The following is a 57671-nucleotide window of genomic DNA, read 5'->3' as shown; positions in this document are numbered from 1 at the left end:
GTATCGGAGAACACAAATTGTTTTTCTATACAAATTATGGCGAAAAACTAACTTTATTGCATAATAACCTTCCTGCTTCCGTTGACCCGGATGAGCCATTTAAACCTATTCCAGACATCCTGATGTCAGAATATCTTGCCATGATTGATGATCAGCACCCGACTTTTACAATGACTGCATGATGCAATGGCTAAGGTGATAAGATGAGAAAATTAATTGTAGTTGCTTCCGTTGCTGCCGGTTTACTGACCGGGTGCGATCAGGGAAATACCGCCGGGAGTGAAAAAGCGGCTAAAGCACTTGTGGATAAATCGGTCTCTAATATGGTCCCCGTTCAGGGCGGTGAGTTTTTAATGGGCGATTTTGGACCGTTAGTCGGTGAAAAACTGCCTTTCAGCATAAACCAAGATGACAAGGTATTACATAAGGTTGTATTAAGCGATTTTTCGATATCAAAATACAAAGTCACCAATGATGATTATAATAAATATCTGCAGATAACAGGAGTAAAAAAACCACCCATTAATGTTCTGGTAAAAGATTACCCATTATTGCAAAAAGGTGATTATTCTGTTGGTATCACTTGGCAACAGGCAAAAAATTATTGTCAGTGGTTAGGTAAAAAATCCGGTAAAAAAATTGATTTACCGACAGAGGCGCAATGGGAATATGCGGCAAGATCCAGAGGGCAATACATTCCATTTGCAACTAATAATGGTGATTTCCTGCCCGGAAAAAACGTTCCCAGTCTGGATGAGTTGGATAGATATACTGACGGGATGGGACTTCCCATTTATCCTGTGGGGAAATATCCCCCAAACCCCCAGGGCTTGTATGATATGGGTCTCAGTGGCTCAGAATGGACCAATGACTGGTATGCGTCAGATTATTACTCTCATTCTCCGGTAAACGATCCCCAGGGACCTGCGCAGGGTATTAAAAAAGTCCTTCGTGGATATATTGGTGGCGACAGACAGTACGCTTTAACCGTGTTCAGGCAATCAAAATTGCCGGTGCCAAAGATTAGTAAAGATGATGACTATGAAAAATATGGTGTTGGGCCGCAGTATGTTTTTCGTTGCGTCATCAATAAATAATGTTTTTTGAGGGTGATGCATCTTATTTTAACCGAAGCAAGAACGTTCAATGTCTAAGGTTTAATTATTCTGGATGATAAAACCAATGCACAGCAGTAAAGCTATTTCTGTGTCATCAATGATGATTGTCAATGGTAAAAAAGTGGTGCTCATTGGTGATAAAACCCATTGTCATTCAGCGTGTCGGATCTTACATGGAGTAATTAAATATGAGCCTGACGGATACGTTACAGAATACCCTTTCCGGTTTGATGAATACCACCCTGAATCGCTATCAGCTTGACATTCCCTCCTGTACCTCGCCGCTGGATGTTGAAGATTTTTGCGGGACAGAAACGCTGAGCCAGCTCTACCGCTATGACATCAGTTTCACCAGTACGGACAGGAACGTGGATGCCAGCCAGCTACTGAGCAAACCCGTCACGCTGACGATGGGCAGCGGCATATTACAGACCCTGACTGAACATAAGCGGGTACATGGCATGGTCACGCATTTTGAGCGAATCAGCAGTTCTGCTGACCAGACAGAATACATGATAACCCTCGAACCCTTCCTGTCCCTGCTGGATAAACAGTTCCGCAGCCACCGCTTTTTCGTTAATAAATCGGTGCCGGAGGTGGTGGAGCAGGTATTGCAGGAGCATAACCTGCATGGCTGGGAGTATGAGTTTAACCTCAGACAGAGCTACCCGAAGCGCGAGCAGATAAACCAGTATCAGGAAAGCGACCTGGCGTTTATCCGGCGCCTGCTGGCGGAGGTGGGAATATTTTATTTTTTCACCCTGCAGGAAGATGCGCAGAGCGAAGTGGTGCATTTTGCCGATGCGCAGCGTGCGCTGGTATTTGGTAAAGCCCTGCCAGTCAACAGCCCGTCCGGGATGAGCGACAGCGGAGCTGAATCAGTGTGGGGGCTGAATATTACCTATAACGTTGTGGAGGCGAGCGTTACCACAAAAGACTACAACCACCGCGACGCACAGAGCGTCCTGCAGTCTGCGCCTGCAGATATGACCCGGGGGGAGGGAGAAGGGGTAAACTATGGTGATGTTTATCACTACTGGCTGCGCCATCTGGAGCGCGGCGATAAAATCGACCCGCAGGCAGAAACCGCCAACTTTTACGCCCGCCTCGACCATGAGCGCTTTCTGGCGAACCGGACGCTGATAACCGGCAATAGCACCGCTGCATGGCTTGCGCCGGCACAGGTACTGACGATTACCGACGGCCTGCCGCCAACCCTGCCAGTGGTGTTGCAGTCACCGATACTGGTCGTCAGCAACCATTTCAGTGCCAGCCGTAAAAATGCTCTTCAGGTGGACATTATTGCCGTGCCCTACAGCGAAACGGTGTGCTGGCGTCCGCCGCTACTGCCGCGCCCGAAGGTGACAGGTACCATGACGGCGCGGGTGACCAGCGCAAAGGCCAACGACATCTACGCCTGGCAGGATGCGTCCGGCCTGTACCGGGTGAAATTTGACGCCGATCGTGACGGCAAATCGCCAGGCCAGGAGAGCATGCCGGTACGTCTCGCCAAACCTTATGGCGGCGACGTGTACGGCTTTCACTTCCCGCTGATCCAGGGAACGGAAGTGGCAATAGCGTTCCATGAAGGCGATCCTGACAGGCCGTATATCGCCCATGCGCTGCATGATTCGCGGCATGTTGACCATGTGACGGAGAAGAACAGCACCCGCAATGTGATCCGCACGCCGACGAATAACAAGCTGAGGATGGAGGACAAGCGGGGCGAGGAGCATATCAAACTCAGCACCGAGTACGGGGGGAAGACGCAGCTCAATTTAGGACATAACGTTGATGCGTCGAGGGCGTTGCGGGGGGAAGGCGCGGAGCTGCGGACGGATAAGTGGGTGAGTATTCGGGGTGGTGCCGGAGTGTTTATCAGCGCGGACAAACAGCCTTCGGCGGGCGACAGGATGCTGGCGATGGAGGATGCGATAGTCCAGCTTGAAAATGCGCTGGGTATAGCGAAAAGCCTGGCGTCGGCGGCGGAATCGGCACAGGCCCTGCCACCGGATACCGGGAGCCAGCAGACGCTGAACGATGCGCTGAAAGAACTGGTGCAGCCGGGGATGGTGCTGAATGCGCCGCAGGGGGTGAGCATCAGCAGCCCGCAGGCGGTGCGGTTGTCTTCGGGCAGCGCCAGCGTGGGGATTATGTCGCAGCAGAATACGGATATCAGCGCCCTGAAACGCTTTACGGTGGCGGCGGGAGAGGCGGTGAGTCTGCTGGCGCGAAAGGCGGGGATGAAGCTGTTTGCGGCGAAGGGAAAACTGGAACTGCAGGCACAGGATGATGCGCTGGAGGCTGTTGCGAAGAAGAATGTCACCGTAACCAGCGTGGAAGGGCGTGTGGAAATCACGGCGGCGAAGGAACTGGTGGTGAACTGTGCGGGTGCGTATATAAAACTCAGTGGTGGCAATATTGAACTGGGCTGCCCGGGAAATATCCTGCTGAAGTCGGTCAATGTGCAGAAAATGGGCAAGGCAGATTTTCGTGTACCACCGATGAAACTGCCTGAAGGGTTCGAAGAGCGTTTTACTATCAAAGATCAAAAGACCGGTGACATTGTGCCTTTTGCCCGTTACCGCATCACCACTGAAAAAGGCCAGGTATTTGAAGGCCGGGCAGATGCTGAGGGGAAAACGGCCAGCGTTTATACCGCGTTGCCTGAATCAATAAAAATAGAGCTACTGTGAGCCATGGACAGAAGAGGGCAGAGATGACGCAGATACTGGGAACCGGAGAGGGAAAAACATCATCAGTCGCAAAAGAACCGGTTGTTGAGCGCAAACCCGCACAGGTATTTTTTGAATCAATGGCGCTGGCCGCCTCAATGAGTGGTTATTATGCAGGGCCAACAGCCACAACGCTGGGAAATTCACTGGGTGTGGGGACTGCGGCAGGTGTTGGAGAAGGAGCCGCAGGCGCACGGGGGCTGGCTGCGCCCAATCCCCTCACCGTTGCTCTGCTGGCTATCTTGTATTCTCCGTCACTGAATGAAGGTGAGACGGAAATGCTACAAAATATACGTGGCGACCAGCTCTATCAGAATCTGATCCATGGCCAGATGATGGTGGGCGCTTTTACCCGTGTAAACTCAACGGTCATTCAGGGGGATTATGTCCCGGAATATGAACTCCGGGAAATAGCCCGACAAAATGGCACAGTGCGCACGAGGGTGCGCTTTCGTATTGAAGAAGATCCTGAGTCAGGGGAACTGGTTTCCCGCAGCTATGAGGTGGGGGAAAAAAGCGGGCTGGATCGGGTCCGGGTGCGGTTTGCAAAACAGCTGGATAAAGATACATGGGGTTTTGAAGCTCCTTCAATTAAAGGAACATTTGTCTGGTCCCGGTCTGCCGGGCAGGGAAAATTTGAGTGGGGATCCAGTCAGACTACTGTTCATGACGGGAGCGCTGGCGGCTATACCACACCGCCTACACCCATTCCGGAACCGCGGAGCGTCTGGGGATTGCCTAACCCGGCCCCGGAATCGTTACCGCCCGTGCCGGGAACGCCGATCCCGGAGGAACAGGGACCAACTATTGAAACATTGCCCATCGAAGACTGGGATTTTAATGATTTTATTATTGTTGACCCGATGGGGGTTGTCCCGGCAATCTATGTCTATTTTCAGAAAGCTTCAGTTGGAGATTTAGAGGTTGACTATTACGGAAATTTTGAAGGCCGTTCAAGGCAGGGCCTATATGAAGTAGATCATATTCCTTCAAAGGAAGCTGTTAGGATATATTTGAAAGGGACATATCCAAATCTGAAAGATGATATTATAGAACAAATGACTGACAAGGTGGCTGCTGTTGCTATACCGATAGAAGTGCATCGGCAATGTAGTGAAACCTATGGTGGAAAAAACAATAGTAAATTTAGAACACAAGACGGAGGATTGGTCACTCAAAAAGTCCTGGATGCCAGTAATTTAGAAGTTGCAGTGGATGCTAACTGGGATGCAAATGCTGAGTGCCTTAGGAATGAATATGGTGTAAGTGATGAAAAGATCGAAGAGATCAGAGCCAGATTACATGAGTTAAACCGGAAAGCGGGGTTATATAAATGAGTTTGAATGTTGAAAAGTTGATAAAGAACCTTGGGAAATCATATCTGGATATTTATGAGCAAGGATTGATCCCCTACAAAACAAAACCGAGTGGTACTGTTGGTGATGATATTTATAGATTAGATATGAAACGAGAAGGAATATTTTTATCATTTGTTAATAATCAAGATAAAACTCTTAAGGAAGTGACCTTACGGTTAGAGGATGAGAACAAAACTGACTGGTTATTTCCTAACTTGCTGCCATTTGGTCTTGAACCAGTAATGACGCAGCGATGGGTGCGAGGCCGATTTGGTCATCCGATTACTTACGTTGATGCCAACGTGATTATGACTATTTATGTTGGGGTGGAGGAAACATATATTTTACCAACTCCGAATCAAAATATTGCAGCGGCGTTTTCTTACAATAAAGATTTTTTTGTCAACAGGATCACATTTATTCCGGTGGAACGAGCGAAAGAAATTCAGTCTGCACTGGAGAAAAAACAGCTTGGTGGCAAATGAATATAGACGCGGAAAAATTGATAAAGCAGTTAGGGAAGTCGTATTTTGACATTTTTGAACAAGGCTTGATTCCTTATAAAACTGAACCCTACGGTGCAGTCGATGATGATGAATCTATATTAAATATGAAGCGTGAAGGGATGTTTTTAGTCTTTACGAATGATCCTGATAAAAAATTTAAAGAAATATCTTTAAAGTTAGAAGATGAAGGAAAAACCGATTGGTTGTTTCCTAATCCGATGCCATTTGGTCTGGAGTCGGTGATGACCCAGAAGTGGGTGCGGGCACGCTTCGGGCTGCCGATGATTTATGTTGATGCGAAGGTGGTTATGACTCTCTATAGAGGAGTAAAGGAGTTTTATCCGCTATTAGCTCCCGATCAAAATATAGTTGCGTCGTTTAGCTATAATAAAGATTTCTTTGTGGAAAGTGTGACTTTTTATCCGCTGGAGCGAGCCAAAGAAATTCAGGTTGCGCTGGAGAAAAAACGACTTGGTGGCAAATGAACATTGACGTCGAAAAACTGGTAAAACAACTGGGGAAACCCTATCATGAAATTTACAGTTACGGGTTGATTCCTTATAAAACAAAACCAGTTGGACCAGTGGATGCTGATACAGCATCACTGTATATGAAGCGTGAAGGACTATATTTATCTTTTGAGAATGATAAAGATAAAGTTTTTAACGAAATTACGCTGACTCTTGAAGATGATGAGAAGACGGATTGGGTCTTCCCTAATGCAATGCCTTTTGGTCTTGAACTTGTAATGACACAGAAATGGGTGCGCGAACGTTTTGGGCTCCCAATGATTTATGGCGAGCCTAAAACTATGGGGAGCTATAGTCGTGGTATTAGTGAGGTATACCCACTGTTGCCATCTAATCAGAATATAGCTGTTTTATTTGTTTATAATTCTGATCTTTTTGTTGTTAGTGTAACTTTCTATTCTATAGAACATGCAAAAGAAATTCAGGCGGCTCTCGAGAGAATAAGGTTGTCTGGAAATTGACGTTCAAAGTGAAAAATCCTTAATGTAGGGAATATCACCTCAGAGAAGAGGTATGCATTCAGTAAAGAGAGGCATCCAGAGATGCTGGATCTTACTTTATGTCTGTCACTCTTTCTTTGATGGGAGTGACAGGTTTCCGTTTATTATTAAATGTCATTGCCTCTATTCCCCTTATTAAAATAGATGCGATGGAGTATGCAAATAAATAATTACTGTGTCGCTGATATATAAAAGGAAATTCAATGTCCAAAGGTTTTGTATTACTCGGTGATAAAACAACACACGGCGGTGCTGTTATTTTCGCATCCTCCACCATGATTGTGAATGGAAAACCCGTAGCGCTGGTGGGTGATAAAGTCAGTTGCCCAATTCCGGGACATGGCGTCAATGCCATTATCGAAGGATCGCCGGAATGGTCTTCCGATGGTAAAGCCATCGTGATCGATGGTTGCAAATGTCAGTGCGGTTGCCAGGTGATTTCCGGCGCGCCGGAATGCGCGATAGGATAAAAAATGGGCTGGGTACGAACAAAAGCATTGACCACGGAGCAGCCTCTGGCACCTTCACTACCCCGATGGTTGCTTGCCGGTGTACTGATGGTAATTATTGGTGTCCTGCTCTTTATCCTCCATGCGTCCGGCACTATAAAAACTCTCTCAGTGATGAATATCTGGTGGATATCCCTGATGCCTGCAGGATGCTGGTTGCTCATTTTTTGCCTGCGTTGCTACCTGTGGGGCAGGGATCTTAAAGCGCATCAGTTCTTACTGAAAGAGGCGGAATACGGACAACAGCAGTGGGAAGCCTGGGCCGGGCGCTGGCTGGCCGTACTGGGCAGTGCAGTGCTTTTGCCGGATCATTTTTCTGCGGTGTATTGGGGGAATGAGCGGCCTCAGCAATACGAACTTACCCGCAGGATTAATTACCTTCCGGCAGAAGAGCCTGTTCAGTTGAGCGCGATGCATGCACTGTTTGTTAGTACTAAAGAGTGCGTGCAGTGCCTGCCGGCAGAACTGCCGCTGCATGTCACGCTGCTCACGGATAATCCCTCGCCTGAGCTGTCCAGCAGTTTCAGTAATCTCTGGAAAGAACACATTCCTGGCCGTGCCGTGCCTGATGACATTACCGTTACTGGCTCATTCTCATTGTCGGAAGTGGAAGAGCGCCTGAAGCAGCCTGTGCTGACGGTTAATTTACTTCTGGTCATCCAGCTTAACGGCGGTGCGGCATACTCCGATGGACTGGCCGCGCTGCTGCTGACCAGCGATGATGTGGCGCAAAAATACCATCTGCCGCACTTATCACGGCTGTTGCGTCCGATGCCCTTAGATATGACGAACTTTGAAGACGATATCGCTTTGTTTCTGGAAACCCAGACTATTGCCTGCCGAACGCCCTCCGTTATAGGGGACGCAAAAAAATGGACGGAAAGAAGCGCCGCGCTTATCACGCAGGGCGGCAAAATGAATGCCCCGTGGAAGGCTGAGGATATTGCGCTGTTGGAAAAATGGTGCGGCATTCCGGGGCCTGCTGCGCCCTGGCTTCTGACCGCGCTGGCAGCCGATCTGGTCAGCCTCCATAAACAGCCCCTGCTGGCGCTCTTCAGCACGAAAACAGAACATTTTATCAGTACCATCACCCCAGGGAGTGAAGATGAATATACCGGGTAATGGCCTCGGCCGGTTTGGCCTGGCCGGACTTACGCTGGCCGGAATGGCCGTTATAGGGTGGGGGATCATCCGCTATGGCGGCATGCTGGATATTGATACTCGGGGTGAGCAGATCCTGGCGTTTGTCCTGCTTTGCCTGGCGCTGTTTTTGATTCGTTATCTGCCGGCCCTGTCCCGCTATGTTAAAGAAAGTTATCACCGTCGCCAGGCTCAGAAGATTAATGTCTTACCTGACGAAGAAGGCCGCATGGCGCTGACGCCTCCACGTCATATCACGGTGGGCGAGATTCGCCAGACGATGCGCCATCTGTACGGTCGTGCCTGGCCCCGCAAAACCCGCATCCTGCTAATAACCGGCTCTCCCGGCGATGTCGAAAAACTCACCCCAAAACTCACCCATGAACTCTGGCAGGAAGACCAGGGTACCCTGCTGCTGTGGGGGGGCGATCCCGCGACTCCGGCTGATACCGACTGGCTGACTGCGCTGCGTAAACTGCGCCGCCGCCCGGCGGACGGGCTGGTATGGGTGACGTCAGCACTGGACGCCCTGCCGGAGGTGGAAAGCAGCGGCACACTATCCGCACTCTCATCAGACACGATGGATGCGCTGTCCCACGCGCTGAATAGCCGCTATGGCGCCCTGGGCTGGAAACTTCCCCTGTATGTCTGGTCACTGCATCCGCACGCTGGCGAGCAGACCGGGCGCATCACCCAGGCGGTAGGTTGTCTGCTACCCGCAGGAAGCAAACCCGGCATGCTGTCCGATCAACTAAAAGGGCTGATACCGCAGCTCATCGCTCAGGGTGTCCAGCAGATCTGCGCTAAACCGCAGTACCACTTCTTGCTCACCCTGGCTGATCAGCTGGCCCGCCATTGCGAAAGCCTGAGCGGGCCTTTATCCGTGCTGCTTAACCCATATCGCCCGTTACCGCTGGCCGGCGTATTGTTCAGTCCGCCATCTGCCGGGGCAGAGCGCAGCATTGCCCACCACTGGGGCAAGGATAACCGTTGGGATATGATTCCGGCATCGGCACACGCATTACCTGCGAGCCTGCGTCCGCGCAAACTCGGCTTCAGCTGGCAGCAGGTCGCTGCCTTCACCGTCGCCGCTCTGTTTCTCCTTTGGGGCGCAGCTATGACAGTTTCTTTTATTGCCAATCGCAACCTGGTGGCGACCGCACAGGAACAGGTGCAGCAGGCTGCGGCGGAGAAACAACCGCTGGTTACGCGCCTGCACGCGCTCGCTGAAATGCAGAAAACCCTCTCCAGGCTGGACTATCGCACACAGCACGGCGTGCCATGGTACGCCGGTGGCGGCCTCAGCCAGAACGATGAGCTGCTGGCGGCGTTATTCCCCCGTTACGGGGAGCTGGCACTGCCGCTGCTCCGCGATGCTGCAGCGAAACATCTTCAGCAGCAACTGTACGCGTTCGTGCAGTTGCCGCCGGAAAGTCCGCTGCGCGAGCGAATGGCAAAAACCGCTTACGACCAGTTAAAACTTTACCTGATGCTCGCCCGTCCGGAAAAAATGGACGCGGCGTGGTTCTCCGCCACGCTGATGCGAGACTGGCCACAGCGTTCCGGCGTGGCGGATGGCATCTGGCAGGGAAGTGGCCCATCGCTGCTGGCGTTTTACGGTGCCAGCCTGGCGTCGCATCCGCAGTGGCGTCTGCATGCGAACGATCTGCTGGTCAGCCATGCCCGGACCCTGCTAATACGCCAGATGGGGAGACGCAACAGCGAATCCACGCTCTACCAGAAGATGCTGGCTCAGGTGGCGAACCAGTATGCCGATATGCGGCTGGCTGATATGACCGGCGACACGGAGGCATCGCGCCTGTTCACCACTGATGAGGTGGTGCCGGGAATATTCACCCGTCAGGCCTGGGACGAGGCGGTGCAACCAGCTATTGAAAAAGTGATCAAAGAGCGCCGCGATGAAATGGACTGGGTGCTGAGCGACAGCCAGCAGCGCCCAACGCAGCAGGTCTCGCCTGATGCGCTGAAACAGCGCCTGACGGCGCGTTACTTTGCCGACTACAGCGGTGCCTGGCTCGATTTCCTCAACAGTCTGCGGCTTCAGAAGGCGGCTACCCTCTCTGATGCTATTGACCAGCTAACCCTGATGGCCGATGTGCGTCAGTCACCGCTGGTGGCGCTGATGAACACCCTGAGCGTGCAGGGGCGTACCGGGCAGACCGGGGAGGCGATAGCAGATTCGCTGGTGAAATCAGCCCGGAATCTGCTCGGCAGTGATAAACAGCCTGCCATTGACCAGCACGGAGGAGCACACGGCCCGCTGGACGCCACCTTTGGTCCGGTGCTGGCGCTGATGGACAATCGCGAGGGGGGAGCGCAGTCCAGCAGTCTGAACCTGCAGACCTTTCTCACACGCGTCACTCAGGTGCGCCTGCGTCTGCAGCAGGTGACTAATGCCACCGACCCACAGGCCATGACCCGGCTGCTGGCGCAGACGGTATTCCAGGGTAAGGCGGTGGATTTAACCGAAACCCGGGATTACGGCAGCCTGGTGGCGGCCGGCCTGGGTCAGGAGTGGAGCGGTTTTGGGCAGACGGTTTTTGTCCGCCCGATGGAGCAGGCCTGGCAGCAGGTGCTGACCCCGGCGGCGGAGAGCCTCAATGCCCAATGGCGCAGCGCCGTGGTGAACGACTGGAACAGCGCTTTCGGCGGGCGGTACCCGTTTAAGGATGTCAGCAGCGAAGTCTCCCTGCCGCTGCTGGCGAAGTATCTCAATGCTGATTCGGGGCGTATCACGCAGTTTTTGCAGACCCGGCTTAATGGAGTACTGCACCGGGAGGGCAGCCACTGGGTGCCGGACAGTATTAACGCTCAGGGGTTAACCTTTAATACGGCGTTTTTACAGGCGGTGGATACCCTGAGCCACATTTCCGATGTGGTGTTTACCAACGGAGAGGCAGGGCTTGCCTTTGAGCTTCGCCCCGGCACGGCTGACGGCATTATGCAGACCTCGTTGGTGATTGACAGCCAGAAACTCACCTATATGAACCAGATGCCCGCCTGGAAGCGGATGACCTGGCCTGCAGATACGGAAGCCCCGGGCGCGTCGCTGAGCTGGATAAGTACCAAGGCTGGCACGCGGCAGTATGCCGATATGTCCGGCGCCTGGGGCTGGATACGTCTGCTCGATAAGGCGGCGGTAAGCCGCTATCCGGGAACGGGCAGCAGCTGGAGTCTGAGCTGGCAGGCGCAGGATGGCAGGCCGCTGAACTACACCCTGCGTACCGAAGCGGGTGAAGGTCCACTGGCGCTGCTGAAGCTGCGCAATTTTATCCTGCCGGACGCGATATTCCGCATCAGCACGTCTGTTGCCGACGCGCCGGAAGAAACTGATGACATAGAGGAGGAGATTTACTGATGGCGTCCCTACATACGCTGATTAATACCTGTCAGGCTGCTCCTGACGCGCTGGAAAACCAGGCCCGTCAGCGTCTGCCGCTGTGGGATAAATGGCTCCAGCCCGTCTCCTCCGACAGCGTGACCGGCGATGACCCGGGCTACGATGATGACTTTCAGCAAATGCGGGAGGAGGTGAGCAAGCTCTCCGGTGCGGATACGGATCGGGTATGTCAGCTTGCCGAAAAGCTACTGACCACCACAACGAAAGATATCCGCGTTGCCTCGTATTACACCTGGGCACGCCTGCACCGCGACGGTGAGGCGGGTCTGGCAGACGGTCTTGAACTGATGGCCGGATTAATGCTGCGTTTCGGTGCGCAACTGCATCCGCATCGGGAGCGTAGCCGGCTGGGGGCGCTGGAATGGCTTGCCAGTACCAGAATGCTCGACAGCCTGTTGTGCTATCCGGAAGTAAACAATGCTGATAACGCGCGTATTGCCGGCGCGCTGTTACTGCTGGAGCAGGGAGCGGAAATTGCTTTACCGGCGGCGTTGTACTCCGCACTGGAAACCCGTCTGCAGAAATCCGGCGGGCCGCAGGCGGTAGTGCCGCAGAACGTCAGCGACAGTGGTCATGCAACGATTCCCGCCGCCAGCGTGCCTTTGCTGACGGGGATCGCCTCTGGCCAGGAGCTTCTGGCGCAGGCGCGGGTGCTGGCGGAATACCTGCGAAACCAGCCGGACGGCTGGCTGTCGGCTCACCGGCTGATAAAAAATCTCCGTCACGACACCCTGCACCAGTTGCCCCCGCTTCTGGCGGACGGCAGGACCCGCATCGAACCCCCGAAACCTGACCAGCGGGCGTTGCTTAAGCGGCTCTACCTGCAGCAGAGCTGGCGGGAACTCATGGAAGAAGCAGATAGCCTGCTGTCGCGCGGCGCAAACCATCTGTGGCTGGATGTCCAGTGGTACCTGTATCAGGCGCTGATGAAATCCGGTTCTGAAAATGAAGCGGCCATTATTCAGGCCGATCTGAAGGGATTACTATCCCGCCTGCCGGGGCTGGAAACACTGGCATTTAACGACGGTACGCCGTTTGCTGATGAGGTCACGCTGAACTGGATACAGCAGCAGGTACTGGAGAACACCGCTGGCTGGCGGGACGACGACACCGTCATTACGGCCAGCGCCGCTGGCAATGACGACATTCTGCAACTGGAGCCCGAGGCGCTCACACTTGCCGATAGCGAAGGAACGGAAGCAGCGCTTGCCTGGCTGCAGAACCGTCCGGGCATCCACTCCGTTCGAAACCGCTGGTTGCTGCGACTGCTGATGGCGCGAATCGCCGAACAGACGGGAAAAAATGAGCTGGCGCTGCATCTGTTGGGCGAACTGGACGCTAACGCCACGGCTATTAACCTCACACAGTGGGAGCCGGGGTTGTTATTTGAAGTTAAGGCCCGTCGCCTGAAACTGCTCCGAACGAAGGCCGGGCGCAGTGAGGCGGAAAGAATACGACTCAATCCCGATATGGACTCTCTCCTGGCCGGACTGATAACCATCGATCCGGCCAAAGCTGCCGTGCTTTGCGGCTAATCTTTTCCCCCTCGCCGAGAACAAAATGGATGATTTAACCCTGCGTTATTTTGACGCCGAAATGCGCTACCTGCGCGAGGCGGCAAAAGAGTTCGCACAGACCCACCCCGATCGGGCGGCGATGCTCGACCTGGACAAAGCCGGTACGCCGGACCCGTACGTCGAGCGCCTGTTTGAAGGCTTTGCCTTTTCGGTCGGCCGTCTGCGCGAGAAAATCGATGATGATCTGCCGGAATTGACGGAAGGGCTGGTGAGCATGTTGTGGCCGCACTATATGCGCACCATTCCGTCGCTGTCGGTGGTGGCATTCAGCCCTGACATTCCGTCAATGAAAATGAGCGAAGTGGTGCCCGCCGGACTGGAGGTCTATTCCCGCCCGGTGGGACCGAAAAACACGCTCTGCCGATACCGCACCACCCGTGACATGGCGCTGAATCCGCTGGCGGTGGCAGAGGTAACGATGACGGCAGAGCCGGACGGGCGTTCAGCGCTGCGCATACGTTTTGCCTGCAGCCCGCAGGCGGACTGGTCACAGGTAAACATGTGTCATCTTCCCCTGTACCTGGGGAATGATGCCGTCACGGGCAGCGCCCTGCATCTGTGGCTGACAAAACGGCAGGCTGCCCTGTACCTGCGCCTGCCGGGACAAACTGACCGGATACGCCTTGAGGGCTATTTCTCGCCGGGCGGTTTTAGCGAAGAGGACTGTCTCTGGCCGAAGGGGGAGAGCGCCTTTAGCGGTTACCAGCTTTTGCTGGAGTATTTCACATTCCGTGAAAAATTTATGTTCGTGCATCTTAACGGCCTGGACTGCATCACGCTGCCGCCGGGTATAGCGCATTTTGATATAGAGGTCGTGTTCAGCCAGGTGTGGCAGAGCGATTTACCGGTCACCGGCGATGCGCTGCGTCTGCACTGTGTGCCGGTGATTAACCTGTTTACGCTCGAGGCTGACCCGCTATCCATCAGTGGGCTGGAGAGCGAATACCTGCTGCGTCCGAAACGCCTTCAGGACGGGCATACCGAGATCTACTCGGTCGACAGCGTAACGGGCTCCGGACGGACCGGCGATGCGCGTTACTTGCCGTTCACCAGCTTTCGCCATCAGGGCGGGATGATGCGCCGCCATGCGCCGGAACGTTATTACCACACCCGCGTAAAGCGGGGTGTTTCCGGCATGCACGACACCTGGCTGATCCTGGGCGGTGGAGAGGGGGAGGCTGACCGGGTGCCTGAGCGGGAAACGGTGTCGCTGCGTATCACCGGCACCAACGGGCAACTGCCGCGCCGGGCGCTGCAGAGCACGCTGCTGGACCGCTGCGAGCAGGTAACAGGAACGGAGCTGACCGTCCGCAATCTCTGCAAGCCGACGCTACCGGTCTATCCGCCTGCGGAGGACCGTTTTCACTGGCGGGTGATGAGCCATCTTGGCACGCGTTTTCTCAGTATGATGAGCAGCGCCGACGTGCTGCGCGGCACGCTGTCACTCTATAACTGGCGGGAGGACGAGCTAAACAACCGCCGTCTCGACGCTATCCGGGAGGTCAGGCACCACCGTATTCAGCGTTTTGAAGCGGGTTTTCTGCTGCGCGGGCTGGATATTGAGGTGACGCTCGACGGCAGTGGTTTTACCGGCGAAGGCGATGTCCATCTGTTTGGCGAACTGCTGAACCGCTTTTTCGCCCTCTATGCCGATATGAACCAGTTTAACCAGCTCACGCTGATTGTTCAGCCAGAAGGGAAGTGTATCCGTTGGAAAGAGAATCACAGTCCGCGCCTGCCCGGCTGATGAAGCAGGTACGGCATCAGCTGCCCTACATGAACTTTTACCGTTTCTGCCGTCTGCTGGAGCAGATCCAGCCGGATGCGCCGGTGCCTGGCAGTGACTGGCGGGTCGGCCTTGAACCGGTGCGTTTTCGACCTCATCAGGGAATGGGCTTTCCGGCCAGCGAAATCCGTGGGATGTGTGACCCGGAGCCGGAACACACGCATCTGCCTCCGTCGGTGCACGTCACCTTTATGGGATTGTACGGCGTGGAGTCGCCGCTGCCGACGCACTATATCGATGATATTGCCCAGCGTCGGGAGGGCTATGAGGCCGCCCGGGATTTCCTTGATATCTTCAACCATCGGCTGATTACCCAGTATTACCGTATCTGGCGTAAGTATTCATATCCTGCAACCTATGAAGCGGGCGGTCGCGACAATACCTCGCAATATCTGCTCGGGCTGGCGGGGCTGGGGATTGGCGGTTGTTCAGAAAACACCGCGACGCCGTTGTGCCGTTTTCTTGCGCTTCTGCCGGTTATGATGCTGCCGGGGCGTACGGCAGAGGGAATGGCGGCGCTGGTGCGTCTGCTGGCGCCCGATACGCATGCGCAGGTTTACCACCATGACCGCTGCCGCGTTCCGCTGAAAAATGCGCTGGCGATGAGCGTGCAGCATCCGGTCAGCCTGCGATAGCGCCCGGTGATGGGGGCTCACGGTACGGATGTTAACGGCCGGGTGCTGCTGCGACTGACTACCGGTAATCCTGAGGAAGTCCGTGGCTGGCTGCCAGGTGGCGAACTGTATGGCGACCTGATGGCGCTGTTGCATGTCTACCTGGGGCCACACCTGGATGTGCGGCTGCAACTGTGTGTGGCGAGACATCTGCTGCCGGACGCGCAGCTGGCGTGTGGCGAAAATCAGGCCGTCCGCCTCGGGCGCACCGCGGTGCTGCGACCGCTTAATCCGCAGGCAATCAGAAACGACACAATCACTATTCATCTGGGCCGTTATCAGCGCGTTCAGGAAAATATTCACCGAAGGGAGAGCGATGAAAATGGCGACTACCGCTGGTAAAACCACCGGCATACTTCTGGCAATGAGCCTGGGCGTGGCCTTAACCGGCTGCGGACTGACGCAGAGCGTGAAGGAGGGGACCGTCTCTGTGGCGAAGTCCATTTTTTATAAACAGGTGAAAACCGTGCATCTGGATATTCGCGCCCGGGAGGGAGTGAATAACAACGCGAAAGGGGCGTCGCTGGCGACGGTAGTGCGTATATACCAGCTAAAGGATCGTAAGGCCTTCGACAGTACCGATTATCCGTCTCTGTTTGCGGACGATAGCCAGGCCATAAAAGCTGACCTGGTGGCGGAAAAGGATATCCGCCTGCGCCCGGGCGAATCGATAGCGCTGGATATGCCGCTGGAGGAGAAGGCGCAGTATGTGGCGGTGGCGGGGATGTTTATGACGCCGGACCAGACGAACGATACCTGGCGTCTGGTACTCACCCGTGACGACCTTGATCCGGACCGGCCGCGCATCATCGAAGCCAGCCATAACCGGCTGACGCTGCAGCCGCTTAAGGAGGGGTGATCATGCCGCGACCATCCCTGTATGAAACCCTGTTCGGCAATTTCGCCGGCGGTCTCGACCTGCACCATGTCAGTGAAGAAAATCAGGTCATTCTTTCCGTACTGGATAATATGCAGCGCATTCTCAACTGCCGCGCCGGTACGCTCGCCCACCTGCCGGATTACGGTCTGCCGGATATGACGAAAATCCTCCAGGGAATGCCTGGCTCCGCGCATCAGTTGATCTCCACGCTTTCGGCGGTGCTGCTGAAGTATGAGCCGCGGCTGAGTAAAATCACGGTAGTGATGCTGGAGCAGTCGCAGCCCGGTGAACTGCGCTACGCCATTGATGCTGAGCTGAAAGGCGTCGGGCTGGTGCGTTACGGCACTGAATTTATGCCCGAGGGCAGGGTGCTTATTCGTCATCTCAAACAGCAGCAGTATCTCGACGCCCGTTCCGCGATATAGCGCTCATCCTGGCTGAAACCATCATGAATATCTATTCTGAACGCCACCTCAATACCGGCGGCGACCCGCGTAAGCTGGCGGATTACGCCGCCCTGCGCGATGAAATGAACAAGCTGACTCATCCGGCGCGCCCGGACGTCAACTGGCAATATGTGGAAACGCTCTGCCTGTCGCTCTTTGAGCACAACGGCGTGGAACTACAGACCGCCGCCTGGTACACGCTCGCCCGTACCCATCTGGCTGGCCTGTATGGCATGAACGAAGGGCTGGCGATAGTGGGGGCACTTGTCACCCGACAATGGGGCAATATCTGGCCGCAGCCGGTTCATGCGCGCATGGAGATACTCTGCGCGCTCAGCAAACGGCTGCAGCAGCTGATACGCACCCTGACCCTGACATATAGCGACCTGAGTCAGCTCTATCAGGCGGACGAGCATCTCAGGGCGCTGGGGGAGGCGCTGCAGCGTCTGGAGCTGAAGCATGCCAGCCAGCTCGACGCCCTGCGTACCCAGATACATAACGCCGCGGTACGCCTGGAAAACAGCGACAGGGCTCACGCCGTACCTGACGAAGTCATTATTCCCGCCAGCGCGATTGAACCGGCAGAGCACCATAAGCGGGTTTATGTAGTACAGCCTGAATCATCGTCGGATCCAGAGGTGAGGACATCGCCTGCATCCACGAAACCCTGGAAGCCATTTGTCGCCGGAATGCTGACCATGCTGGCGCTGTCCGGGGCGACTGTCGGGGGATGGCAGGCGACGCATCACCCGGACCCGCAGCAGGCGCAGCTTACCGCCTCGCTCGCTCCGCTTCCCGCCGCGCTTTCTGCTGAGCAACTGACCCTGCTGCGAGAAAAATCTCCCTCGCCTGAACGCGGCATAGAGCAAACGCAACGGCAATTAGCGCAGCTTGCGCAGCTAAAACCGGGGTGGGTAATAAGCTATGGCGACAGCCTGGTGCGGCAGGCATCCGTGCTATGGCCGGATCAGGCGCAACCGCTGGCACAGCGGTGGCAGCAGCAGATAACGGCTGCATCGCTGCCGGTCGGGAGTATGTCCGACTGGCATCAGGGGATGCTGCAGTTGCAGAAGCTGACGGAAAGACTGAATGCGCTGGATGAGCAGAAAGGGAAATATATGACCGTAAGCGAACTGAAATCGGCGATTTTCACTATGACCCAGGCGTTTAATCGGGCAATGCCTGCAGAGGAGCAGCTACGTCTGCTGACAACGATCCCGCAAGGCCAGCCCTGGCCGGCCGCGTTGCAGAGCCAGACAGAACAACATCTGACGCAGCTGATTACCCGTTATGCCATGCTGAAACAAAACAGAGAAAAGGAGTAGGCTCAGCGATTCTGTCCGGAGCGTTCGCGACGATTGATCTAAAAACAAAAATCCACGCCTGAGCGTGGATTTTAAAAAGTTTTTTGAGAACCGACTGGTTCTCAAAAAACCGTCAGACGTTGAACAGGAAGTTCATCACATCGCCATCTTTAACGATGTAATCTTTACCTTCAGCGCGCATTTTGCCCGCTTCTTTAGCGCCCTGTTCACCTTTGTAGGCGATGAAATCTTCAAAGGCGATGGTCTGCGCGCGGATAAAGCCTTTTTCAAAATCGGTATGGATTTTACCCGCTGCCTGCGGCGCCGTCGCGCCAACCGGGATGGTCCATGCGCGGACTTCTTTCACGCCAGCGGTGAAGTAGGTCTGCAGATTCAGCAGCGCATAGCCGGCGCGGATCACGCGGTTCAGACCCGGCTCTTCCAGACCCAGCTCGGCCATAAACTCATCGCGCTCTTCGTCGTCGAGCTCAGCGATATCCGCTTCTACCGCCGCACATACCGGAACCACAACGGACCCTTCTTTCTCGGCGATAGCACGTACCTGATCAAGGTATGGGTTATTTTCAAAACCATCCTCGTTCACGTTAGCGATATACATGGTCGGCTTCAGGGTCAGGAAGCTCAGGTAGCGGATCAGCTCTTTCTCATCTTTGGTCAGATCGAGAGAGCGCAGCATACCGGCGTTTTCCAGCTGTGGCAGACATTTTTCCAGTACGGCCAGCTCGGCTTTGGCGTCTTTATCGCCGCCTTTCGCCTTCTTGGAGATACGGTGGATGGCGCGTTCACAGGTATCCAGATCCGACAGCGCCAGTTCGGTGTTAATCACGTCAATATCTTCCGCCGGATTCACTTTACCGGCAACGTGGATAATATTGTCGTTCTCAAAGCAGCGCACCACGTGACCGATCGCTTCGGTTTCACGGATGTTGGTCAGGAACTGGTTGCCCAGCCCTTCGCCTTTGGAGGCGCCTTTCACGAGACCTGCGATATCCACGAACTCCATGGTGGTCGGAAGGATGCGCTGCGGCTTCACAATTTCCGCGAGCTGGTCCAGACGCGGATCGGGCATCGGCACGACACCGGTGTTCGGCTCAATGGTACAGAACGGGAAGTTCGCCGCTTCAATACCCGCTTTAGTGAGCGCATTGAACAGGGTGGATTTGCCAACGTTTGGCAGACCAACGATACCGCATTTGAATCCCATTTCTAAATCACCTTAATATCATGATATTCAACCCGTTATCGGTAACTGGCTGAAGAAAAGTAAATAACTACGCCTATTATACACGTATGGCGTGCCGTGCGGGGTAAAAATGGTGCCAGACGCCGATTATTGCGCCCGGAAAGCATGCAAACGATTTGTCGCTTTGGTGAGCCCATCCTTTAGCCAAATCTCGGTGCAGCGTGCCGCTTCGTCTACCGCTTCATCAATCAATTTCTGTTCAGAAACCGGGGGCTTACCCAGCACAAAACCGACAACTTTGTTTTTATCGCCGGGATGGCCAATTCCCACGCGCAAACGGTGAAAATTAGGGTTATTACCCAGTTTGCTGATGATGTCCTTCAGACCGTTATGACCGCCATGCCCACCGCCAAGCTTAAATTTTGCGACCCCCGGCGGCAGGTCAAGTTCGTCATGAGCAACCAGAATCTCATCCGGATTGATACGATAAAACGTGGCCATCGCCGCCACCGCTTTTCCGCTCAGGTTCATAAAGGTAGTCGGTACCAGCAGGCGTACATCCGCGCCCGCCAGGTTGATGCGTGAGGTATAACCAAAGAATTTTGGCTCTTCGCGCAGCGGAGCGCGTAATCGTTCGGCCAGCAGATCCACATACCAGGCGCCCGCGTTATGGCGAGTGGCGGCGTACTCTGCGCCGGGGTTGGCAAGGCCGACAATCAGCTTAATCGTCACGTTTTCATTCCTGTAAGGTTCAACATCCGGCGCGTAGTGTACTGTCTGCCGGGGCGGTTGACAAAATTCTGCGGCCATGAATGAGTAAACCTGAATAATTACTCATTTGAATCATTCGTTTTTCAATCAGTTCAGCAGCTTATTTGTAAATTTTTGTGGTGAAGTTGATCGTTATTGTGATCGCTGACGCAACTCATGGAAAGGGTGGTGTCTATACTTTACATACAAGGACTAGGGACATTATTCCCTGCAACCCAGAATTCCGGAGGTGACATATGAAACGCAAAAACGCTTCGTTACTCGGTAATATATTAATGGGGTTGGGGCTGTTCGTCATGGTTGGCGGAGTGGGTTACTCAATTTTAAACCAGCTTCCTCAACTTAACCTGCCGCAATATTTTGCCCACGGTGCGGTGCTGAGCATATTCCTTGGTGCGATTTTATGGCTGGCCGGCGCGCGCGTGAGCGGACACGAGCAGGTCTGTGATAAATACTGGTGGCTGCGTCATTACGATAAACGCTGCCGCCGGGACCAGCACAAGCCCGGCTAAACCGGGCAGGGAAGTTTACGCAAGAACGACTCGCCAGCGAGTCGTTTTTTTTATCTCTGACGGCCCGCCTGTTACAGTTCAGCCAGCGCCGCGTCGCGGTTCGGATAAAAGGCGAGGCGGCCCGCAATCGGCTTGACGCCCGCCCGCGCCATCGTGCGCAGCGGCTGGAACTCCAGGTTGCTGACGCGCAGCTCACACCCTTCCGGCAGACGATTTACGAAGCGCTGGAATGCCTCCAGCCCGCCGGCATCCAGTACCGGTACCGCATCAAGCTTTAGAACCACGATACGTTTGCCCGCGATCCGTGCTTCCAGATCGTTAAACAGCCCTTCCGCAGCGGCGAAGAAGAGCGGGCCGATCACGCGTAACACCAGCACATCCTCCGGCACCTCCACGTTTACCGCCGCAAGACGGGTCATACGGGCGATACGACGCATAAAGAGCAGCGACGCCAGCACGATACCGACGCTGATGGCAATCACCATATCAAACAGTACCGTCAGCGACATGCAGAGCAGCATGACAATAATGTCATCCTTCGGCGCGCGACGCAGCAGGTTAACTACCTTGTGCGCTTCGCTCATGTTCCATGCCACCATCAGCAGCAACGCCGCCATGGCAGAGAGCGGCAGCCAGGAGAGCAGCGGTGCCAGCACCAGCAGCGCCAGGATCACCAGCAGGGCGTGGATAACCGCTGAAACGGGAGAGGTCGCCCCGGCGCGCACGTTAGCTGCGGAACGGGCGATAGCCGCCGTGGCGGTAATGCCGCCAAAGAAGGGGGCGATGATGTTACCCAGCCCCTGGCCGACCAGCTCGCTGTTGGCTTTGTGCCGGGTGCCGGTCATGCCGTCCAGTACCACCGCGCAGAGCAGCGATTCAATAGCGCCAAGCATCGCCATCGAGAAGGCGGCGGGAAGCAGGGCGCGCAGGGAGTCCCAGCTCAGGGTAAAGTGGGAGCCCGGCAGATTCCACGGCAGCACCAGCTGCGGTAAAAGCTGCGGAATACCGTTGCCGCGGGAGCCGTCCGCCAGAACGTAATGGAACTGCGAACCAATGGTGGCGACGTTACCGCCCAGCAGATTGACAATACCCATCACCGCGCAGCCGAGCAGCAGCGCAGGGAGATGGCCCGGCAGACGAATGCCGAGCCGCGGCCAGACAATCAGCGTGCCGAGGGTAACAATACCAATCGCTGCATCGCCCAGGTTAATGGTAGGCAGCGCCATCACCAGCGCGCCGACTTTTTGCAGATAATGTTCCGGGACGTGCGACATTTGCAGCCCGAGGAAATCCTTGATCTGCATGGTGCCGATGGTAATGCCGATACCGGAAGTAAAGCCCAGCGTCACGGAGACGGGAATATACTCAATTAGTCTGCCGAAGCGGGCCAGGCCAAACAGAATAAGAAAAATACCGGACATCAGGGTCGCCACCAGCAGCCCTGCCAGCCCAAACTGCTGGGAGACCGGGTAGAGGATAACCACAAAGGCGGCGGTCGGCCCCGAGACGCTAAAACGCGAGCCGCCGGTCAGGGCGATCACAATTCCCGCTACCGCAGAGGTATAAAGCCCGTACTGTGGCGCCACACCGCTGCCAATCGCCAGCGCCATCGCCAGCGGAATGGCGATAATCCCTACCGTAATCCCGGCAATCAGGTCGCGTATAAAACGTGACGAGGTATATTTTTCTTTCCAGCAAGCGTCGATGAGGGCGCGAAAGGGGAGAACATGTGAGGAAGCTATATTTTTCACAATTGTCTTTCATCCGTGAGCGCATCATCTGTCATATGAATGGCAGGTGAAGGAGGCATTAATCATACAAATACAAACTTTAAACAAAAAAACCCGCCGCAGCGGGTTTTTATACCGGGTTCGATTAGTGTTCGAACATCGCAGAGATCGATTCTTCGTTGCTGATACGACGAATCGCTTCGGCCAGCATGCCTGACAGGGTCAGCGTACGCACGTTCGGCAGCGCTTTGATCTCTTCGCTTAACGGGATGGTATCGCAAACCACCACTTCGTCGATCACGGAGTTGCGCAGGTTATTCACCGCGTTACCGGAGAAGATCGGGTGGGTGGCGTAGGCGAATACGCGCTTGGCGCCGCGCTCTTTCAGCGCTTCCGCCGCTTTGCACAGGGTGCCGCCGGTATCGATCATGTCGTCAACCAGCACGCAGTCACGGCCAGCAACGTCACCGATGATGTGCATCACCTGAGAAACGTTAGCGCGCGGACGACGTTTGTCGATGATCGCCATGTCGGTATCGTTCAGCAGTTTTGCGATAGCACGGGCACGCACAACGCCGCCGATATCCGGGGAAACCACAATCGGGTTGTCCAGATTCAGCTGCAGCATATCTTCCAGCAGAATCGGGCTGCCGAATACGTTATCCACCGGGACATCGAAGAAGCCCTGGATCTGCTCTGCGTGCAGGTCTACGGTCAGAACGCGGTCAACGCCGACGCTGGAGAGGAAGTCTGCCACCACTTTCGCAGTGATAGGAACACGGGCTGAACGGACGCGACGGTCCTGACGTGCATAGCCGAAGTAGGGGATAACGGCGGTGATTCGGCCTGCGGAAGCACGACGCAGGGCATCGACCATCACAACCAGTTCCATCAGGTTATCGTTGGTGGGAGCGCAGGTGGACTGGATGATGAAAATATCACCACCGCGTACATTTTCGTTGATTTGTACGCTGACTTCGCCGTCGCTAAAGCGGCCTACGGCGGCGTCGCCAAGGGAAGTGTACAGGCGGTTGGCAATACGTTGTGCTAGTTCCGGGGTGGCGTTACCAGCAAAAAGCTTCATATCAGGCACGAGAAGAACCTCAGGCATGCGTCCAGTGGTGGATAGCATTCGCCGCAAACTGCGGGGCCTAAGCGAAATGCTATCCAGGCGGTGTATTAAAGAGCGCGATGCAACGTCTGGAACAGGTGACGTTGTCACCGAAACTCAGTCTGCGCCAGAATGGCCTGCTGTAGCGGGGAGATATTCATACCACGCGCCACAAAACCGTGCAGCCAAACTGGTGCTTGCTCTAGCACCTGACGAGCGGCGGATTCGGTGTCAAATTCAGCAAAGACACAGGCTCCTGTCCCTGTCAGGCGCGACGGCGCGTATTCTAACAGCCAGGAAAGCGCCGCATCAACCTCGCGGAATCGTTTTCTTGCGATAAGCTCGCAATCGTTGTGAAATTCACATTTTAGTAACGTGTCTATTGACCTGACGGGGCTGTTTCTTGGCAATTCGGGATCGCGAAAGATAACCGGGGTCGGGATGCTCACACCCGGGTGGGCTACCAGATACCATTTTTCCGGCGGATTAGCGGGCGAGAGGATCTCTCCCACCCCTTCAGCGAAGGCGGCGTGGCCGCGCACAAAGACCGGGACATCAGCGCCAAGCGTCAGGCCGAGGGCGGCAAGTTCATCCTGAGAAAGCCCGCAGCCCCAGAGATGATTGAGCGCCACCAGCACGGTCGCGGCGTTAGAGGAGCCGCCGCCAAGGCCGCCGCCCATCGGCAGCCGCTTCTCAACGGCGATATCCGCGCCGCTGCCCGCAGGCAGTCGTCCGCTTTCCGCCGCCGCTTTCATCAGCAGGCGTGCGGCGCGCACGATCAGGTTATCCTCGTTCGCCACGCCCTCTACGGGCGTCAGCAGGTTGAGCTGGCCGTCATTGCGTAACGTAATGTCGAGGGTGTCGCCATAATCAATAAACTGAAACAGCGTCTGCAGCGTATGGTAGCCGTCGGCGCGTTGCCCGGTAATGTAGAGAAACAGGTTCAGCTTTGCAGGAGAGGGCCACTGGCTCATTTGACGATCCAGTTATCCATTTTGAGCTTAATACGCTGGCTGCCCTCGGTCAGCTCCATATTGGACGGCATAGCCGGTTTGCTGTTGTCATACCCGCCGTAAACCACTTTCCAGGTTTTGCCGTTCTGCGTGTAGTTAAGCTGGCTCAGGCGATATTGATCGTCGAGTCTGTAGTCGGTGGCATCGCCCGGCAGGCCGAGGATCCACTGGCGCAGGCTGTTGAGCGGGATAGGCATGCCGGTCAGTTTGCCGATCATCTCCTCGGCGTCTGTCGCGGTATAGTGCTGGCCCTTATTGTCGACGATCTGCGCTTCGCCCGGTTTAGCATTCAGCTCCAGCTCGGTGCTCCCCAGCGGGTTCAGCAGCAGGAGGCGATAACGATCCTGCCCGGTTTGCTGCCAGAAGAAGCGGGCGTAAACTTTTTGCTCATCAGAGAGGTAGGCAAACGCGCCGCGCGTCTGGTACTGGCTCAGATTACGCACCTCCTGCTGATGCTGGCGCCACTGGGGCGAGTCGGGGCTTTTGCCCGGGCCTTGCGGCTGAGTGGTGGAACAGGCGGTAAGTACCAGGGCGGCCAGCGGCAGCAGGCGAATCATTCGGGTCATGATGATGACTAATCCTTGAGATACGTTGCAGTTATATCGCTTAATGCTAGCGCCCGGTTGGGAGAGCGTCTACGTTCAAGTTGTCTTAAATCATTTAATTAGCAAGGAAACGCCTGTTACTCCGAAAGGGGTGTCTCTCTTTTATTGATCTTGCGCATAATGTATGATGCGTGCTGCTAACCTTATTAACGCTGGTACTACTCCCGCTCACATGACCCTTTTAGCACTCGGAATTAACCACAAAACGGCCCCGGTTTCGCTGCGAGAACGCGTAACGTTTTCGCCGGATACGCTTGACCAGGCGCTGGAAAGCCTGCTTGCCCAGCCGATGGTGCAGGGGGGCGTGGTGCTCTCTACGTGTAACCGTACCGAGCTCTATCTGAGCGTTGAGGAGCAGGATAACCTTCACGAGGCGCTCATCCGCTGGCTTTGCGACTACCACAACCTCAACGAAGAAGAGTTGCGCAATAGTCTTTACTGGCATCAGGATAACGACGCGGTGAGTCATCTGATGCGCGTCGCCAGTGGGCTCGATTCGCTGGTGCTGGGCGAGCCGCAGATTTTAGGCCAGGTTAAAAAAGCGTTTGCTGACTCTCAAAAAGGGCATATCAACGCCAGCGCGCTGGAGCGGATGTTCCAGAAGTCCTTCTCCGTTGCCAAGCGTGTGCGCACCGAAACCGATATCGGCGCCAGCGCGGTCTCTGTTGCGTTTGCCGCCTGTACCCTGGCGCGTCAGATCTTTGAATCCCTCTCGACGGTGACCGTACTGCTGGTGGGCGCGGGGGAAACCATCGAACTTGTGGCCCGCCATCTGCGCGAGCACAAGGTGAAAAAGATGATTATCGCCAACCGCACCCGCGAACGCGCCCAGGCGCTGGCGGACGAGGTAGGGGCAGAGGTCATTGCCCTGAGCGATATCGACGAGCGCCTGAAGGATGCGGATATTATTATCAGCTCCACCGCCAGCCCGCTGCCGATTATCGGCAAAGGCATGGTGGAACGCGCCCTTAAATCCCGTCGTAATCAGCCGATGCTGCTGGTGGATATCGCCGTGCCGCGCGATGTCGAACCGGAAGTAGGCAAGCTGGCGAACGCCTATCTCTACAGCGTGGACGACCTGCAAAGCATCATCTCTCATAATCTCGCCCAGCGCAAAGCCGCGGCGGTGCAGGCGGAGACGATCGTTGAGCAGGAGTCGAGCGAATTTATGGCCTGGCTGCGTGCGCAAAGCGCCAGCGAGACCATCCGCGAGTATCGTGGGCAGGCGGAGCAGATCCGTGATGACCTGACGACGAAAGCGCTCGCCGCGCTTGAGCAGGGCGGCGATCCGCAGGCCATCATGCAGGATCTGGCATGGAAACTGACCAACCGGCTGATCCACTCGCCGACCAAATCTCTTCAGCAGGCCGCCCGTGACGGGGATGACGAACGCCTGACCATTCTGCGCAACAGCCTCGGGCTGGAATAGCGCCCTCTACCCATTTTTATAACTAAGGTGCACTTACGCCTATGAAGCCTTCTATCGTCGCTAAACTGGAAGCTCTGCACGAGCGCCATGAAGAAGTTCAGGCCCTGCTTGGCGATGCCGCCACTATTGCCGACCAGGATCGTTTCCGCGCCCTGTCGCGCGAATATGCCCAGCTCAGCGACGTGGCGCGCTGTTTTACCGCCTGGCAGCAGGTGCAGGAAGATATCGAAACCGCGCAGATAATGCTCGACGATCCCGAAATGCGCGAGATGGCGCAGGAGGAGTTGCAGGAGGCGAAAGCGCGAGCGGAGCAGATGGAGCAAGAGCTTCAGGTGCTTCTGCTGCCCAAAGATCCTGACGACGAACGCAACGCCTTTATCGAAGTGCGCGCCGGTACCGGCGGCGATGAGGCGGCGATCTTTGCCGGGGATCTCTTCCGTATGTACAGCCGTTACGCCGAATCACGCCGCTGGCGCGTGGAGATCATGAGCGCCAACGAGGGCGAACATGGCGGCTACAAAGAGGTGATTGCCAAAATCAGCGGTGACGGCGCTTACGGTCGTCTCAAGTTTGAGTCCGGCGGTCATCGCGTGCAGCGCGTTCCCGCCACCGAATCTCAGGGGCGCATCCATACGTCCGCCTGCACCGTGGCGGTGATGCCGGAGCTGCCGGAAGCGGAACTGCCGGATATTAACCCGGCGGATCTGCGTATCGACACCTTCCGCTCTTCCGGAGCGGGCGGCCAGCACGTTAACACCACCGACTCCGCTATCCGTATTACCCACCTGCCGACCGGCATCGTCGTGGAGTGCCAGGACGAACGCTCCCAGCATAAAAACAAAGCCAAGGCGCTGTCGGTACTTGGCGCGCGTATCCATGCCGCCGAAGTGGCGAAACGCCAGCAGGCGGAAGCTTCTACCCGCCGTAACCTGCTGGGTAGCGGCGATCGCAGCGATCGTAACCGCACCTATAACTTCCCGCAGGGGCGCGTCACCGACCACCGCATTAACCTGACTATCTACCGTCTGGATGAGGTGATGGAGGGTAAACTCGACGCGCTGATAGAACCTGTCGTGCAGGAGCACCAGGCCGATCAGCTGGCGGCGCTGGCCGAGCAGGAATAATGGATTTTCAGCACTGGCTGCGGTTTGCTGCAGGGGAACTGACCGGGAGCGAGAGTCCGCGGCGGGACGCCGAGATTTTACTCGGTCATGTCACCGGCAAAGCGCGCACCTTTATCCTCGCCTTTGGCGAGACGGTGCTGACGGCTGAGCAGGAGAGTACGCTTGACGGGCTGCTGGCACGGCGTAAAGCGGGGGAACCGGTCGCTCACCTGACCGGCGAGCGGGAGTTCTGGTCTTTGCCGTTGTATGTCTCTGCGGCCACGCTGATCCCGCGCCCGGACACCGAGTGTCTGGTGGAGCAGGCGCTGGCGCGCTTGCCTGCCGAACCCTGCGCGGTGCTCGATTTAGGCACCGGTACCGGTGCGATTGCGCTGGCGCTGGCGAGCGAACGTCCTGACTGCCAGATTACGGCGGTAGACCTGATGCCTGATGCGATAAAGCTTGCGCAACGTAACGTGGCGCGCCTGGGGTTGGCCAACGTCGGGGTGCGCCAGAGCAGCTGGTTCTCTGCGCTACAGAGCGAACAGTTCGCGATGATCGTCAGTAATCCCCCCTATATCGACGCAGAGGATCCTCATCTCTCTCAGGGGGACGTTCGCTTCGAGCCGCTGACCGCGCTGGTGGCGGCTAATGAAGGGCTGGCGGATATCGAGCAGATTGTCGCCCAGAGTCGCTCGCATCTGCACCCCGGCGGCTGGCTGTTAATTGAACATGGCTGGACGCAGGGCGAGGCGGTGCGCGCCCTTTTTTGCGCCGCGGGCTATAGCGACGTTGAAACCTGCCGTGATTACGGCGGCAACGAGCGCCTGACGCTCGGGAGATGGCAATGAGCTTTAGCCTTCTGCTCACCGTTCACCTCGTCACCGTGGCGCTGACCATCAGCCTGTTTATCGCGCGCTACTGGTGGCGTTACAGTAACCATCCGCTGAATAACGCCCGCTGGGTTCGCGTGGCGCCGCACTGTATCGACACGCTGCTGCTGCTCTCCGGCATCGGGCTGATGCTAAAAACGGGATATTTGCCTTTTACGAATGCGGGCGCATGGCTGACTGAAAAGCTGTTTGGCGTTATCATCTACATCGTTTTGGGTTTTATTGCGCTGGGACGACATCGTCCGCGCAGCCAGCAGACGGGATTTATCGCTTTTCTGCTGGGGCTGGTGGTGCTGTACATCATCATTAAACTCGCCACCACAAGAATACCGATACTGGGGTAAGTCATGAGGTCCTTGGCCGATTTCGAATTTAATAAAGTGCCGCTTTGCGAAGGTATGGTTCTGATTACAGAGATGATCCGCGACGATTTTTCATCGCAGTATGTCTATGACGAACTGGAAAACCTGGTAAGCCTGGCGCGTGAGGAGATAAATCAGGCGCGCCCTCAGGACTGGCAGCTGGAGAAGCTGCTGGAGCTCTTTTACGGGGACTGGGGTTTTTGCGATACGCGGGGCGTCTACCGCCTTTCCGATGCGCTCTGGCTGGATCGGGTGTTAAAAAATCGTCAGGGGAGCGCCGTCGCGCTGGGGGCAGTGCTGCTGTGGGTCGCGCACCGTCTGGATATTCCGCTGATGCCGGTCATCTTCCCGACGCAGATGATCCTGCGGGCGGAGTGGCTGGACGGCGAAATGTGGCTAATTAATCCTTTCAACGGCGAGACGCTGGACGAGCATACGCTCGACGTCTGGCTGAAGGGCAATATCAGCCCGGTTGCTGAGCTGTTCAATGAAGATCTTGATGAGGCCGACAACGCTGAAGTGATCCGCAAACTGCTGGATACCCTCAAGGCGGCATTGATGGAAGAGCGGCAGATGGAGCTTGCGCTGCGCGCCAGCGAAGTACTGCTGCAGTTTAACCCCGAAGACCCGTATGAGATCCGCGATCGCGGGCTGATCTACGCGCAGCTGGAATGTGAACATGTGGCGCTGCACGATTTGAACTATTTCGTTGAGCAGTGCCCGGAAGATCCGATAAGCGAAATGATCCGCGCGCAGATCAACGCTATCGCGCACAAACAGATTACACTGCACTAATCGTAATTTCGATTCACACCTGAATAAGGCGATCCTATGAAACAAAAAGTGGTTAGCATTGGCGATATCAACGTGGCAAACGACCTGCCGTTTGTGCTGTTTGGCGGCATGAACGTTCTGGAGTCCCGCGATCTGGCCATGCGTATCTGCGAGCACTACGTGACCGTAACCCAGAAGCTGGGCATTCCGTACGTGTTTAAAGCCTCTTTTGACAAAGCCAACCGTTCCTCTATCCACTCTTACCGCGGCCCGGGCCTGGAAGAGGGGATGAAAATTTTCCAGGAACTGAAGCAGACGTTTGGCGTGAAAGTGATCACCGACGTACACGAGTCGCACCAGGCGCAGCCGGTTGCCGACGTGGTTGATGTTATTCAGCTGCCGGCGTTCCTGGCTCGCCAGACCGATCTGGTGGAAGCGATGGCGAAAACCGGTGCCGTCATTAACGTGAAAAAACCGCAGTTCGTGAGCCCGGGCCAGATGGGTAACATCGTCGATAAGTTCATCGAAGGCGGTAACGACAAGGTGATCCTCTGCGACCGCGGTGCCAACTTCGGCTATGACAACCTGGTTGTGGATATGCTCGGCTTCAGCGTCATGAAGAAAGTCTCCAATAACTCCCCGGTGATCTTCGACGTGACGCATGCCCTGCAGTGCCGCGATCCGTTTGGCGCTGCAAGTAGCGGCCGTCGTGGACAGGTAACCGAGCTGGCGCGCGCCGGTATGGCGACCGGTCTGGCGGGGCTGTTTATCGAAGCCCACCCGGATCCGGCCAACGCTAAATGCGACGGCCCGTCCGCGCTGCCGCTGGACAAGCTGGAGCCGTTCCTGAAGCAGATTAAGGCTATCGACGATCTGGTGAAAAGTTTCGACGAGCTGGATACCAGCAACTAATAAAAAACCCGCTTCGGCGGGTTTTTTATTAGGGCATATTGCCGGGTGGCGCTGCGCTTACCCGGCCTGTAAAACCCACAGCGAAGCGCCGCGGGGGAAAAGGTTACGCAAAGATCGTCATCAGGTACGCCACAAACAGCGCCATATGCGCGGCGCCGTTCAGCACGTTTGTGCGCCCGGTGGAGAACGATATCTGGCACAGCAGCAGCGAGGCGACCATCACCACCAGCTCCGGCGCGCCGAGTGCAAACTGCAAATCGTTACCGGTGAGAAAAGCGATAAGCGTCACCACCGGCACCGTAAGCGAAATGGTCGCCAGCACGGAGCCAAAGAAGAGATTCATCGCGCGCTGCACCTGATTACTCAGGACCGCTTTCAACGCTCCCAACCCTTCGGGGGACAAAATCAGCAGCGCCACCAGGAAGCCGGTAAAGGCCACGGGCGCGTTCAGCTCCGTCAGCAGCGTCTCAAGCGGGCTGGCGTTCATTTTCGTCACCGCGATAACCGCCACCAGGTGGACAATCAGCCAGACCGCATGCCACAGGCTGCTGTGGGCCGACGGTTTACCGTGATGCGGGTCGTCGTCGTCACTGTCATCTTCATGCTCGTACACAAAGAGACTCTGGTGCGTTTTCGTCTGGATCAGCAGGAACACGCCATACATGGCGGCGGAGATCAGCGCCACCAGCAGCGCCTGCCCGGTGGTGAAATTGCCGCCAGGCAGCGCCACGGGAAAAACCAGCACGATAATCGCCAGCGGGAAGAGGGCGATCAGATACTGCTTGATGCCAAAGAGATTCATATACTGGGTGGCAAATTTACGCCCTCCCAGCAGTAAGGAGAAGCCCACCAGCCCGCCGGTAACAATCATGATGATGGAATAGAGCGTATCGCGCATCAGGGTTGGCGCGGCGTCGCCGGTCGCCATTAGCGCGGAGATAAGGCTTACTTCGAGAATCACGACTGACAGGCTTAAAATCAGTGAGCCGTAGGGTTCCCCGAGACGGTGAGCGAGCACGTCGGCATGGCGAACCACGCTAAACGCGCTGGTCAAAATGCCGATCAGGGCAAGAAGGTTGATTCCGGCTACCGCTGGCAGTGACTGACTGTTCCCGAAGAAAATCAGCACCGCCAGCGCCAGCACCGGAAAAATAAGCGATGTCTCCTTATGGCGGGTTTTCACCGCCTCATGCGTCATAGTCATGGTCATCTCCAGAAGTGCAGGTAACTGTCATTATAGTGTGAAAGAGCCAGATTAAATTAGCAGATATCGACTGATTAGCCGTTTAATTTTACTTACTTTTACCCTTTTGGCTGTAATTGTTGCCAGTGCTGAGAAATAGCATCTATTCATGAATTAACCATTAAATTACAGGTTGTTATGAGAGGTTTATTTTCACTTTTCTTAGCAAGGTGGCAGCAGGGCCTTTCCTCGTCCACACTTATCTTTTTAACCACAAAAGGAGTGAATCATGCCTTATCAGTCCAAAAACGATCTGCCGGATAATGTGAAAAATGTACTGCCAGCGCATGCGCAGGAGATCTATAAAGAGGCCTTTAACAGCGCGTGGGACCAGTACAAGGATAAAGAGGATCGACGCGGCGACGACACCCGGGAAGAGACGGCCCATAAAGTCGCCTGGGCCGCCGTTAAGAATGATTATGAGAAGGGAGACGACGATAAATGGCATAAAAAGAGTTAAATACCCTCTCTTGCCGCTTCGCTGTTGGCTTTTTTCAGGCGATGCTGCTGCCGCTATATTGCAACTGGCCCGTGAATTGCTTATCGTTGTTGGCTGCTGTCAAAATGAACAGCTCCCGGCAACGGGATGGGTCGTAACGTAGTCGCAAGGAAGCATGCGGTGGTGGAGGTAAAGATGTTAACGCGTGATTTCCTGATGAAGGCGGATTGTAAAACGGCTTTTGGTGCCATAGAGGAGTCGCTGCTCTGGTCGGCTGAACAGCGGGCGGCGTCGCTGGCGGCAACCATCGCCTGCCGCCCGGACGAAGGGCCGGTATGGATCTTCGGCTACGGTTCGCTAATGTGGAACCCGGCGCTTAACTTTCTGGAATCCGCGACCGGGACGCTCCCGGGCTGGCATCGCGCTTTCTGCCTTCGCCTTACCGCCGGTCGCGGTACCGCCTGCCAGCCGGGCAGGATGCTTGCACTGAAAGAGGGCGGTCGCACCACCGGCGTGGCCTATCGGCTGCCAGACGAGACGCTGGAAGAGGAGCTTTCTCTCCTCTGGAAGCGGGAGATGATCACCGGCTGTTACCTCCCGAGCTGGTGTCGTCTTGAACTGGATGATGGCCGCGTGGTCAACGCGCTGGTCTTTATCATGGATCCGCGCCACCCTCTCTATGAATCCGACACCCGTCCGCAGACCATCGCGCCGCTTATCGCCAGCGCCAGCGGCCCGCTGGGCACCAACGCGCAATATCTTTTCTCCCTTGAGAAGGAGCTGGCGCGCCTCGGCATGAACGATGACAGCCTGAACGAACTGGTGGCAAAAGTAAAAGTGCTGGTGGAAGGCGACGGGTGCGAGGGTGGGTTGCGCCCGGGATTTGCCTGAGTACAACATGAAAGAATCAACCGACACAGGCCAGAAGGTTCGCTGTCCTGTGTCGCGGGCTTAAAAGGTCAGCACCTTATCCGCTGCCAGGGTCCACTGGGCCAGTTCAACCAGCGTACCAATCTCAACCCCCTCAATCAGCGGCAGGTCGCTGATACCGCGCCCGTCGGCGCAGGTTTTGCAGAGCCGGACCGGCACCCCCTGTGCGGTGAGGATCTCCAGCATCTGCTGGATGTTGTATCCTTCGGCGGGCTTCTGCCCCCTGAGTCCGGCGGTCACCGCGTCGGACAGTAAAAACAGCCGCAGATCGGTTTCGCTCTCCTGTTCACGCAGGGCGATGGCGAGACGCAGGCTGTTGAACAGGGATTCACTTCCGTAAGCCGCGCCGTTGGCGACGATAACAATCTTTTGCATTCTGGCTCCTCTGTTTCACCAGGGCATGAAAATTGCTTATCCCTTCCTGTTGTATCGCAACGGGAGAGTAAGCATGACGATAATCACGGGCAATCCACCCGGCGCCGCCGTCTGGTATCAGCGCGCCAGGTATATCCGTAAGCAGCAGCTTGCCCATATGGCACAGCTTGGCGCGCTGGTCAGCGCCATTAGCGGCCTGGTGCATATGCTACAGTGCGAGCGCGGCGCGTCAAACGTCTGGCTCTGCTCTAAAGGGCAACTGTACGAGGCCGAATGCAGGGCGAGCCGGGCGCTGGCCGATGACCAGCTTGCCGCGTTCCGGCAGGCGCTGATGGCGGAGTCAGCCCTCTCTGGCTCCGCCGTCTGCGAGCGTATCGCCAGCGCGCTGGCGGGCACCGAGCTGCTGGAAGCGCTTCGCGGCAAGGTCTCCCGCCGCGCCCTTGAAGCCGGGCAGGCGATGGAGCAGTACAGCCGCACTATCCGCAGCCTGTTAAGTATTATTCCTCAGCTGAATGACAGTATTGACGATCCGCAAATTGCGGGCCGTATTGTGGCGCTTTATAGCCTGATGCAGGGCAAGGAGCTGGTGGGGCAGGAGCGCGCGCTGGGGGCGATTGGTTTTACCCAGGGCCACTTCAGCGATGAGATGCGCCAGAAGCTGGTGGATCGCATTGATGCCCAGCAGGCCTGCTTTGATATTTTTCTCTCCCGCGTCACGCCCGCCTTGTGCGCCGTCTTTAGCGAAAACTGCGCAGCCAGTCTGGACACCGAGCAGCTGCGGCGGGTCGCCTGTACCCGACAGCCGGCGGCGGATGGCGGCGCCACCGCGCTGCACTGGTTTTCTCAGCAGACCGGTCGGCTGGAACATCTGCGGGCGCTGGAGGAGAGCGTTATCCATGATCTGATGACCACCGTGCACGAACGTATGGCCCGGGACCCGGCGCTCTCGCCTCTGCCTGAAGAAATGGACGATCCCCTGGCCGTCTGGCCCGACAGGCCGCTTCTGCCCCTGGTCCGCCAGCAGGCGCAGGAAATTGAACAGCTTTCCCGGCAGCTGGCCTCCCTGCGCGACGCCCTGGAGGAGCGTAAAACGATTGAGAAAGCCAAAAGCGTGCTCATGACCCACCAGCAGATGAGTGAAGAGCAGGCGTGGTGCGCCCTGCGTAAAATGGCGATGGATAAAAACCAGCGCATGGTGGAGATCGCCCGCGCGCTGTTGACGGTTAAAACCCTCTGGCAGGCACCGCCGCAGACCTGAATGCACCCTTTGCGGGCAGGCCTTGCCTGATCGCGGTGCGAAAACCCCTTCAGGCCAGCCGGAAGACGCGAAACCCGCGGGTTTAAAAGCTGGCATTACCTTTGCATTATTCAGTCACAGTTTTGACAGCGCGCCAACGGCGGCGCGCATGTCGTCGGGATAAAGGCGTCCTGCGGTGCTTCGGCATCGCCGGGCGCTTTTTTTTGTCTTTTAAGGAGTGGGCATGGTGGATTTGTCGAGACGGCGATTACTACAGGCGGGAGCGCTGGCGGGTAGCGCGATGCTGCTGCCGGGCATGATGCAGGCGGTCTGGGCTGCGGGCTCCGATAAGCCGGAGCAGCAGAGCGTGCGGGTGGGATTTATCCCGCTGACCGACTGCGCGCCGGTGGCGATTGCCGCCCTGAAAGGATTTGATAAGAAATATGGCATCACCATTGTCCCTACCAAAGAGGCCAGCTGGGCGGCGGTGCGCGACAAGCTGGTGGCCGGCGAGCTGGATGCCGCCCATATCCTCTACGGAATGCTTTACGGGCTGGAGCTGGGGATTGCCGGGAAACCCCAGCAGATGGCCAACCTGATGACCCTCAACCATAACGGCCAGGCGATTACTCTCGCCAGCGAGCTGGCGGAGCGGGGCGTGCGCGATCTGGAGGGGCTGAAAAAATATGTCGGCCAGCAGGCGCCGGGCTCGCTGACTTTTGCCCATACCTTTCCCACCGGCACTCACGCCATGTGGCTTTACTACTGGCTGGCGAGCGGGGGGATTGATCCTTTCGAGGATGTGCGCACCGTGGTGGTCCCGCCGCCGCAGATGGTCATGAACATGCGCATCGGCAATATGGTCGGTTTTTGCGTCGGTGAGCCGTGGAACGCGCGCGCCATTAACGACCGTATCGGCTTTACCGCCGCCACCTCGCAGTCCATCTGGCCTGAGCATCCTGAAAAAATTCTCGGCACGCGCCGCGCCTGGGTGGAGCAGAACCCTCATACCGCCCGGGCGCTTGTCTGCGCGCTGCTGGAGGCCTCCCGCTGGATAGAGGCCTCAGAGGAGAACAGACGCGAAACCGCGCGTATTCTGGCGCGCCGCGCCTGGCTCAACACTAAAGAGCAATACCTTACCGGGCGGATGCTGGGCGAGTACGACAACGGGATCGGCAAACGCTGGCGGGATCCCCATCCGATCCGCTTTTTCAGTGACGGCGCCGTCAGCTATCCGTACCTCTCTGACGGCATGTGGTTTTTAACCCAGTTCCGCCGCTGGGGGATGCTTAAAAGCGCGCCCGATTATGCGGCCATCGCGCAGCGCATCAACCAGACGGCAATCTGGCAGGATGCGGCGCTGGCGGTGGGCGGCATGAACGCGCCGTCGTCGCCGCTGCGCAGCAGCACGCTTATGGACGGTACCGTCTGGAACGGCACCGATCCGGAAGGGTATGCCAGTCGTTTCGCCATTCATCGTAAAGGGGCCTGATATGAAACAGATGCAATCCGCCAGACCGGCTGAAACCCAGAGCGTGGGGAAGGTCATTACGCTGCCGCCGGTGCAGGTGCGACGACGCTCGCCCGCCCTGAGCCGTTATCTGAACGCGGGGCTACAGCGTCTGCTGCCGGCGCTGCTGGGGCTGGGGCTGCTGGTGCTCCTCTGGCAGGTGGCGGCGATGCAGAGCAAAGGCTTTCCCACGCCGCTCAGCACGCTTGACTCCGCCCTGACGCTCTTCGCCGATCCTTTCTACCGCGACGGCCCTAACGACATGGGGATCGGCTGGAACGTGCTCGCCTCGCTGCAGCGCGTGGCGATCGGTTTCGGCCTGGCAGCGCTGGCGGGCATTCCGCTCGGCTTTCTGATCGGCCGCTTTACCTTTTTCTCCCGCATGTTTACGCCGCTCATCGCACTGCTGCGCCCGGTAAGCCCGCTCGCCTGGCTGCCGATCGGCCTGCTGCTCTTCCAGAAGGCGGAGCCCGCCTCAAGCTGGACGATTTTTATCTGCTCCATCTGGCCGATGGTGATCAATACCGCCGAAGGGGTGCGCCGTATTCCTGAGGATTACCTCAACGTGGCGCGGGTGTTACAGCTCTCCGAATGGACCATTCTGCGGCGCATCCTGTTTCCGGCGGTGCTGCCAGCGGTATTAACCGGGGTGCGTCTCTCCATCGGCATCGCGTGGCTGGTCATTGTCGCCGCGGAGATGCTGACCGGCGGGCTGGGCATCGGCTTCTGGATCTGGAACGAGTGGAACAACCTCAACGTGGAAAACATTCTGATCGCCATCGTCATTATCGGCGTGGTGGGGCTGCTGCTGGAGCAGGGGCTGATGCTGATCGCCCGCCGTCTGAGCTGGCAGGAAAAATAGGGAGCGCATATGAAACCGATTATTCAAATCCAGGCCGTGAGCCAGCGTTTTTCCACCGCCGGCGGCGAGTTCCTGGCGCTGCAAAATGTCTCCTTCGATATCCACGAAGGGGAGACGGTAAGCCTTATCGGCCACTCCGGCTGCGGCAAATCGACCCTGCTGAACCTTATCGCCGGTATTACCCTGCCGAGTGAAGGGGGCCTGCTGTGCGATAACCGCGAAATCGCCGGACCGGGCCCGGAGCGCGCGGTGGTCTTCCAGAACCACTCTCTGCTGCCGTGGCTGACCTGCTTCGACAACGTGGCGCTGGCGGTGGATCAGGTCTTTCGTCGCACCATGAATAAGGCGGAGCGTCGGGAGTGGATTGAACACAATCTCCATCGGGTACAGATGGGCCATGCGCTGCACAAGAGACCCGGGGAGATCTCCGGCGGGATGAAACAGCGGGTGGGGATCGCCCGTGCGCTGGCGATGCAACCGAAAGTGCTGCTGATGGACGAGCCGTTTGGCGCCCTCGATGCCCTGACCCGCGCCCATCTGCAGGACTCGGTGATGCAAATTCAGCAGGAGCTGAACACCACCATCGTGCTGATTACCCATGACGTGGACGAAGCGGTGCTGCTGTCGGATCGCGTGCTGATGATGACCAACGGGCCGGCGGCGACGGTGGGAGAGATCCTCGAGGTGGACCTGCCGCGCCCGCGTAACCGGGTTCTGCTGGCTCAGGAGAGCCGCTATCACCAGATGCGCCAGCAGATCCTACATTTCCTCTATGAAAAACAGCCCAAAGCGGCCTGACGGGGAGGCAATCATGCGGCTGGTAATTATCGGCAATGGTATGGCGGCCACCCGGCTTATCGAGTCGCTTAGCGAACGCGCCTCCGGACGCTACGCCATCACGGTTATCGGCGAGGAGCCGGAGCTGGCCTACAACCGCATACAGCTTCCCTCGGTGCTGGGGCGGGATAAAAGCGCGGCGGCCACGCGGCTGCATGAGGCGGCCTGGTATCGCGAGCGCGGCGTCACCGTGCTGACCGGCGAACGGGTGACGGCAGTCGACGCCAGTGCGCGCACCCTGCGCGCCGGGGAGCACCATCTGGTGTGGGATGAACTGGTCTTTGCGACCGGGTCGACGCCTTACCTGCCGCCGATCCCCGGCGTCCACAGGAAGCATGTTTTTACCTTCCGTACCCTGCGGGATGCGGCAGCGCTGATGGCGGCGCGCGGGCCTGCCGTGGTGCTCGGAGGCGGCGTGCTCGGGGTGGAGGCGGCAGCGGCGCTGAAAACGTTGTGTGACAACGTCACATTAATTCACCGGGGCGACTGGCTGATGGAAAAGCAGCTGGATCTGCAGGCGGGGCTGCTGCTGGAGCAGGCGCTGGAGCAGCAGGGGATCCGCTGTCGTCTGGGGGTCAGTATCCGTGAAATTGAGCCAGAGAAGGTGTGGCTCAGCGACAACACCTCTCTTCCCGCCGGGCGCGTGTTACTCGCCACCGGCGTCGCGCCCAACGTGGCGCTGGCTCATGCCTGCGGTCTGGCCTGCCACCGCGGCATCGTGGTGGACAGCCTGATGCGCACCTCTCTCGCCCATATCAGCGCCATCGGCGAGTGTTGCGAACTGGAAGGGGAGACGGTGGGGCTGGTCGCCCCCTGCCTGGCGCAGGCGGATCGGCTGGCTGCGCGTCTGGCGGGCGATCCCCCTGAACTCACCGCTCCCCCTGCGCCGGGGATGCGCCTCAAGGTGCCGGGCGTGGCGCTCTTTTGCGCGGGGGATGCCACCGCGCAGCCGCAGGATGCGGTCTGGACCTCGCTGGATGCGCAGACCGGCCACTACCGCCGCCTGCTGGTGCGCCACGGGCAGCTGGCCGGGGTGCTGCTGATGGGGGATTGCCGCAGCGCGGCAACCTTCACCGACTTACTGGCTCAGCCGGTGCCCGCCGACGCGGACTGGCTGTTCGATCGTTTCACAACGCAACCGCGGGTTGCAGGACAGAACGCTATGACAAAATCAACGCTGGTAGTGGTGGGACACGGTATGGTAAGCCACCATTTTCTTGAGGATTGCGTGCGCCGCAATCTGCATAAGCAGTACCAGATCGTCGTCTTTGGCGAAGAACGTCACGCCGCCTACGATCGGGTCCATCTGTCAGAATATTTCGCCGGACGCAGCGCCGAATCGCTTTCGATGGTGGAGGGCGATTTCTTTGCTGACCACCAGATCGAACTACGCCTCGGCGAACCGGTGACGCAGCTCGATCTGGCGGCGCGGGTGGTCCGCACCGTCGGGGGGCACGAAACCCACTGGGACAAGCTGGTGCTGGCGACCGGCTCCTGGCCTTTCGTGCCGCCCGTGCCGGGCAGCGACCTGCCGGGCTGTTTTGTCTATCGCACCCTGGACGATCTGGATCGCATCGGCGCGCATGCCGCCACCGCCCGGCGCGGCGTGGTGATCGGCGGCGGCCTGCTGGGACTGGAGGCGGCCAACGCCCTGCGTCAACTCGGGCTGGAGACCGCCGTGGTCGAGTTTGCCCCGCATCTGATGGCCGTGCAGCTGGACAGCGACGGGGCGGCCATGCTGCGGCGTAAAATCGAGGCGCTGGGGGTTAGCGTGTTAACCGGGAAATCGACCACGGAGATTGTCCCTGCCGGGAACGGAATGACGCTCTGCTTCGCCGATGGCAGCCAGCTTGAAACCGATATGGTGGTTTTTTCCGCCGGTATCCGCCCGCAGGACGCCCTGGCGCGCAGCAGCGGCCTGACAATCGGCGAGCGCGGCGGCATTTGCATCGATAATAACTGTCGCACCTCGGACGAGGATGTCTTTGCCATCGGCGAATGTGCCCTCTGGGAGGGCAAAATCTTTGGTCTGGTCGCCCCCGGCTATCAGATGGCGCGGGTGGTTGCCGCGCGGCTTGCCGGCGAAGAACAGGTGTTTACCGGTGCGGATATGAGCACCAAACTCAAGCTGCTGGGGGTGGATGTCGCCTCATTTGGCGATGCCCATGGCCGTACGCCGGGTTCGCAAAGCTACCAGTGGACCCACGGTCCGGGGCAAATCTATAAAAAAATTGTGGTCAGCGAGGATGGTACGGCGCTGCTGGGCGGGGTGCTGGTGGGGGATGCCGCGGAATATGCCACGCTGGTGCAGATGATGCTAAACGGCCTGCCGCTGCCGAAAGCGCCGGAAACGCTGATCCTCCCCGCAGGCGACGCGCCGAAGGCGCTGGGGGTTGCCGCGCTACCGCAGAACGCGCAGATCTGCTCCTGCCATAACGTCAGCAAAGGGGATATCTGCGAGGCGGTGAAGGCCGGGGCGACGGATGTGGGCGCGATTAAAGCCTGCACCCGGGCGGCGACCGGCTGCGGCGGCTGCAGCGCGCTGGTGAAGCAGGTGATGGAGCACCAGCTCGCGGAGCAGGGCGTCGCCGTGAAGAAGGATATCTGCGAGCACTTCCCCTGGTCGCGCCAGGAAATTTACCATCTGGTGCGCGTTAACCATATCCGCACCTTCGGGCAGCTGATCGGCCGCTACGGGCAGGGGGAGGGCTGCGAGATCTGCAAACCGCTGGTGGCGTCGGTACTTGCCTCCTGCTGGAACGAATATCTGCTGAAGCCGGCACATCTGCCGCTGCAGGACACCAATGACCGCTACTTCGCCAATATTCAGAAGGATGGGACCTACTCCGTCGTGCCGCGGATGCCCGCCGGAGAGGTGAGCGCCGAGGGGCTGATCGCCATCGGGCAGATCGCGAAACGCTTTCAGCTATACAGCAAGATCACCGGCGGCCAGCGTATCGATCTCTTTGGCGCTACGCTCGATCAGCTGCCGGCCATCTGGCAGGCGCTAGTGGAGGCGGGGTTTGAAACCGGTCACGCCTACGGGAAATCCCTGCGAACGGTGAAGTCCTGCGTCGGCTCGACCTGGTGTCGCTACGGGGTGCAAGATTCTACCCGCCTCGCCGTCCGGCTGGAGCACCGCTACAAGGGGCTGCGCGCGCCGCACAAGATCAAGATGGCGGTATCGGGCTGTACCCGCGAATGCGCCGAGGCGCAAAGTAAGGATGTGGGAGTGATTGCCACCGACAAGGGGTGGAATCTCTATCTCTGCGGTAACGGCGGAATGAAGCCGCGCCACGCGGATCTCTTCGCCAGCGATCTGGACGACGAGACGCTGATCCGCCTGGTGGATCGTTTTCTGATGTTCTACATCCGCACGGCGGACCGGCTACAGCGCACCAGCAGCTGGATGGACAATCTGGAGGGGGGGCTGGAGTACCTGCGGGAGGTGATTATTCACGACAGCCTCGGCATAGGTGACGAGCTGGAGCAGGAGATGGCGCGCGTTATCGGGAGCTACCAGTGTGAATGGCAGACCACGCTCGCCGATCCTGGCCGGCTGGCGCTCTTTCGCACAAGCGTCAACGTTGATGCCCCTGCGCAGGCTTCGCGCTGGCAGGCGATCTGCGGGCTGGATGAAATTCCGGAACAGGCGGGGATTGGTGCGCGGCTGGGCGGCCTGCCGATTGCTCTGTTCCGCTTCGGCAAAGCGGTTTATGCGCTGGACGACCGGGAGCCGGGCAGCGAGGCGCAGGTGCTTTCGCGCGGTATTCTGGGGGATGCGGGGGGCGAACCGGTGGTGATCTCTCCGCTCTACAAACAGCGTATTCGCCTCAAGGACGGCTGCCAGCCGGAGAGCGGCGAGCCGCTGGTGCGCGCCTGGCCGGTGAAGGTGGAGGCGGGCCGGGTCTGGGTCAGCCGTGAAGAGATGGTGCTACGCGCGGAGGCCTCATGACCGGGATCCGAACCACCTGTCCTTATTGCGGGGTGGGCTGCGGCGTGGTGGTTAACCTGCAGGAGGGGGCGGTGCGGGTGCGCGGCGACGAGCGCCACCCGGCGAACTACGGCAGGCTCTGCGTAAAAGGGGCGGCGCTGGGGGAGACGACGGGGCTGAAAGGACGGCTGCTGCGCCCGATGCTCGGTGACAGCGAGGCGAGCTGGGAGCATGCGCTTGATCACGCCGGGGAGAGATTGCGGGAGATTATCGCCGCTCACGGGCCACGGGCGGTCGCCTTCTATGCCTCCGGCCAGCTGCTGACGGAAGACTATTACGCCGCCAATAAGCTGATGAAGGGCTTTATCGGCGCGGCGAATATCGATACCAACTCCCGGCTCTGTATGTCGTCGGCGGTGACGGGCTACAAGCGGGCCTTCGGGGAGGATATCGTCCCTTGCAGCTACGAGGATGTGGAAAAAAGCGATCTGGTGGTGCTGGCGGGCTCCAACGCGGCGTGGACGCATCCGGTCCTCTTTCAGCGGCTGGCGCGGGCGCGGGAGGCCAATCCCGCCATGCGGGTGGTGGTTATCGATCCACGCCATACCGCCACCTGCGATATTGCCGATCTGCATCTGCAGCTCAGACCGGGCAGCGACGCGGGGCTGTTCGTTGGCCTGCTCAGGATCATACAGGGGCAAGGAGCGGGAGCGGCAGCCTGGGCGGCGGAATACTGCGGGCTGGCGCAGGGGGACGTGGACACCTTTTACGACTGGTTTCTGAGCGCGCCGCGGGCTATCACTCTTTACACCATGGGAATTAACCAGTCCACGAGCGGCAGCGATAAGTGTAACGCCATCATCAATGTGCATCTGGCGAGCGGAAAGATTAACCGGCCAGGATGCGGCCCCTTTTCGCTGACCGGGCAGCCAAATGCGATGGGCGGACGCGAGGTGGGCGGACTGGCGAATCAGCTGGCGGCGCATATGAACTTTGAGCCGGACGATCTCTCCCGCGTCGCCCGCTTCTGGGGTACCGGGCGGCTGGCGCAAACGCCGGGACTGATGGCGGTGGAGCTGTTTGATGCCATTGCCCGGGGGGAGGTGAAAGCGATCTGGATCATGGGGACCAACCCGGCGGTATCGCTCCCCGACAGCCATAAGGTCAGCCAGGCGCTGGCCGCCTGTCCGCTGGTGATTGTCTCCGAGGTGGTGCGGGATACGGACACCAGCCGCTTCGCCCATGTGCGCTTTCCGGCGCTCGCCTGGGGAGAAAAAGAGGGGACGGTAACCAACTCTGAACGGCGCATCTCCCGCCAGCGCGCCTTTTTGCCCGCCCCCGGGGAAGCGAAGCCGGACTGGTGGATCATTGCGCAGATGGCCGCGCGGCTGGGCTATGGCGAGGCGTTTAGCTGGCAACATCCGCACGACATCTTTAACGAACATGCGGCGTTGACCGCCTTTGAGAATGACGGGACGCGGGCCTTCAATCTTCAGCCGCTGACGGGGCTGACGCGGAGGCAGTGGGAGGCGTTTGAGCCGTGGCAGTGGCCTGCGGGCAACCTGCCGGTGCGACGCATTATCCCCGTGGAGCCTCGGGAGCATGGCGCGCAAACGAACGCCCTGTACCCTCTGCTGCTCAACAGCGGCAGGATCCGCGATCAATGGCATACCATGACCCGAACCGGTGCGGTGCCCGGACTTATGCAACATCTTCCGGAGCCGTATGTGGATGTCTCCCCCGTGGATGCGGCGCGTTTTTACCTGACCGAAGGAGAGCTGGCGCGTATCAGTTCGCCGCGCGGGGTGATGGTGGCCAGGGTGCGGCTCAGCGAAGGGCAACGCCCCGGGGAGCTGTTTGTCCCTATGCACTGGAACAAGCAGTTTGCCCGCGAGGGAGGCGTCAACGCGCTGGTGGAGGGGCGCTGCGATCCGCTCTCCGGTCAGCCGGAGAGTAAGCAGACGGCAGTGCGTATTTTACCCTGGCTCCCCGTCAGAAAGGGTGAACTCTACGCCCGCGTCCTGCCCGACCTGCCGGCGTCGGTGCACTGGTGGCGCAAAGCGGCGCCCGGCGTTGGCCACCTTTCCTTTGCCTGCGACAGCTCTCTGCTGGCATGGGCAGAAGCCCTCTGCCGGGCGCATGAATGGAAGGTGCAAATCGCCCGAAGCGGGGAGCGCAGCAGCCTGCTCGCCTGGCAGGCGGGGCGGCTGATGCTCGGGTTCTGGGAGGGAAGTCGGCCGCTACACGAATTTGTGGTGGAGGCGTTTGCCTCTTCGCCTGTCGGGCTCGCGGAGCGTCACGCGCTGCTTCACGGGCAACCGGCGGGAGAGCGTCGGGAAGAGGGGCGGATAATTTGCAGCTGCTTTAGCGTGGGGGAGAACCGCATTCGCGAAGCGATCGCAGCCGGCTGCTGTACGGCCGCCGCCCTGGGACAAACGTTGCGCTGCGGCACGAACTGCGGCTCCTGCCTGCCGGAGCTGAAATCGCTGACGGGGGAGCGTCAGGCGGGCTCCCGTTAACCAGGCCCCTCTTTGCCGCGGAGAGGGGTACTTCACTTATTCTGTAAATCTCACTTAAGGCTGCAAATTCTGCCAAATCGCGCTAAGGTATAACCTCATTCTCCGTGCGATATGGATCACATTTATACGTTGATGATCGTTGTCTTCCGCATTCGTCGTCTGCTGCTTCTCTCCCTCCTTCTTTCGGCGGGAGCTGTTTCTGGTGCGCCGGACTCCTTTCTTCAGCAGGCGCAAAACCCCTTTGATAACAACAGCGACGGGCTGCCCGATTTAGGGATGGCAACCTCCACCGATGAGACCGAAAAGCATCTGGCTGAAATGGCGAAAGCCTTCGGCGAAGCGAGCATGACCGATAATGGTCTTACCCCCGGCGAGCAGGCGCGGCAGTTTGCCTTAGGCAAGGTGCGCGATGCGATCAGCGGCGAAGTGAATGAGCAGATAGCCTCTTTGCTTTCGCCCTGGGGTAACGCCAGCGTCAACCTGCTGGTGGACCGGGAGGGAAATTTCACCGGCAGCCAGGGGAGCTGGTTTATCCCCTGGGAGGATAACAGCCGCTATCTCAACTGGAGCCAGCTGGGGCTGACGCAGCAAACCGACGGGCTGGTGGGAAATGCGGGCATCGGCCAGCGCTGGGTGGCGGGCAAGTGGCTGGTCGGCTACAACACCTTCTATGATTCCCTGCTGGATGACCACCTTCAGCGTGCCGGGCTGGGCGCTGAGGCGTGGGGCGAAAACCTGCGCCTGTCGGCCAATTACTACCACCCCCTGAACGGATGGGGCGACAGCTCTGCGACTCAGGACTGGCGCATGGCGCGTGGCTATGATGTGACCGCCAGCGCCTGGCTGCCGGGCTTTAACCATTTGAACACCAGCTTCAGCGTTGAGCAATATTTCGGCGACAACGTCGATCTCTTCCGCAGCGGCACGGGATACCACAATCCGGTGGCGGTTAATCTCGGTCTCAACTATACCCCGGTGCCGCTGTTCACCTTTACCGCCGCGCACAAGCAGGGGGAGAGCGGCGAAAGCCAGAACAACCTGGGAATGAAGATCAATTACCGCTTCGGCGTGCCGCTCAAAAAACAGCTCTCCGCCAGCGAGGTGGCGCTTACCCGTTCCCTGCGCGGGAGCCGCTACGATCCAACGGAGCGCAATAACCTCCCGGTCATGGAGTTCCGTCAGCGTAAAACGCTCTCTGTCTATCTGGCGACGCCGCCCTGGGATCTCCAGCCTGGCGAAACGGTGATGCTGAAGCTGCAGATCCATAGCACCCACGGTGTACGCGCGCTGCACTGGCAGGGCGATACTCAGGCGCTAAGCCTGACCGCGCCGGCGAAAGCCAACAGCAGCGAGGGCTGGAGCGTAATTATTCCTGCCTGGCAGGCAAACGAAGGGGCGAGCAATCGCTGGCATCTTTCGGTGGTAGTTGAGGATGAGAAGGGGCAGCGTGTCTCTTCCAATGAGATCACGCTTGCAGTGTCGCAGCCGGTGGGGCTCCTTCCGGAGAGCGACGACAGCGAGATGCAGCTGCCTGGAGAGTAATTAAAAAATACGCTCCTGATGGACCCAGACGGCGGCTTCGACGCGGGATTTCAGCTTCATCTTCTTCAGCATGTGTTTTACATGCACCTTCACCGTACTCTCGGTGATATCCAGACGGCGGGCGATCATTTTGTTAGGCAATCCCTGGGCGATAAGCTTCAGGATATCGCGCTCGCGCGGGGTCAGCTGGCTGACATCGCGATCGGAGGTGGCGCGGTTGGCGCGCAGGCTGGCCGCCAGCACCGGCGTGAGCGCATCGCTCAGCACCATTTCCCCTGCCGCCGCCTGCTGCAGCGCCTTGAGCAGATCTTCCGGCTCCATATCTTTCAGCAGATAGCCGTCCGCGCCGCGCTTGAGGGCGGTCACCACATCTTCTTCATGGTTCGAAACGCTAAAGACCACCACGCGCCCGGAGAGCGATTTCTCCCGCAGCTTGTCGAGGGTCTCCAGACCGTTCATACCGGGCATGTTGAGATCGAGCAGGATCAGATCGGGGTCGAGGGACTCGGCAAGCTCGATACCCTGTTCGCCATTGCTGGCTTCGCCGACCACAGTGATATCCTGCGCCATGCTGATAAGCTGTTTGACGCCGGTGCGCAGCATCGGGTGATCGTCGATTAACAGGATGGTTGCCGGTTCCGGGTTAGTCATGTTTTTCTCCTTGCACTATTGAAAGAGGCTTTTCGGGAATAAAAGTGACCACTACCTCGGTGCCGCCCGACTCTCTGCGGCGTACCTGGCAATCCCCGCGCAGGCTCTGGGCGCGGTCCCGCATAATGATTAAACCATAGTGGTTACTTCGTTCGGCGTTTTCCGGTACGCCGCGACCGTTATCGGTGACGATCAGTTTGACCTGATTCGCCTGCTGCGTCACGGTCACCGTCACGGCGGTGGCCTCGGCATGCTTCAGCACGTTGCTCAGCGCCTCCCGGGCAATTTGCAGCAGATGAATCGCCTGATGAGAGGGGACAAAGCGGGGCGGGAGCTGATAGTCGAGCCTCACGGGAAAGCCCAGCCGACCGCTGAACTCCTGACAGCTCGCCTCCAGCGCCGGACGCAGCCCCGGCTCGGTGAGCTGCAGCCGGAAGGTGGTCAGCAGCTCGCGCAGCTGCATCCAGGAAGTATTCAGTTCGTTGCGGATCTGACTTAACAGCTGCTTGCTGCCCTCGGAGAGAGCGTCGTCCTGCATCTGCAGGCAGCTTACCTGCATCTTCATGCAGGAGAGCGACTGGGCGATGGAGTCATGCAGCTCGCGGGCAATGGTGGCGCGCTCCTCCATAACTATCAGCTGCTGCTGTTTCTCCTGGTGGCGATCGAGGGCCAGCGTGGCGGTTAACTGCTCCACGAGCGTATCCACCAGCTGCTGCTGATCGTGGCTCAGATGCTTTCCGGAGGGGAGGGTGGCCAGCAGAATACCGTACTGGGTATGGCTGTCCGCCAGTCGCCACTTCAGCGTATTACCGGGGCTGGCTAGCGGCGGCAGGCCGCGCGGGCAGAGATGGCAGCCTTTATCATCGCAGGAGAGATCGGACTGGCAGGTAAACTCCTGATGATTCTTCTCATCTTCCACATCGTAGACCCGCAGCTCAATATCGTGCAGCAGCGTCAGATTTTGCAGACCGTTAAGCACCGGTGAAAGCCGCTCGCAGAGCGGAACCTGCATATGAAGCCGGCGATTGGCCTGCCAGAGAAAGGAGAGGATCTCATTTTTCTGTTCAAGCCCGGCGGTCTTTTCCTGTACCCGCTGCTCCAGCACCGCATAGCTTTGCGCCAGCTCGCCGGACATGTCATTCAGCGCCTGGCCGAGCATCGCCATCTCATTGCGACCGCTGATGTGCGCCCGCTGGGTAAAATCACGGGTGGTCACGGCGCGGGCGACCGCCAGAAGCTGCTGCCAGGGGCGTAACAGCCGGGCGCGCAGCCAGATAATCGTAAAGATAAAGAGCAGCCCCATCACCACCGCCAGGCAGCGATGAACCAGCACCACGCGCTTGACGCGAAGCTCAGTCGTATGATCAAAAGAGGAGACCAGGGTATCGATGCGCTTTACAAAGCGGGAGACATCCCCGGCGACCGCGTCCGGGTCGTGCGCCCGCTGTAGCGCAGGGGCCAGCTCCGCCTGCCAGTAGCCCTGCAGCGCCTGAAGCTGCGCCTGCTGCCCGTCGCGTCTGGCGGCCGTCGCCAGTTCGGGACTAAAGGCGGTGTTTTCCATCTCATCCAGCAGCGGTTTATCTTCGGCAGTGAGGGGGATGGCGGCCAGCAGACGATAGCTCTGCATACGCAGCGAGCCCGCTTTATTGATGGCGTGAGCGCTTCCCTGGATACCATGTACCAGCCAGCCAGAGATCGCCATGCCGGTCACGCCGATAGCGGTGGACAGCAGAACAATAAGCGCCAGCTGGTTAACCAGCGAAAGCGGTGAAAAGAGTCGTTTGAACATGATTAGCCGTGCTCCTGATTAGACCTGCCTCCAGGAATGGCGCTATTCTGGTGCATACCCCGGAGTATACCCATACCAACAAAGGATTACCTCTTAATTGCCAGAGGAGTAGCGCAGGGGAGGAGGCGAGACGTAACGGTATACAGTCGCGTGAAAAACCACACCTTTTTTACCGAAACTCCCTACTCACTAAGGATAAGTAGCCATTTTTTACCCTCAGGGCGTCAACTTTTCCTTTGATTTATATCAACTTACCGCCAGCTTAAAACCCTAATGTTTGCAGCATCATTCAAGAATCAGAGGTGTCTATGAGTCACTCATCCGCCCCGGAACGGGCAACTGGTGCTGTTATTACCGACTGGCGTCCTGAGGATCCGGCTTTCTGGGCGTCACGCGGTCACCGCGTGGCAAGCCGTAATCTGTGGATTTCTGTTCCATGTCTGCTGCTGGCGTTTTGCGTCTGGATGTTATTCAGCGCCGTTGCGGTTAACCTGCCGAAAGTCGGCTTCACCTTTACGACCGATCAGCTTTTCATGCTGACCGCCTTACCGGCACTCTCCGGCGCATTGCTGCGCGTGCCTTACGCATTTATGGTTCCGCTCTTTGGCGGACGCCGCTGGACCGCCTTCAGCACCGGCATCATGATTGTGCCGTGCGTCTGGCTGGGTTTTGCGGTACAGGATACCTCTACCCCCTTTAGCGTTTTCGTTATCATCTCCCTGCTCTGCGGCTTTGCTGGCGCAAACTTCGCTTCCAGCATGGCGAACATCAGCTTCTTCTTCCCGAAGGCGAAGCAGGGCGGTGCGCTGGGCATCAACGGCGGCCTGGGCAACATGGGCGTGAGCGTCATGCAGCTGATCGCACCGCTGGCCATCTCTGTCTCAATGTTCGCGATCTTTGGCGGTACGGGCGCTACGCTTCCGGACGGCTCCATGCTCTATCTGGAGAATGCGGCGTGGATCTGGGTACCGTTCCTAGTGATCTTCACCCTGGCGGCGTGGTTCTTTATGAACGATATCGCGGCCTCTAAAGCCTCCCTCAGCGAGCAGCTGCCGGTATTGAAACGCGCCCATCTCTGGATCATGGCGCTGCTTTACCTCGCGACCTTCGGCTCCTTTATCGGCTTCTCCGCCGGGTTTGCGATGCTCTCCAAAACCCAGTTCCCGGAGGTGCAGATCCTGCACTACGCCTTCTTTGGTCCGTTTATCGGCGCCCTGGCGCGCTCCATGGGTGGGATGATCTCCGACCGTCTGGGCGGGACCCGCGTCACGCTGGTTAACTTCGTGGTGATGGCGGTCTTCTGTGCGCTGCTGTTCCTGACGCTGCCGGTGAACGGGCAGGGCGGTAACTTCATCGCTTTCTTCGGCGTCTTTATGGTGCTGTTCCTGACTGCGGGGCTGGGTAGCGCCTCTACGTTCCAGATGATCTCCGTTATCTTCCGTAAGCTGACGATGGATCGCGTTAAGGCGCAGGGTGGTAGTGAAGAGCAGGCGATGCGTGAAGCGGCAACCGACACCGCGGCGGCGCTGGGCTTTATCTCCGCGATTGGCGCAATTGGCGGCTTCTTCATCCCTAAAGCGTTCGGTATTTCACTGGATCTCACCGGGTCACCGGCGGGGGCGATGAAAGTATTCCTGATCTTCTATATCGCCTGCGTGTTTATCACCTGGCTGGTATACGGTCGCAAGGCTAAAAAATAAGGCCTCATGACTTCTGGCGCGGCACTATGCCGCGCTTTTTCAGCTCTTTAATTAGTTACAACATACTATTGATTGAAACCCGGGAAGCACAACGATAAACCGCGATCGGGGTCGCATTGCAGGGTGTTCTACCCCTTAATACCTAAGATGTTAAAAATGGCTGCGTCATTTGTAGGATAAAATAAAAATATCCTTTTAAATCAGATAAATAATCAAAGTTTGATTATACCGCTTTGGTGGTAGCTCCTCTGTAACACTCAGTTACAGTCCCGGTCCGTCTTGATCGTTGTCAATTCTCACCATCTTTCATGGCGTTACCTTCGCTGCAAATCAGCAATGTCGATTTAGAGAGCCACAGGCTCCATACAGGAGATACCCGATGAGCAAATTTCTGGACAGGTTTCGCTACTTCAAGCAGAAGGGCGAAACCTTTGCCGATGGGCACGGCCAGGTACTGAATACCAACCGGGACTGGGAAGATGGATACCGTCAACGTTGGCAGCACGATAAGGTTGTTCGTTCCACCCATGGCGTAAACTGCACCGGCTCCTGTAGCTGGAAGATTTTCGTCAAAAATGGTCTGGTGACCTGGGAGATGCAGCAGACCGACTATCCGCGCACCCGCCCGGATATGCCGAACCATGAACCACGCGGCTGCCCGCGTGGGGCCAGCTACTCCTGGTATCTCTACAGCGCCAACCGCCTGAAATATCCTCTGATGCGTAAGCGCCTGATGAAGATGTGGCGTGAAGCGAAGGCGCAACACAGCGATCCGGTAGCCGCCTGGGCATCCATTATCGAAGACAGCGACAAAGCGAAAAGTTTTAAACAGGCGCGCGGTCGCGGCGGTTTCGTTCGCTCCTCCTGGCAGGAAGTGAATGAGCTGATCGCCGCATCGAACGTCTATACCGTTAAGACCTATGGTCCGGACCGCGTGGCGGGCTTCTCGCCTATCCCGGCCATGTCAATGGTCTCCTACGCTTCCGGCGCGCGCTATCTCTCCCTTATCGGCGGTACCTGTCTGAGCTTCTACGACTGGTATTGCGACCTGCCGCCGGCCTCTCCCCAGACCTGGGGCGAGCAGACCGACGTGCCGGAATCCGCCGACTGGTATAACTCCAGCTATATCATCGCCTGGGGTTCAAACGTACCGCAGACCCGTACCCCGGACGCCCACTTCTTTACCGAAGTGCGCTACAAAGGCACCAAGACCGTGGCGGTCACGCCGGACTACGCTGAAATCGCCAAGCTGTGCGATCTGTGGCTGGCGCCGAAGCAGGGCACCGACGCCGCGATGGCGCTGGCGATGGGCCACGTTATGCTGCGCGAGTTCCACCTGGATAAACCGAGCCAGTACTTTACCGATTACGTTCGCCGCTACACCGACATGCCGATGCTGGTGATGCTGGAAGAGCGCGACGGTTACTACGCGGCTGGCCGTATGCTGCGCGCTGCGGATCTGGTGGATGCGCTGGGTCAGGAAAATAACCCGGAGTGGAAAACCGTCGCCTTTAACAGCAACGGTGAGATGGTTGCGCCGAACGGCTCCATCGGCTTCCGTTGGGGTGAAAAAGGCAAGTGGAACCTGGAACAGCGTGATGCGGCTACCGGTGCGGAAACCGAGCTGCGCCTGAGCATGCTGGGCAGCCAGGATGAGATCGCCGAAGTAGGCTTCCCGTACTTTGGCGGCGAGGGGACGGAGCACTTCAACAAGGTTGAGCTGCAGAACGTCCTGATGCACAAGCTGCCGGTGAAACGTCTGCAGCTGGCGGATGGCTCTACCGCCCTGGTGACGACCGTTTACGACCTGACCCTGGCGAACTACGGCCTGGAGCGCGGTCTCAACGACGAAAACTGCGCCGCCAGCTACGATGAAGTTAAAGCCTACACCCCGGCGTGGGCGGAGCAGATCACCGGCGTGCCACGCGCGCAGATCACCCGTATCGCCCGTGAATTTGCCGATAATGCCGATAAAACGCACGGCCGTTCAATGATCATCGTGGGCGCCGGTCTGAACCACTGGTATCACCTCGATATGAACTACCGCGGCCTGATCAACATGCTGGTCTTCTGCGGCTGTATTGGTCAGAGCGGCGGCGGCTGGGCGCACTACGTGGGCCAGGAAAAACTGCGTCCGCAGACCGGCTGGCAGCCGCTGGCGTTTGCCCTCGACTGGCAGCGTCCGGCGCGTCACATGAACAGCACCTCTTACTTCTATAACCACTCCAGCCAGTGGCGCTACGAGACGGTGACCGCGCAGGAGCTGCTGTCGCCTATGGCGGATAAATCCCGCTACAGTGGCCATCTGATTGACTTCAACGTACGCGCCGAGCGCATGGGCTGGCTGCCGTCTGCGCCGCAGCTGGGCACTAACCCGCTGCGCATCGCCGAGGAGGCGAAAAAAGCAGGGATGACGCCGGTGGATTACACCGTCAAATCCCTGAAAGACGGCTCCATCCGTTTCGCGGCCGAACAGCCTGAGAACGGTAAAAACCATCCGCGTAACCTCTTTATCTGGCGCTCCAACCTGCTGGGCTCCTCCGGTAAAGGTCACGAGTACATGCTCAAATACCTGCTGGGTACCGAGAACGGGATTCAGGGTAAAGACCTCGGCAAGCAGGGCGGCGTTAAGCCTGAAGAGGTGGAGTGGGTTGATAACGGCCTCGACGGCAAGCTGGATCTGGTGGTGACGCTGGACTTCCGTCTGTCGAGCACCTGTCTCTACTCGGATATCGTGCTGCCGACCGCGACCTGGTATGAAAAAGACGATATGAATACCTCGGATATGCATCCGTTTATTCATCCGCTCTCCGCCGCCGTTGATCCGGCGTGGGAATCGAAGAGCGACTGGGAAATCTATAAAGGGATCGCGAAAAAATTCTCCGAAGTCTGCGTAGGGCATCTCGGCAAAGAGACCGACGTGGTAACGCTGCCGATTCAGCACGACTCTGCCGCTGAACTGGCGCAGCCGCTGGATGTGAAAGACTGGAAGAAGGGCGAATGCGACCTGATTCCGGGTAAAACCGCGCCGCATATTATTCCGGTTGAACGTGACTATCCGGCAACCTACGAGCGCTTTACCTCTATCGGCCCGCTGATGGAGAAAATCGGTAACGGCGGCAAAGGCATCGCCTGGAATACCCAGAGCGAAATGGATCTGCTGCGTAAGCTCAATTACACCAAAGCGGATGGCCCGGCCAAGGGTCAGCCGATGCTTAATACAGCGATCGACGCGGCAGAGATGATTCTCACCCTGGCGCCGGAAACCAATGGCCAGGTCGCGGTGAAAGCCTGGGCTGCCCTGAGCGAATTTACCGGGCGTGACCATACGCATCTGGCGAAGAATAAAGAAGAGGAGAAGATCCGCTTCCGCGATATTCAGGCCCAGCCGCGCAAAATTATCTCCAGCCCGACCTGGTCTGGCCTGGAAGATGAGCACGTCTCATACAACGCCGGTTACACCAACGTTCACGAGCTGATTCCGTGGCGCACCCTGTCGGGCCGTCAGTCGCTCTATCAGGATCACCAGTGGATGCGCGATTTCGGTGAAAGCCTGCTGGTTTACCGTCCGCCTATCGACACCCGTTCGGTGAAGGCAGTGATGGGCGTCAAATCCAACGGCAATCCGGAAAAAGCGCTCAACTTCCTGACGCCGCACCAGAAGTGGGGTATCCACTCCACCTACAGCGACAACCTGCTGATGCTGACCCTGTCGCGCGGCGGTCCGATTGTCTGGATGAGTGAGGCGGATGCTAAAGATCTGGGTATCGAAGATAACGACTGGATTGAAGTGTTCAACAGCAACGGTGCCCTGACCGCGCGTGCGGTGGTCAGCCAGCGTGTACCCGCCGGGATGACCATGATGTACCACGCGCAGGAGCGTATCGTGAACCTGCCGGGCTCTGAGATCACCCAGCAGCGCGGCGGTATCCATAACTCTGTGACCCGTATTACGCCGAAGCCGACCCACATGATCGGCGGCTATGCGCAGCTGGCCTACGGCTTTAACTACTACGGCACCGTCGGTTCCAACCGTGATGAGTTTGTTGTGGTTCGTAAGATGAAGAATATCAACTGGTTAGACGGCGAAGGTAATGACCAGGTACAGGAGAGCGTAAAATGAAAATTCGTTCACAAGTCGGCATGGTGCTGAATCTGGATAAGTGCATCGGCTGCCATACCTGTTCAGTGACCTGTAAAAACGTCTGGACCAGTCGCGAAGGGATGGAGTACGCCTGGTTCAATAACGTGGAAAGCAAGCCGGGTACCGGCTTCCCCACCGACTGGGAAAACCAGGAGAAGTGGAAGGGCGGCTGGATCCGTAAAATCAACGGCAAGCTGCAGCCGCGCATGGGTAACCGTGCGATGCTGCTCGGTAAAATCTTCGCTAACCCGCATCTGCCGGGCATCGACGATTACTACGAGCCGTTTGATTACGACTACCAGAACCTGCACAACGCACCGGAAAGCAAGCATCAGCCGATCGCCCGCCCGCGCTCGCTGATCACCGGCAAGCGCATGGATAAGATCACCAGCGGTCCGAACTGGGAAGAGATTCTGGGAGGCGAGTTTGAAAAACGCGCCAAAGACCAGAACTTCGAGAACATGCAGAAGGCGATGTATGGCCAGTTCGAAAACACCTTCATGATGTATCTGCCGCGCCTGTGCGAGCACTGCCTCAACCCGGCGTGCGTGGCGACCTGCCCAAGCGGTGCTATCTACAAGCGTGAAGAAGATGGCATCGTGCTGATCGACCAGGATAAGTGCCGCGGCTGGCGTATGTGCATTACCGGCTGCCCGTACAAAAAGATCTACTTCAACTGGAAGAGCGGTAAGTCTGAGAAGTGCATCTTCTGCTATCCGCGTATCGAGGCCGGCATGCCGACCGTCTGCTCGGAAAGCTGCGTAGGTCGTATCCGCTACCTCGGCGTGCTGCTGTATGACGCGGACGCGATTGAAAATGCGGCCAGCACCGAGAACGAGAAAGATCTCTATCAGCGTCAGCTGGATGTCTTCCTTGATCCGAACGATCCGCAAGTGATTGCGCAGGCGCTGAAAGATGGCGTTCCGCAGAGCGTAATTGACGCGGCCCAGCAGTCACCGGTTTACAAAATGGCGATGGACTGGAAGCTGGCGCTGCCGCTGCATCCGGAATACCGCACCCTGCCGATGGTCTGGTATGTGCCGCCTCTGTCTCCGATTCAGTCTGCTGCCGATGCGGGCGAACTGGGCAGCAACGGCATTCTGCCGAATGTGGAGAGCCTGCGTATCCCGGTGCAGTACCTGGCCAACCTGCTGACCGCAGGCGATACCCAGCCGGTGCTGCGCGCGCTGAAACGGATGCTGGCGATGCGTCACTTCAAACGCGCCGAAACCGTTGACGGCGTGAGCGATACCCGCGCGCTGGAAGAGGTCGGCCTGACCGAAGCGCAGGCCCAGGAGATGTATCGTTATCTGGCAATCGCTAACTACGAAGATCGCTTCGTGGTGCCGAGCAGCCACCGCGAACTGGCCCGTGAGGCGTTCCCGGAGAAAAACGGCTGTGGCTTTACCTTTGGCGACGGTTGCCATGGTTCAGATACTCATTTCAACCTGTTCAACAGCCGTCGCATCGACGCGGTGGATGTAACCAGCAAAACGGAGCCGCACCAATGATTGAACTCGTCATTGTTTCGCGCCTGCTCGAATATCCGGATGCTGCCCTGTGGCAGCATCAGCAGGAACTTTTCGACGCCCTCGCGGCGTCTGAAAATCTGGATAAAGAGGGTGCCCGCCAGCTGGACATTTTCCTGCGTGATCTGCTGAAGCAGGAGGTGCTGGATGCGCAGTCTGCCTACAGCGAACTCTTTGACCGCGGGCGCGCGACGTCGCTGCTGCTGTTTGAACACGTTCATGGCGAATCCCGCGATCGCGGGCAGGCGATGGTGGATCTGATGGCGCAGTATGAGCGCCACGGGCTGGTGCTCGACAGCCGTGAGCTGCCGGACCATCTGCCGCTCTATCTGGAATATCTGGCGCAACTGCCGCAGGAAGAAGCGCTGGGCGGGCTGAAAGATATCGCGCCGATCCTCGCGCTGCTGAGTGCCCGTTTGCAACAGCGCGAAAGCCGCTATGCGGTGCTGTTCGACCTGCTGCTGAAGCTGGCGAATACCGCTATTGACAGCGATAAGGTCGCGGAAAAGATCGCCGACGAAGCGCGCGACGATACTCCGCAGGCGCTGGATGCGGTCTGGGAAGAAGAGCAGGTTAAATTCTTCGCAGACCAGGGCTGCAGCGATTCGGACATTACCGCGCACCAGCGTCGTTTTGCCGGCGCCGTTGCCCCGCAATATTTGAATATCTCTACCGGAGGACAGCACTAATGCACTTCCTGAATATGTTCTTCTTTGATATCTATCCGTACATTGCGGGTTCGGTATTTTTAATTGGCAGCTGGCTGCGCTATGACTACGGCCAGTACACCTGGCGCGCCGCCTCCAGCCAGATGCTGGACCGCAAAGGGATGAACCTGGCCTCAAACCTGTTCCATATTGGTATCCTGGGTATTTTCGCCGGCCACTTCCTTGGCATGCTCACGCCTCACTGGATGTATGAGTCATTCCTGCCGATTGAAGTGAAGCAGAAAATGGCGATGATCGCCGGCGGCGCCTGCGGCGTGATGACGCTGGTGGGCGGGCTGCTGCTGCTGAAACGTCGTCTGTTCAGCCCGCGCGTGCGCGCCACCACCACCGGAGCGGACATCCTGATCCTCTCTCTGCTGATGGTGCAGTGCGCGCTCGGTCTGCTGACCATTCCGTTCTCGGCGCAGCATATGGACGGTAGCGAAATGATGAAACTGGTTGGCTGGGCCCAGTCAGTCGTGACCTTCCACGGCGGCGCATCTGAACATCTGGACGGCGTGGCGTTTGTGTTTCGCGTTCACCTGGTGCTGGGGATGACCCTGTTCCTGCTGTTCCCGTTCTCTCGTCTGGTACATATCTGGAGCGCGCCGGTGGAGTATCTGACGCGTAAATACCAGGTGGTACGCGCCCGCCGCTAATTCGTTGCTTTATTCCAGCCCCGCATCCGCGGGGTTTTTTTTATCCCGACGGGTTGTTTACAGCGGAAGTCGCTGTCAGATGCCGGGTGGCGGCTGCGCCTTACCCGGCCTACGGAATACATTTGTAGCCCCGGTAAGCGAAGCGCCCGCCGCTAATTCGT

Annotated in this window: 46 protein-coding genes and 1 pseudogene (1 of these 47 cut by a window edge); 37 read left to right on the top strand and 10 right to left on the bottom strand. The window is 57.8% G+C overall.

The window, feature by feature from the left end:
* The 16 genes and pseudogenes from BN3796_RS21050 to BN3796_RS16140 form a co-directional block, all read left to right on the top strand.
* Window positions 1–182, top strand: partial view of a hypothetical protein gene (locus BN3796_RS21050; protein ID WP_238379242.1) — the 3' end only. 2080 nt of this gene lie to the left of the window's left edge; 182 of the gene's 2262 nt are visible here — the last part of the coding sequence; the start codon falls outside the window, past its left edge; it ends in the stop codon at window positions 180–182.
* Between the two features lie 21 nt (window positions 183–203).
* The gene (locus tag BN3796_RS16210) at window positions 204–1097 is read left to right on the top strand and encodes a formylglycine-generating enzyme family protein (RefSeq protein WP_061709399.1); all 894 of its coding nucleotides are present in this window, start codon (window positions 204–206) and stop codon (window positions 1095–1097) included.
* 251 nt (window positions 1098–1348) lie between these two features.
* Window positions 1349–3814, top strand: a complete 2466-nt coding sequence (locus tag BN3796_RS16205) for a DUF2345 domain-containing protein (protein ID WP_407681212.1) — start codon at window positions 1349–1351, stop codon at window positions 3812–3814.
* 23 nt (window positions 3815–3837) lie between these two features.
* On the top strand, window positions 3838–5190 hold the full coding sequence (locus BN3796_RS16200) for an S-type pyocin domain-containing protein (RefSeq protein WP_061709397.1): 1353 nt from the start codon (window positions 3838–3840) through the stop codon (window positions 5188–5190).
* Window positions 5187–5696: a DUF6392 family protein gene (locus BN3796_RS16195; RefSeq protein ID WP_061709396.1), complete on the top strand. Its 510-nt coding sequence runs from the start codon at window positions 5187–5189 to the stop codon at window positions 5694–5696. The genes BN3796_RS16200 and BN3796_RS16195 overlap by 4 nt, the downstream gene beginning before the upstream one ends.
* On the top strand, window positions 5693–6202 hold the full coding sequence (locus BN3796_RS16190; protein ID WP_061709395.1) for a DUF6392 family protein: 510 nt from the start codon (window positions 5693–5695) through the stop codon (window positions 6200–6202). The genes BN3796_RS16195 and BN3796_RS16190 overlap by 4 nt, the downstream gene beginning before the upstream one ends.
* Window positions 6199–6708, top strand: a complete 510-nt coding sequence (locus tag BN3796_RS16185) for a DUF6392 family protein (RefSeq protein ID WP_061709394.1) — start codon at window positions 6199–6201, stop codon at window positions 6706–6708. Before BN3796_RS16190 ends, BN3796_RS16185 begins: the two co-directional genes overlap by 4 nt.
* Window positions 6709–6950: 242 nt before the next feature.
* Window positions 6951–7217, top strand: a complete 267-nt coding sequence (locus BN3796_RS16180) for a PAAR domain-containing protein (protein ID WP_061709393.1) — start codon at window positions 6951–6953, stop codon at window positions 7215–7217.
* Window positions 7218–7220: 3 nt separating this feature from the next.
* Window positions 7221–8378, top strand: coding sequence for a hypothetical protein (locus BN3796_RS16175; RefSeq protein ID WP_061709392.1), 1158 nt, complete (start codon window positions 7221–7223; stop codon window positions 8376–8378).
* The gene (locus BN3796_RS16170; RefSeq protein ID WP_061709391.1) at window positions 8362–11775 is read left to right on the top strand and encodes an ImcF-related family protein; all 3414 of its coding nucleotides are present in this window, start codon (window positions 8362–8364) and stop codon (window positions 11773–11775) included. The genes BN3796_RS16175 and BN3796_RS16170 overlap by 17 nt, the downstream gene beginning before the upstream one ends.
* Window positions 11775–13352 carry a type VI secretion system protein TssA gene (gene tssA, locus BN3796_RS16165; protein WP_061709390.1) on the top strand — a complete coding sequence of 526 codons (1578 nt, stop codon included), beginning with the start codon at window positions 11775–11777 and terminating at the stop codon, window positions 13350–13352. Before BN3796_RS16170 ends, tssA begins: the two co-directional genes overlap by 1 nt.
* Before the next feature lie 25 nt (window positions 13353–13377).
* Window positions 13378–15141, top strand: a complete 1764-nt coding sequence (tssF, locus tag BN3796_RS16160) for a type VI secretion system baseplate subunit TssF (protein WP_061709389.1) — start codon at window positions 13378–13380, stop codon at window positions 15139–15141.
* A gap of 29 nt (window positions 15142–15170) precedes the next feature.
* A pseudogene (tssG, locus tag BN3796_RS16155) lies at window positions 15171–16196 on the top strand (type VI secretion system baseplate subunit TssG).
* Window positions 16177–16713, top strand: a complete 537-nt coding sequence (gene tssJ, locus BN3796_RS16150; RefSeq protein WP_073885294.1) for a type VI secretion system lipoprotein TssJ — start codon at window positions 16177–16179, stop codon at window positions 16711–16713. Before tssG ends, tssJ begins: the two are co-directional and overlap by 20 nt.
* A gap of 2 nt (window positions 16714–16715) precedes the next feature.
* Window positions 16716–17159 (top strand): type VI secretion system baseplate subunit TssE, encoded by a 444-nt coding sequence (gene tssE / locus BN3796_RS16145; protein ID WP_061709387.1) that lies wholly within the window; start codon window positions 16716–16718, stop codon window positions 17157–17159.
* Window positions 17160–17182: 23 nt separating this feature from the next.
* On the top strand, window positions 17183–18505 hold the full coding sequence (locus BN3796_RS16140; protein ID WP_061709386.1) for a VasL domain-containing protein: 1323 nt from the start codon (window positions 17183–17185) through the stop codon (window positions 18503–18505).
* Window positions 18506–18617: 112 nt separating this feature from the next.
* On the opposite strand, the gene ychF is transcribed toward BN3796_RS16140, so the two are convergent.
* On the bottom strand, window positions 18618–19709 hold the full coding sequence (gene ychF, locus BN3796_RS16135; RefSeq protein WP_061709385.1) for a redox-regulated ATPase YchF: 1092 nt from the start codon (window positions 19707–19709) through the stop codon (window positions 18618–18620).
* 126 nt (window positions 19710–19835) lie between these two features.
* Entirely contained in the window at window positions 19836–20420 is a 585-nt protein-coding gene (pth, locus tag BN3796_RS16130) for an aminoacyl-tRNA hydrolase (protein WP_061709384.1), read from the bottom strand.
* Window positions 20421–20695: 275 nt separating this feature from the next.
* Here pth and ychH point away from each other — a divergent pair, with 275 nt between their 5' ends.
* Window positions 20696–20971, top strand: coding sequence for a stress-induced protein YchH (ychH, locus tag BN3796_RS16125; protein WP_061709383.1), 276 nt, complete (start codon window positions 20696–20698; stop codon window positions 20969–20971).
* Window positions 20972–21042: 71 nt separating this feature from the next.
* On the opposite strand, the gene dauA is transcribed toward ychH, so the two are convergent.
* From dauA to lolB, 4 genes are all read right to left on the bottom strand, one after another.
* Window positions 21043–22722 carry a C4-dicarboxylic acid transporter DauA gene (gene dauA / locus BN3796_RS16120; protein WP_061709382.1) on the bottom strand — a complete coding sequence of 560 codons (1680 nt, stop codon included), beginning with the start codon at window positions 22720–22722 and terminating at the stop codon, window positions 21043–21045.
* Window positions 22723–22846: 124 nt separating this feature from the next.
* A complete protein-coding gene (prs, locus tag BN3796_RS16115) occupies window positions 22847–23794 on the bottom strand; it encodes a ribose-phosphate diphosphokinase (RefSeq protein ID WP_012017724.1) in 948 nt (315 codons plus the stop codon).
* 125 nt (window positions 23795–23919) lie between these two features.
* On the bottom strand, window positions 23920–24786 hold the full coding sequence (ispE, locus tag BN3796_RS16110; RefSeq protein WP_061709381.1) for a 4-(cytidine 5'-diphospho)-2-C-methyl-D-erythritol kinase: 867 nt from the start codon (window positions 24784–24786) through the stop codon (window positions 23920–23922).
* A complete protein-coding gene (gene lolB, locus BN3796_RS16105; RefSeq protein WP_061709380.1) occupies window positions 24783–25391 on the bottom strand; it encodes a lipoprotein insertase outer membrane protein LolB in 609 nt (202 codons plus the stop codon). Before lolB ends, ispE begins: the two co-directional genes overlap by 4 nt.
* 211 nt (window positions 25392–25602) lie before the next feature.
* On the opposite strand from lolB, the gene hemA reads away from it, so the two are divergent.
* Genes hemA through kdsA form a run of 6 tightly spaced genes read left to right on the top strand, consistent with a single transcriptional unit; the run spans window position 25603 to window position 30903 of the window.
* On the top strand, window positions 25603–26859 hold the full coding sequence (gene hemA, locus BN3796_RS16100) for a glutamyl-tRNA reductase (RefSeq protein WP_061709379.1): 1257 nt from the start codon (window positions 25603–25605) through the stop codon (window positions 26857–26859).
* Window positions 26860–26900: 41 nt separating this feature from the next.
* Entirely contained in the window at window positions 26901–27983 is a 1083-nt protein-coding gene (gene prfA, locus BN3796_RS16095; RefSeq protein WP_061709378.1) for a peptide chain release factor 1, read from the top strand.
* Window positions 27983–28813: a peptide chain release factor N(5)-glutamine methyltransferase gene (gene prmC / locus BN3796_RS16090; RefSeq protein WP_061709377.1), complete on the top strand. Its 831-nt coding sequence runs from the start codon at window positions 27983–27985 to the stop codon at window positions 28811–28813. The genes prfA and prmC overlap by 1 nt, the downstream gene beginning before the upstream one ends.
* Entirely contained in the window at window positions 28810–29199 is a 390-nt protein-coding gene (gene sirB2, locus BN3796_RS16085; RefSeq protein WP_061709376.1) for an invasion regulator SirB2, read from the top strand. The genes prmC and sirB2 overlap by 4 nt, the downstream gene beginning before the upstream one ends.
* Window positions 29200–29202: 3 nt before the next feature.
* The gene (gene sirB1 / locus BN3796_RS16080) at window positions 29203–30012 is read left to right on the top strand and encodes an invasion regulator SirB1 (protein ID WP_061709375.1); all 810 of its coding nucleotides are present in this window, start codon (window positions 29203–29205) and stop codon (window positions 30010–30012) included.
* A 36-nt stretch (window positions 30013–30048) separates the two neighbouring features.
* A complete protein-coding gene (gene kdsA / locus BN3796_RS16075; RefSeq protein WP_061709374.1) occupies window positions 30049–30903 on the top strand; it encodes a 3-deoxy-8-phosphooctulonate synthase in 855 nt (284 codons plus the stop codon).
* Between the two features lie 103 nt (window positions 30904–31006).
* Here kdsA and chaA read toward each other — a convergent pair whose 3' ends face one another.
* The gene (gene chaA / locus BN3796_RS16070) at window positions 31007–32107 is read right to left on the bottom strand and encodes a sodium-potassium/proton antiporter ChaA (RefSeq protein ID WP_061709373.1); all 1101 of its coding nucleotides are present in this window, start codon (window positions 32105–32107) and stop codon (window positions 31007–31009) included.
* A 268-nt stretch (window positions 32108–32375) separates the two neighbouring features.
* Between chaA and chaB the strand changes: the two genes are divergently transcribed.
* Complete coding sequence (gene chaB / locus BN3796_RS16065) at window positions 32376–32606, top strand: putative cation transport regulator ChaB (RefSeq protein WP_061709372.1); 231 nt, start codon at window positions 32376–32378, stop codon at window positions 32604–32606.
* Between the two features lie 174 nt (window positions 32607–32780).
* Complete coding sequence (locus BN3796_RS16060; protein WP_061710038.1) at window positions 32781–33476, top strand: gamma-glutamylcyclotransferase; 696 nt, start codon at window positions 32781–32783, stop codon at window positions 33474–33476.
* A gap of 60 nt (window positions 33477–33536) precedes the next feature.
* On the opposite strand, the gene BN3796_RS16055 is transcribed toward BN3796_RS16060, so the two are convergent.
* Window positions 33537–33890 (bottom strand): DsrE/DsrF/TusD sulfur relay family protein, encoded by a 354-nt coding sequence (locus tag BN3796_RS16055; RefSeq protein ID WP_061709371.1) that lies wholly within the window; start codon window positions 33888–33890, stop codon window positions 33537–33539.
* Between the two features lie 73 nt (window positions 33891–33963).
* Here BN3796_RS16055 and nasR point away from each other — a divergent pair, with 73 nt between their 5' ends.
* The 7 genes from nasR (at window position 33964) to BN3796_RS16020 (ending at window position 46331) form a co-directional block, all read left to right on the top strand.
* Window positions 33964–35148, top strand: a complete 1185-nt coding sequence (gene nasR, locus BN3796_RS16050) for a nitrate regulatory protein NasR (protein ID WP_061709370.1) — start codon at window positions 33964–33966, stop codon at window positions 35146–35148.
* Window positions 35149–35371: 223 nt separating this feature from the next.
* Entirely contained in the window at window positions 35372–36619 is a 1248-nt protein-coding gene (locus BN3796_RS16045; protein ID WP_061709369.1) for a CmpA/NrtA family ABC transporter substrate-binding protein, read from the top strand.
* 1 nt (window position 36620) lies between these two features.
* A complete protein-coding gene (gene ntrB / locus BN3796_RS16040; protein ID WP_061709368.1) occupies window positions 36621–37499 on the top strand; it encodes a nitrate ABC transporter permease in 879 nt (292 codons plus the stop codon).
* Window positions 37500–37508: 9 nt separating this feature from the next.
* The gene (locus tag BN3796_RS16035) at window positions 37509–38297 is read left to right on the top strand and encodes an ABC transporter ATP-binding protein (protein WP_061709367.1); all 789 of its coding nucleotides are present in this window, start codon (window positions 37509–37511) and stop codon (window positions 38295–38297) included.
* A gap of 13 nt (window positions 38298–38310) precedes the next feature.
* On the top strand, window positions 38311–42291 hold the full coding sequence (gene nirB, locus BN3796_RS16030; protein ID WP_073885257.1) for a nitrite reductase large subunit NirB: 3981 nt from the start codon (window positions 38311–38313) through the stop codon (window positions 42289–42291).
* Window positions 42288–44789, top strand: a complete 2502-nt coding sequence (locus BN3796_RS16025; RefSeq protein ID WP_061709366.1) for a nitrate reductase — start codon at window positions 42288–42290, stop codon at window positions 44787–44789. Before nirB ends, BN3796_RS16025 begins: the two co-directional genes overlap by 4 nt.
* Before the next feature lie 132 nt (window positions 44790–44921).
* A complete protein-coding gene (locus BN3796_RS16020; protein WP_061710036.1) occupies window positions 44922–46331 on the top strand; it encodes a YchO/YchP family invasin in 1410 nt (469 codons plus the stop codon).
* On the opposite strand, the gene narL is transcribed toward BN3796_RS16020, so the two are convergent.
* On the bottom strand, window positions 46332–46982 hold the full coding sequence (narL, locus tag BN3796_RS16015) for a two-component system response regulator NarL (protein WP_061709365.1): 651 nt from the start codon (window positions 46980–46982) through the stop codon (window positions 46332–46334).
* On the bottom strand, window positions 46975–48771 hold the full coding sequence (gene narX, locus BN3796_RS16010; RefSeq protein WP_061709364.1) for a nitrate/nitrite two-component system sensor histidine kinase NarX: 1797 nt from the start codon (window positions 48769–48771) through the stop codon (window positions 46975–46977). Before narX ends, narL begins: the two co-directional genes overlap by 8 nt.
* Window positions 48772–49079: 308 nt before the next feature.
* Between narX and BN3796_RS16005 the strand changes: the two genes are divergently transcribed.
* The 5 genes from BN3796_RS16005 to narI all read left to right on the top strand — a co-directional run bounded on the left by BN3796_RS16005 (window position 49080) and on the right by narI (window position 57510).
* Complete coding sequence (locus BN3796_RS16005) at window positions 49080–50471, top strand: NarK family nitrate/nitrite MFS transporter (protein ID WP_061709363.1); 1392 nt, start codon at window positions 49080–49082, stop codon at window positions 50469–50471.
* Between the two features lie 379 nt (window positions 50472–50850).
* Window positions 50851–54594, top strand: coding sequence for a nitrate reductase subunit alpha (locus tag BN3796_RS16000; protein ID WP_061709362.1), 3744 nt, complete (start codon window positions 50851–50853; stop codon window positions 54592–54594).
* On the top strand, window positions 54591–56126 hold the full coding sequence (narH, locus tag BN3796_RS15995; RefSeq protein WP_061709361.1) for a nitrate reductase subunit beta: 1536 nt from the start codon (window positions 54591–54593) through the stop codon (window positions 56124–56126). Before BN3796_RS16000 ends, narH begins: the two co-directional genes overlap by 4 nt.
* Window positions 56123–56833: a nitrate reductase molybdenum cofactor assembly chaperone gene (narJ, locus tag BN3796_RS15990; protein WP_061709360.1), complete on the top strand. Its 711-nt coding sequence runs from the start codon at window positions 56123–56125 to the stop codon at window positions 56831–56833. The genes narH and narJ overlap by 4 nt, the downstream gene beginning before the upstream one ends.
* Window positions 56833–57510, top strand: coding sequence for a respiratory nitrate reductase subunit gamma (gene narI, locus BN3796_RS15985; RefSeq protein ID WP_061709359.1), 678 nt, complete (start codon window positions 56833–56835; stop codon window positions 57508–57510). The genes narJ and narI overlap by 1 nt, the downstream gene beginning before the upstream one ends.
* Window positions 57511–57671: the final 161 nt, after the last annotated feature.

This window comes from Pseudenterobacter timonensis, assembly GCF_900021175.1.
Classification (GTDB): Bacteria; Pseudomonadota; Gammaproteobacteria; order Enterobacterales; family Enterobacteriaceae; genus Enterobacter; species Enterobacter timonensis.
The sequence above is the reverse complement of the archived record's forward strand: the minus strand, read 5'-3'. Positions and strand labels throughout refer to the sequence as shown.

What these genes read in the sequence shown, in the direction of transcription:
- BN3796_RS16210 (WP_061709399.1), top strand. Translation starts at nt 204, where the DNA reads ATGAGAAAATTAATTGTAGTTGCTTCCGTTGCTGCCGGTTTACTGACC.
- BN3796_RS16205 (WP_407681212.1), top strand. Translation starts at nt 1,349, where the DNA reads ATGAATACCACCCTGAATCGCTATCAGCTTGACATTCCCTCCTGTACC.
- BN3796_RS16200 (WP_061709397.1), top strand. Translation starts at nt 3,838, where the DNA reads ATGACGCAGATACTGGGAACCGGAGAGGGAAAAACATCATCAGTCGCA.
- BN3796_RS16195 (WP_061709396.1), top strand. Translation starts at nt 5,187, where the DNA reads ATGAGTTTGAATGTTGAAAAGTTGATAAAGAACCTTGGGAAATCATAT.
- BN3796_RS16190 (WP_061709395.1), top strand. Translation starts at nt 5,693, where the DNA reads ATGAATATAGACGCGGAAAAATTGATAAAGCAGTTAGGGAAGTCGTAT.
- BN3796_RS16185 (WP_061709394.1), top strand. Translation starts at nt 6,199, where the DNA reads ATGAACATTGACGTCGAAAAACTGGTAAAACAACTGGGGAAACCCTAT.
- BN3796_RS16180 (WP_061709393.1), top strand. Translation starts at nt 6,951, where the DNA reads ATGTCCAAAGGTTTTGTATTACTCGGTGATAAAACAACACACGGCGGT.
- BN3796_RS16175 (WP_061709392.1), top strand. Translation starts at nt 7,221, where the DNA reads ATGGGCTGGGTACGAACAAAAGCATTGACCACGGAGCAGCCTCTGGCA.
- BN3796_RS16170 (WP_061709391.1), top strand. Translation starts at nt 8,362, where the DNA reads ATGAATATACCGGGTAATGGCCTCGGCCGGTTTGGCCTGGCCGGACTT.
- tssA (WP_061709390.1), top strand. Translation starts at nt 11,775, where the DNA reads ATGGCGTCCCTACATACGCTGATTAATACCTGTCAGGCTGCTCCTGAC.
- tssF (WP_061709389.1), top strand. Translation starts at nt 13,378, where the DNA reads ATGGATGATTTAACCCTGCGTTATTTTGACGCCGAAATGCGCTACCTG.
- tssJ (WP_073885294.1), top strand. Translation starts at nt 16,177, where the DNA reads ATGGCGACTACCGCTGGTAAAACCACCGGCATACTTCTGGCAATGAGC.
- tssE (WP_061709387.1), top strand. Translation starts at nt 16,716, where the DNA reads ATGCCGCGACCATCCCTGTATGAAACCCTGTTCGGCAATTTCGCCGGC.
- BN3796_RS16140 (WP_061709386.1), top strand. Translation starts at nt 17,183, where the DNA reads ATGAATATCTATTCTGAACGCCACCTCAATACCGGCGGCGACCCGCGT.
- ychF (WP_061709385.1), bottom strand. Translation starts at nt 19,709, where the DNA reads ATGGGATTCAAATGCGGTATCGTTGGTCTGCCAAACGTTGGCAAATCC.
- ychH (WP_061709383.1), top strand. Translation starts at nt 20,696, where the DNA reads ATGAAACGCAAAAACGCTTCGTTACTCGGTAATATATTAATGGGGTTG.
- ispE (WP_061709381.1), bottom strand. Translation starts at nt 24,786, where the DNA reads ATGAGCCAGTGGCCCTCTCCTGCAAAGCTGAACCTGTTTCTCTACATT.
- lolB (WP_061709380.1), bottom strand. Translation starts at nt 25,391, where the DNA reads ATGACCCGAATGATTCGCCTGCTGCCGCTGGCCGCCCTGGTACTTACC.
- hemA (WP_061709379.1), top strand. Translation starts at nt 25,603, where the DNA reads ATGACCCTTTTAGCACTCGGAATTAACCACAAAACGGCCCCGGTTTCG.
- prfA (WP_061709378.1), top strand. Translation starts at nt 26,901, where the DNA reads ATGAAGCCTTCTATCGTCGCTAAACTGGAAGCTCTGCACGAGCGCCAT.
- prmC (WP_061709377.1), top strand. Translation starts at nt 27,983, where the DNA reads ATGGATTTTCAGCACTGGCTGCGGTTTGCTGCAGGGGAACTGACCGGG.
- sirB2 (WP_061709376.1), top strand. Translation starts at nt 28,810, where the DNA reads ATGAGCTTTAGCCTTCTGCTCACCGTTCACCTCGTCACCGTGGCGCTG.
- sirB1 (WP_061709375.1), top strand. Translation starts at nt 29,203, where the DNA reads ATGAGGTCCTTGGCCGATTTCGAATTTAATAAAGTGCCGCTTTGCGAA.
- kdsA (WP_061709374.1), top strand. Translation starts at nt 30,049, where the DNA reads ATGAAACAAAAAGTGGTTAGCATTGGCGATATCAACGTGGCAAACGAC.
- chaA (WP_061709373.1), bottom strand. Translation starts at nt 32,107, where the DNA reads ATGACTATGACGCATGAGGCGGTGAAAACCCGCCATAAGGAGACATCG.
- chaB (WP_061709372.1), top strand. Translation starts at nt 32,376, where the DNA reads ATGCCTTATCAGTCCAAAAACGATCTGCCGGATAATGTGAAAAATGTA.
- BN3796_RS16060 (WP_061710038.1), top strand. Translation starts at nt 32,781, where the DNA reads ATGTTAACGCGTGATTTCCTGATGAAGGCGGATTGTAAAACGGCTTTT.
- BN3796_RS16055 (WP_061709371.1), bottom strand. Translation starts at nt 33,890, where the DNA reads ATGCAAAAGATTGTTATCGTCGCCAACGGCGCGGCTTACGGAAGTGAA.
- nasR (WP_061709370.1), top strand. Translation starts at nt 33,964, where the DNA reads ATGACGATAATCACGGGCAATCCACCCGGCGCCGCCGTCTGGTATCAG.
- BN3796_RS16045 (WP_061709369.1), top strand. Translation starts at nt 35,372, where the DNA reads ATGGTGGATTTGTCGAGACGGCGATTACTACAGGCGGGAGCGCTGGCG.
- ntrB (WP_061709368.1), top strand. Translation starts at nt 36,621, where the DNA reads ATGAAACAGATGCAATCCGCCAGACCGGCTGAAACCCAGAGCGTGGGG.
- BN3796_RS16035 (WP_061709367.1), top strand. Translation starts at nt 37,509, where the DNA reads ATGAAACCGATTATTCAAATCCAGGCCGTGAGCCAGCGTTTTTCCACC.
- nirB (WP_073885257.1), top strand. Translation starts at nt 38,311, where the DNA reads ATGCGGCTGGTAATTATCGGCAATGGTATGGCGGCCACCCGGCTTATC.
- BN3796_RS16025 (WP_061709366.1), top strand. Translation starts at nt 42,288, where the DNA reads ATGACCGGGATCCGAACCACCTGTCCTTATTGCGGGGTGGGCTGCGGC.
- BN3796_RS16020 (WP_061710036.1), top strand. Translation starts at nt 44,922, where the DNA reads ATGATCGTTGTCTTCCGCATTCGTCGTCTGCTGCTTCTCTCCCTCCTT.
- narL (WP_061709365.1), bottom strand. Translation starts at nt 46,982, where the DNA reads ATGACTAACCCGGAACCGGCAACCATCCTGTTAATCGACGATCACCCG.
- narX (WP_061709364.1), bottom strand. Translation starts at nt 48,771, where the DNA reads ATGTTCAAACGACTCTTTTCACCGCTTTCGCTGGTTAACCAGCTGGCG.
- BN3796_RS16005 (WP_061709363.1), top strand. Translation starts at nt 49,080, where the DNA reads ATGAGTCACTCATCCGCCCCGGAACGGGCAACTGGTGCTGTTATTACC.
- BN3796_RS16000 (WP_061709362.1), top strand. Translation starts at nt 50,851, where the DNA reads ATGAGCAAATTTCTGGACAGGTTTCGCTACTTCAAGCAGAAGGGCGAA.
- narH (WP_061709361.1), top strand. Translation starts at nt 54,591, where the DNA reads ATGAAAATTCGTTCACAAGTCGGCATGGTGCTGAATCTGGATAAGTGC.
- narJ (WP_061709360.1), top strand. Translation starts at nt 56,123, where the DNA reads ATGATTGAACTCGTCATTGTTTCGCGCCTGCTCGAATATCCGGATGCT.
- narI (WP_061709359.1), top strand. Translation starts at nt 56,833, where the DNA reads ATGCACTTCCTGAATATGTTCTTCTTTGATATCTATCCGTACATTGCG.